Source organism: Nonomuraea cypriaca (genome assembly GCF_015645445.1).
In the GTDB taxonomy this organism is placed as follows: Bacteria; Actinomycetota; Actinomycetes; order Streptosporangiales; family Streptosporangiaceae; genus Nonomuraea; species Nonomuraea cypriaca.
On record NZ_JADOGI010000031.1, the window covers coordinates 1 to 56,447 of the forward strand.

The 56,447-nt window shown below is 69.5% G+C and carries 53 protein-coding genes and 2 pseudogenes (1 of these 55 running past the window's edge); 29 read left to right on the top strand and 26 right to left on the bottom strand.

Annotated elements, in window-relative coordinates:
• The 5 genes from ITP53_RS13010 to ITP53_RS13030 form a co-directional block, all read left to right on the top strand.
• Nucleotides 1-1,371, top strand: a 1,371-nt coding sequence (locus ITP53_RS13010) for a hypothetical protein (RefSeq protein WP_236050771.1), incomplete at its 5' end; no start/stop codon positions are given.
• 143 nt (nt 1,372-1,514) lie between these two features.
• The gene (locus tag ITP53_RS13015) at nt 1,515-3,140 is read left to right on the top strand and encodes an LCP family protein (protein ID WP_195895624.1); all 1,626 of its coding nucleotides are present in this window, start codon (nt 1,515-1,517) and stop codon (nt 3,138-3,140) included.
• 273 nt (nt 3,141-3,413) lie between these two features.
• On the top strand, nt 3,414-4,859 hold the full coding sequence (locus tag ITP53_RS13020) for an acyltransferase family protein (protein ID WP_195895625.1): 1,446 nt from the start codon (nt 3,414-3,416) through the stop codon (nt 4,857-4,859).
• A gap of 56 nt (nt 4,860-4,915) precedes the next feature.
• Nucleotides 4,916-5,878 carry a glycosyltransferase gene (locus tag ITP53_RS13025; protein ID WP_195895626.1) on the top strand — a complete coding sequence of 321 codons (963 nt, stop codon included), beginning with the start codon at nt 4,916-4,918 and terminating at the stop codon, nt 5,876-5,878.
• A 66-nt stretch (nt 5,879-5,944) separates the two neighbouring features.
• Entirely contained in the window at nt 5,945-6,658 is a 714-nt protein-coding gene (locus ITP53_RS13030) for an acetoacetate decarboxylase family protein (protein WP_195895627.1), read from the top strand.
• Between the two features lie 106 nt (nt 6,659-6,764).
• On the opposite strand, the gene ITP53_RS13035 is transcribed toward ITP53_RS13030, so the two are convergent.
• The 6 genes from ITP53_RS13035 to ITP53_RS59195 form a co-directional block, all read right to left on the bottom strand.
• Complete coding sequence (locus tag ITP53_RS13035; RefSeq protein WP_195895628.1) at nt 6,765-7,649, bottom strand: glycosyltransferase family 2 protein; 885 nt, start codon at nt 7,647-7,649, stop codon at nt 6,765-6,767.
• A gap of 200 nt (nt 7,650-7,849) precedes the next feature.
• Nucleotides 7,850-8,617 (bottom strand): CDP-alcohol phosphatidyltransferase family protein, encoded by a 768-nt coding sequence (locus ITP53_RS13040; protein WP_195895629.1) that lies wholly within the window; start codon nt 8,615-8,617, stop codon nt 7,850-7,852.
• On the bottom strand, nt 8,595-9,635 hold the full coding sequence (locus ITP53_RS13045; RefSeq protein WP_195895673.1) for an iron-containing alcohol dehydrogenase family protein: 1,041 nt from the start codon (nt 9,633-9,635) through the stop codon (nt 8,595-8,597). The genes ITP53_RS13040 and ITP53_RS13045 overlap by 23 nt, the downstream gene beginning before the upstream one ends.
• Before the next feature lie 28 nt (nt 9,636-9,663).
• Nucleotides 9,664-10,398 carry a phosphocholine cytidylyltransferase family protein gene (locus ITP53_RS13050; protein WP_195895630.1) on the bottom strand — a complete coding sequence of 245 codons (735 nt, stop codon included), beginning with the start codon at nt 10,396-10,398 and terminating at the stop codon, nt 9,664-9,666.
• Nucleotides 10,399-10,473: 75 nt separating this feature from the next.
• A complete protein-coding gene (locus tag ITP53_RS59190; RefSeq protein ID WP_207755916.1) occupies nt 10,474-11,082 on the bottom strand; it encodes a DUF5941 domain-containing protein in 609 nt (202 codons plus the stop codon).
• 11 nt (nt 11,083-11,093) lie between these two features.
• The gene (locus tag ITP53_RS59195) at nt 11,094-12,509 is read right to left on the bottom strand and encodes a CDP-alcohol phosphatidyltransferase family protein (protein ID WP_195895632.1); all 1,416 of its coding nucleotides are present in this window, start codon (nt 12,507-12,509) and stop codon (nt 11,094-11,096) included.
• 110 nt (nt 12,510-12,619) lie between these two features.
• Between ITP53_RS59195 and ITP53_RS13065 the strand changes: the two genes are divergently transcribed.
• Together ITP53_RS13065 and ITP53_RS13070 are read left to right on the top strand one after the other, a co-directional pair.
• Nucleotides 12,620-13,900, top strand: a complete 1,281-nt coding sequence (locus tag ITP53_RS13065; protein ID WP_195895633.1) for a bifunctional cytidylyltransferase/SDR family oxidoreductase — start codon at nt 12,620-12,622, stop codon at nt 13,898-13,900.
• Between the two features lie 26 nt (nt 13,901-13,926).
• Nucleotides 13,927-15,663, top strand: a complete 1,737-nt coding sequence (locus ITP53_RS13070; protein ID WP_207755917.1) for a CDP-glycerol glycerophosphotransferase family protein — start codon at nt 13,927-13,929, stop codon at nt 15,661-15,663.
• On the opposite strand, the gene ITP53_RS13075 is transcribed toward ITP53_RS13070, so the two are convergent.
• Entirely contained in the window at nt 15,650-16,678 is a 1,029-nt protein-coding gene (locus ITP53_RS13075) for a glycosyltransferase family 2 protein (RefSeq protein ID WP_195895634.1), read from the bottom strand. The two genes, ITP53_RS13070 and ITP53_RS13075, sit on opposite strands and share 14 nt — an antisense overlap.
• Nucleotides 16,679-16,762: 84 nt before the next feature.
• Here ITP53_RS13075 and ITP53_RS13080 point away from each other — a divergent pair, with 84 nt between their 5' ends.
• The 4 genes from ITP53_RS13080 (at nt 16,763) to ITP53_RS13095 (ending at nt 20,364) form a co-directional block, all read left to right on the top strand.
• Nucleotides 16,763-18,211, top strand: coding sequence for an LCP family protein (locus ITP53_RS13080; protein ID WP_195895635.1), 1,449 nt, complete (start codon nt 16,763-16,765; stop codon nt 18,209-18,211).
• A 34-nt stretch (nt 18,212-18,245) separates the two neighbouring features.
• The gene (locus tag ITP53_RS13085; protein ID WP_195895636.1) at nt 18,246-18,593 is read left to right on the top strand and encodes an STAS domain-containing protein; all 348 of its coding nucleotides are present in this window, start codon (nt 18,246-18,248) and stop codon (nt 18,591-18,593) included.
• Between the two features lie 89 nt (nt 18,594-18,682).
• A complete protein-coding gene (locus tag ITP53_RS60235) occupies nt 18,683-19,528 on the top strand; it encodes a GNAT family N-acetyltransferase (protein WP_195895637.1) in 846 nt (281 codons plus the stop codon).
• Nucleotides 19,525-20,364, top strand: a complete 840-nt coding sequence (locus ITP53_RS13095; RefSeq protein ID WP_328814392.1) for an LLM class flavin-dependent oxidoreductase — start codon at nt 19,525-19,527, stop codon at nt 20,362-20,364. The genes ITP53_RS60235 and ITP53_RS13095 overlap by 4 nt, the downstream gene beginning before the upstream one ends.
• 46 nt (nt 20,365-20,410) lie before the next feature.
• Here ITP53_RS13095 and ITP53_RS13100 read toward each other — a convergent pair whose 3' ends face one another.
• The 3 genes from ITP53_RS13100 to ITP53_RS57335 form a co-directional block, all read right to left on the bottom strand.
• Complete coding sequence (locus tag ITP53_RS13100) at nt 20,411-21,235, bottom strand: hypothetical protein (RefSeq protein WP_195895638.1); 825 nt, start codon at nt 21,233-21,235, stop codon at nt 20,411-20,413.
• Nucleotides 21,236-21,339: 104 nt separating this feature from the next.
• A complete protein-coding gene (locus ITP53_RS13105) occupies nt 21,340-22,479 on the bottom strand; it encodes a hypothetical protein (protein WP_195895639.1) in 1,140 nt (379 codons plus the stop codon).
• Nucleotides 22,480-22,720: 241 nt separating this feature from the next.
• Nucleotides 22,721-23,413, bottom strand: a complete 693-nt coding sequence (locus ITP53_RS57335; protein WP_195895640.1) for a C39 family peptidase — start codon at nt 23,411-23,413, stop codon at nt 22,721-22,723.
• A 294-nt stretch (nt 23,414-23,707) separates the two neighbouring features.
• On the opposite strand from ITP53_RS57335, the gene ITP53_RS13115 reads away from it, so the two are divergent.
• From ITP53_RS13115 to ITP53_RS13125, 3 genes and pseudogenes are all read left to right on the top strand, one after another.
• Complete coding sequence (locus ITP53_RS13115) at nt 23,708-24,625, top strand: ABC transporter ATP-binding protein (RefSeq protein WP_195895641.1); 918 nt, start codon at nt 23,708-23,710, stop codon at nt 24,623-24,625.
• 71 nt (nt 24,626-24,696) lie between these two features.
• A pseudogene (locus tag ITP53_RS13120) lies at nt 24,697-25,089 on the top strand (ABC transporter permease); the annotation flags it as partial.
• A gap of 58 nt (nt 25,090-25,147) precedes the next feature.
• Nucleotides 25,148-25,369, top strand: a pseudogene (locus ITP53_RS13125) (response regulator transcription factor); the annotation flags it as partial.
• Nucleotides 25,370-25,566: 197 nt separating this feature from the next.
• On the opposite strand, the gene ITP53_RS59200 reads toward ITP53_RS13125, so the two are convergent.
• Complete coding sequence (locus ITP53_RS59200) at nt 25,567-25,698, bottom strand: hypothetical protein (protein ID WP_268961031.1); 132 nt, start codon at nt 25,696-25,698, stop codon at nt 25,567-25,569.
• Nucleotides 25,699-26,307: 609 nt separating this feature from the next.
• Here ITP53_RS59200 and ITP53_RS13130 point away from each other — a divergent pair.
• From ITP53_RS13130 to ITP53_RS13150, 5 genes are all read left to right on the top strand, one after another.
• Nucleotides 26,308-27,054, top strand: a complete 747-nt coding sequence (locus ITP53_RS13130) for a TetR/AcrR family transcriptional regulator (protein WP_195895642.1) — start codon at nt 26,308-26,310, stop codon at nt 27,052-27,054.
• A gap of 54 nt (nt 27,055-27,108) precedes the next feature.
• Nucleotides 27,109-27,702 (top strand): NAD(P)H-binding protein, encoded by a 594-nt coding sequence (locus ITP53_RS13135; RefSeq protein WP_195895643.1) that lies wholly within the window; start codon nt 27,109-27,111, stop codon nt 27,700-27,702.
• A 163-nt stretch (nt 27,703-27,865) separates the two neighbouring features.
• Entirely contained in the window at nt 27,866-28,150 is a 285-nt protein-coding gene (locus ITP53_RS13140) for a hypothetical protein (RefSeq protein WP_195895644.1), read from the top strand.
• Between the two features lie 132 nt (nt 28,151-28,282).
• Nucleotides 28,283-28,528, top strand: a complete 246-nt coding sequence (locus tag ITP53_RS13145; protein ID WP_328814396.1) for a type II toxin-antitoxin system RelE/ParE family toxin — start codon at nt 28,283-28,285, stop codon at nt 28,526-28,528.
• The gene (locus tag ITP53_RS13150; RefSeq protein WP_195895645.1) at nt 28,525-28,854 is read left to right on the top strand and encodes a helix-turn-helix domain-containing protein; all 330 of its coding nucleotides are present in this window, start codon (nt 28,525-28,527) and stop codon (nt 28,852-28,854) included. Before ITP53_RS13145 ends, ITP53_RS13150 begins: the two co-directional genes overlap by 4 nt.
• A 344-nt stretch (nt 28,855-29,198) precedes the next feature.
• On the opposite strand, the gene ITP53_RS13155 is transcribed toward ITP53_RS13150, so the two are convergent.
• On the bottom strand, nt 29,199-30,362 hold the full coding sequence (locus tag ITP53_RS13155; protein WP_195895646.1) for an acyl-CoA dehydrogenase family protein: 1,164 nt from the start codon (nt 30,360-30,362) through the stop codon (nt 29,199-29,201).
• Between the two features lie 144 nt (nt 30,363-30,506).
• Here ITP53_RS13155 and ITP53_RS13160 point away from each other — a divergent pair, with 144 nt between their 5' ends.
• Complete coding sequence (locus ITP53_RS13160; protein WP_207755921.1) at nt 30,507-31,802, top strand: UDP-glucose dehydrogenase family protein; 1,296 nt, start codon at nt 30,507-30,509, stop codon at nt 31,800-31,802.
• Nucleotides 31,803-31,815: 13 nt separating this feature from the next.
• Here the strand turns inward: ITP53_RS13160 and ITP53_RS13165 are convergent, their stop codons facing one another.
• The 3 genes from ITP53_RS13165 to ITP53_RS13175 are packed head-to-tail and all read right to left on the bottom strand — an operon-like array spanning nt 31,816 to nt 34,381.
• On the bottom strand, nt 31,816-32,694 hold the full coding sequence (locus ITP53_RS13165; RefSeq protein WP_195895648.1) for a GNAT family N-acetyltransferase: 879 nt from the start codon (nt 32,692-32,694) through the stop codon (nt 31,816-31,818).
• A gap of 41 nt (nt 32,695-32,735) precedes the next feature.
• Nucleotides 32,736-33,236, bottom strand: coding sequence for a 5-(carboxyamino)imidazole ribonucleotide mutase (purE, locus tag ITP53_RS13170; protein WP_195895649.1), 501 nt, complete (start codon nt 33,234-33,236; stop codon nt 32,736-32,738).
• Nucleotides 33,233-34,381, bottom strand: coding sequence for a 5-(carboxyamino)imidazole ribonucleotide synthase (locus ITP53_RS13175; protein ID WP_195895650.1), 1,149 nt, complete (start codon nt 34,379-34,381; stop codon nt 33,233-33,235). Before ITP53_RS13175 ends, purE begins: the two co-directional genes overlap by 4 nt.
• Nucleotides 34,382-34,816: 435 nt before the next feature.
• Here ITP53_RS13175 and ITP53_RS13180 point away from each other — a divergent pair, with 435 nt between their 5' ends.
• Nucleotides 34,817-35,299, top strand: a complete 483-nt coding sequence (locus ITP53_RS13180; RefSeq protein ID WP_195895651.1) for a GtrA family protein — start codon at nt 34,817-34,819, stop codon at nt 35,297-35,299.
• Here the strand turns inward: ITP53_RS13180 and ITP53_RS13185 are convergent.
• On the bottom strand, nt 35,283-36,560 hold the full coding sequence (locus ITP53_RS13185; RefSeq protein ID WP_195895652.1) for an ATP-binding protein: 1,278 nt from the start codon (nt 36,558-36,560) through the stop codon (nt 35,283-35,285). The genes ITP53_RS13180 and ITP53_RS13185 overlap by 17 nt on opposite strands.
• Before the next feature lie 3 nt (nt 36,561-36,563).
• Nucleotides 36,564-37,232: a response regulator transcription factor gene (locus ITP53_RS13190; RefSeq protein WP_043620820.1), complete on the bottom strand. Its 669-nt coding sequence runs from the start codon at nt 37,230-37,232 to the stop codon at nt 36,564-36,566.
• Between the two features lie 393 nt (nt 37,233-37,625).
• On the opposite strand from ITP53_RS13190, the gene ITP53_RS13195 reads away from it, so the two are divergent.
• The 3 genes from ITP53_RS13195 to ITP53_RS13205 all read left to right on the top strand — a co-directional run bounded on the left by ITP53_RS13195 (nt 37,626) and on the right by ITP53_RS13205 (nt 41,823).
• Nucleotides 37,626-40,895, top strand: a complete 3,270-nt coding sequence (locus ITP53_RS13195; protein WP_328814393.1) for a glycosyl hydrolase family 95 catalytic domain-containing protein — start codon at nt 37,626-37,628, stop codon at nt 40,893-40,895.
• A gap of 314 nt (nt 40,896-41,209) precedes the next feature.
• Nucleotides 41,210-41,548: an ArsR/SmtB family transcription factor gene (locus ITP53_RS13200; RefSeq protein WP_195895653.1), complete on the top strand. Its 339-nt coding sequence runs from the start codon at nt 41,210-41,212 to the stop codon at nt 41,546-41,548.
• Nucleotides 41,548-41,823 (top strand): hypothetical protein, encoded by a 276-nt coding sequence (locus ITP53_RS13205; protein WP_207755918.1) that lies wholly within the window; start codon nt 41,548-41,550, stop codon nt 41,821-41,823. The genes ITP53_RS13200 and ITP53_RS13205 overlap by 1 nt, the downstream gene beginning before the upstream one ends.
• Nucleotides 41,824-41,848: 25 nt before the next feature.
• Here the strand turns inward: ITP53_RS13205 and bfr are convergent, their stop codons facing one another.
• From bfr to ITP53_RS13235, 6 genes are all read right to left on the bottom strand, one after another.
• Nucleotides 41,849-42,337 (bottom strand): bacterioferritin, encoded by a 489-nt coding sequence (gene bfr / locus ITP53_RS13210; protein ID WP_195895654.1) that lies wholly within the window; start codon nt 42,335-42,337, stop codon nt 41,849-41,851.
• Between the two features lie 25 nt (nt 42,338-42,362).
• Complete coding sequence (locus tag ITP53_RS13215; protein ID WP_328814394.1) at nt 42,363-42,617, bottom strand: (2Fe-2S)-binding protein; 255 nt, start codon at nt 42,615-42,617, stop codon at nt 42,363-42,365.
• Nucleotides 42,618-42,680: 63 nt separating this feature from the next.
• A complete protein-coding gene (locus tag ITP53_RS13220) occupies nt 42,681-43,301 on the bottom strand; it encodes an MBL fold metallo-hydrolase (protein ID WP_195895655.1) in 621 nt (206 codons plus the stop codon).
• Complete coding sequence (locus tag ITP53_RS13225) at nt 43,301-44,386, bottom strand: S-(hydroxymethyl)mycothiol dehydrogenase (RefSeq protein ID WP_195895656.1); 1,086 nt, start codon at nt 44,384-44,386, stop codon at nt 43,301-43,303. Before ITP53_RS13225 ends, ITP53_RS13220 begins: the two co-directional genes overlap by 1 nt.
• A 70-nt stretch (nt 44,387-44,456) precedes the next feature.
• Nucleotides 44,457-44,969: a PH domain-containing protein gene (locus ITP53_RS13230; RefSeq protein WP_195895657.1), complete on the bottom strand. Its 513-nt coding sequence runs from the start codon at nt 44,967-44,969 to the stop codon at nt 44,457-44,459.
• 60 nt (nt 44,970-45,029) lie between these two features.
• Complete coding sequence (locus ITP53_RS13235) at nt 45,030-45,851, bottom strand: biotin--[acetyl-CoA-carboxylase] ligase (RefSeq protein WP_195895658.1); 822 nt, start codon at nt 45,849-45,851, stop codon at nt 45,030-45,032.
• A 58-nt stretch (nt 45,852-45,909) separates the two neighbouring features.
• On the opposite strand from ITP53_RS13235, the gene ITP53_RS13240 reads away from it, so the two are divergent.
• Entirely contained in the window at nt 45,910-48,114 is a 2,205-nt protein-coding gene (locus ITP53_RS13240; RefSeq protein WP_195895659.1) for an FdhF/YdeP family oxidoreductase, read from the top strand.
• Between the two features lie 30 nt (nt 48,115-48,144).
• Here the strand turns inward: ITP53_RS13240 and ITP53_RS13245 are convergent, their stop codons facing one another.
• The 3 genes from ITP53_RS13245 to ITP53_RS13255 form a co-directional block, all read right to left on the bottom strand.
• Nucleotides 48,145-50,766: a phosphoenolpyruvate carboxylase gene (locus ITP53_RS13245; protein WP_195895660.1), complete on the bottom strand. Its 2,622-nt coding sequence runs from the start codon at nt 50,764-50,766 to the stop codon at nt 48,145-48,147.
• 119 nt (nt 50,767-50,885) lie between these two features.
• Complete coding sequence (locus ITP53_RS13250; RefSeq protein ID WP_195895661.1) at nt 50,886-52,451, bottom strand: hypothetical protein; 1,566 nt, start codon at nt 52,449-52,451, stop codon at nt 50,886-50,888.
• The gene (locus tag ITP53_RS13255) at nt 52,448-53,224 is read right to left on the bottom strand and encodes an ABC transporter ATP-binding protein (protein ID WP_195895662.1); all 777 of its coding nucleotides are present in this window, start codon (nt 53,222-53,224) and stop codon (nt 52,448-52,450) included. Before ITP53_RS13255 ends, ITP53_RS13250 begins: the two co-directional genes overlap by 4 nt.
• Before the next feature lie 121 nt (nt 53,225-53,345).
• Between ITP53_RS13255 and ITP53_RS13260 the strand changes: the two genes are divergently transcribed.
• From ITP53_RS13260 to ITP53_RS13275, 4 genes are all read left to right on the top strand, one after another.
• Entirely contained in the window at nt 53,346-54,938 is a 1,593-nt protein-coding gene (locus ITP53_RS13260; protein ID WP_195895663.1) for an acyl-CoA carboxylase subunit beta, read from the top strand.
• A complete protein-coding gene (locus ITP53_RS13265) occupies nt 54,935-55,147 on the top strand; it encodes an acyl-CoA carboxylase subunit epsilon (RefSeq protein WP_195895664.1) in 213 nt (70 codons plus the stop codon). Before ITP53_RS13260 ends, ITP53_RS13265 begins: the two co-directional genes overlap by 4 nt.
• A 107-nt stretch (nt 55,148-55,254) precedes the next feature.
• On the top strand, nt 55,255-56,196 hold the full coding sequence (locus tag ITP53_RS13270) for an NYN domain-containing protein (RefSeq protein WP_043620860.1): 942 nt from the start codon (nt 55,255-55,257) through the stop codon (nt 56,194-56,196).
• A gap of 84 nt (nt 56,197-56,280) precedes the next feature.
• Nucleotides 56,281-56,447 carry the start of a DNA-3-methyladenine glycosylase 2 family protein gene (locus ITP53_RS13275; protein WP_195895665.1) on the top strand. 1,324 nt of this gene lie beyond the right edge of the window, so only the first 167 of its 1,491 coding nucleotides appear in the window; the start codon lies at nt 56,281-56,283; its stop codon lies beyond the right edge, outside the window.

Below are 56,447 nucleotides of genomic sequence, written 5' to 3' on the forward strand. Positions count from 1 at the left end.
GCGGTCCTGCGGGGGCTGGCGATGTTGGGGTATCGGCCTGCGCTGTGGTTTCCGGACACCTATACCTACGTGGTCACCGTGTTCAAGCCGCGCCCCGACCTCGTACGACCGGCCGGCTACTCGATGTTCCTCAAGCTGCTGGAGCCGTTCCACAGCTTCGGTGTGGTCACGGCCGTGCAGCACCTCCTGGGCCTGGCCACCGGCGCGATCATCTACTGGGTGGCGCGCCGGGCGTCCGCACCGAAGTGGGCCGCGACGCTGGCGACGGTGCCCGTGCTGCTCGACGCGTACCAGGTCGAGCTGGAGCACCTGCTGATCTCCGACACTCTGTTCATGTTCGTGGTGGTGGCGGCCGTGGCGCTGTGCATGACGCGGCGGCCGGCCACGGTCGCCGCCATCGGGCTGTCGCTGGCCGCCGCCACGCTCACCAGGACCGTCGGTCAGCCGCTCATCGTCGTGTTCGCGGCCTGGTTCGTGCTGCGCAGGAGGGTCGGACTGGCCGGGGTGCTGGTGGCGGCCGCCCTGGTGCCGGTCGTCGCGTACGGCGCCTGGTTCTACGCCACCTACCAGCGCGTCGGCATCGTGGGCGCGAACGGCGCCTTCCTGTACGCCCGCACGATGTCGTTCGCCGACTGCGCCAAGATGAACCCGCCACCAGACCTGCGCGTCCTGTGCGACCCGCGCCCGCCGGACCAGCGCCCGCCGTCGCAGGATTACATCTGGGCGAAGGACGCGCCCCTGGTGCTCCAGCCGGGGATCACCTTCACGAAGGAGAACGACGACCTGGCGGCCAGGTTCGCGACGCTGGCGATCACCACGCAGCCGCTCGACTACGCCGCCTCGGTGCTGACCGAGCTGGGCCGTACGTTCACCTGGGACCGCCCCGTCTATCCCGACCCCGAGGTCTACGGCTACTACCAGTTCCCGGTGACGCCTCCCGGACCACCTGGCCGCTATCCCGCGCAGGTCGGCGCCGAGTATGCCAAGCTCTATGAGCAGGGTGCGATCGACACGAAGATCGTCGAGCCTTACGCCGGATGGCTGCGGGCCTACCAGAGCATGGCGCGGCTGCCCGGCCCGGTGCTCCTGGGAGTCCTGCTGGTGCCGCCGGTGGCGGCGATCGCGCGCAGGCGACGAGGACGACGCGGCGCGGGCCCTCAGGCCTGGCTGGTGCCCTGGTCAGTGGCCGTTGTGCTACTGGTCACACCGGCCGCCGCGGCGGAGTTCGACTACCGGTACGTGTTGCCGGCCGTACCCCTGGCCTGCTTGGCGGCGGCCCTGAGCATCGGGAACGCCCAGCGAAGCCGGTCAGGGAGCAACCGGAGGCTGAAAGAGTTTGGCGATGATATTCCACCTAATGTCCGGCTCTGAGTATGCTGTGCCGCGGAAACATCACGCCCGGGTCACGGCCGTTTCCGGCGGTCGGGCCACCTGGCACGCCGGACGTGACCTAGTCTCGTGGCGCGGAGCGACCAAGCCTGCGCCATGGCGCGAGGTACGAGGCTAGGGGACGTATGAGTGACTACAGGAGCGTGTCCACGCAGGACCGCGGGGTCGCCCAGACCGAGCCAGGCAGCCGGATGGCCCGCAGGACCGCGGCCGCCGCGCCGCCCCCGCCCGGCGACCGTCCACCGCGCAGCCACCGCGGCGGTGGCGGCGGCGACCGCAAGATGCGGGCGCTGGCCTGGGTCAGCATCGGCGTCACGTCACTCATGGTCGCGGGCACGCTGACCGGATATGTGGTCTTCCGCGACACCTTCGGCAACATCAAGCAGAAGAGCGTCAAGGAAGACATCATCAACCCGCGCCCGCTGGACACCGGCGCGCTCAACGTGCTGCTGGTCGGCTCCGACACCCGGGCGGGCGACGGCAACGCGAGGTACGGGCAGGAGCTGGCCAGGCAGGCGGACGCGGGCGGCAAACGTACCGACACGATCATCCTCATGCACATCTCCCCCAACCGGGACAAGGCGCGCCTGATCAGCTTCCCGCGCGACTCGATGGTGCAGATCCCCAAGTGCAAGAACGAGGCCACCAAGCAGGAGATGCCCCCGCGCCGGGACATGATCAACTCGGCGTACAACTCCGGCGGGATCGCCTGCACGATCTCCACGATCGAGACGCTCACCGACATCCGCATCAACCACTTCGTCGAGATCGACTTCAGCGGGTTCAAGAACATCGTCGACGCGCTCGGCGGCATCGAGATCTGCCTGAAGTCCGGGGTCAACGACAAGGATTCCAAGCTGGTCCTGCCCCCGGGCAAAAGCCTGCTCAACGGCGAGAAGGCCCTCGGCTACGTACGCCTGCGCAAATACGGCGACGGCAGCGACATCCAGCGCATCAAGCGCCAGCAGATCTTCCTCAGCAAGGTCGTCTCCAAGGCCACCAGCGGCGAGTTGCTCACCGACCCCGGCAAGCTGAGAGACTTCATCGCGGCCGCGGCCGGCTCGGTGACCATGGACCCCGATCTGGCCAACAACACCGAGCAGCTCATCCAGATCGCCATGAGCGCCAGGGAGCTGACGGCGGGCGGCGTCCAGTTCACCACGGTGCCGTGGGGCGAGGACCCCGCGGACAAGAACCGCGTGGTCTGGCGGGAGCCCGACGCCACCGAGCTGTTCACCGCGATCAAGACAGACACCGAGGTGGCGACCCCTTCGGCCACCCCCAGCGCCGGCACGAGTGCCAAGCCCAAGGTCACCGTCAAGCCCGAGCAGGTCAGGGTCCAGGTGCTCAACGGCACCACGACCTTCGGCAAGGCCCGCGAGGTCGCCGACCAGCTCGCCAAGCAGGGCTTCAACGTGACCGGCGTGGGCAACTACACGTCCACGGACGGCGGGAGCCTGGCGAAGACCGAGGTCCACTACGCCAAGACGATCACCTCGGCGCCCGATCACGCCGACGCGCTGGCCGGGGCGGTCCTGCCCAAGCCGGCGCCCGCGGCGGGCAAGGTCGCGGCGACCAACGCGCAGCCGTACACGTCCGCGACCGCCCCCACGGGAGCCGCGCTCAAGGGCACTCCGGTGATGCAGCTCGTCGTCGGCGAGGACTTCAAGTCGGTGAAGATCACCGAGCTGCCCGACAGTGTGAAGGAGAGCACCATCACCGCCTCCGAGCAGAAGAACGTCTGCACCTGAGGCTGCGAGTTCCCTGTGTAACCGGGACTGCGCCGCGTCCGCGTGAGACAGGACCCGCGAGAGCGGGATAGTGTGTTGCGGGTCGGCGACGCAGCGCGACACCTGGCCGTAATCCGGTAGTCAAGTCATGTTGCCGTCGTGTTTCCCCGGCCCCTATCGAAGCTGAGCGACTCCCCCGTGTCTGACACCAGATCTTCCCGACCGGCCACCCCGCGAAGCCCAGGGGGCTCCAGCGAGGAAGGCGGTCCCGCCAACACGGGAGCGCGGTGGCCGTTGCCGGAGGAGAGCTTCTGGAGCGAGCAGACCGACCCTCATGGCGTACTCCCCGGCGAGCAGACCGATCCGCAGGGGCGCACACAGACCGGGCCGGCCCGACCTCAAGGGCCCGCCCCAGACACGCCGGAGGGGCCACAAGGGCTCGCGCCGGGAGCGCCGGAGGGACCGCGAAAGCTCGCGCCAGGCGGGCCGGAGGGGCCGCGCGGGTTCGCACCTGACCCGCCGGACGGGCCACCCGGGCTCGCGCCGGGAGCGCCGGAGGGACCGCGAAAGCTCGCGCCAGGCGGGCCGGAGGGGCCGCAAAAGGTCGCACCGGGCGGGCAGCAGGAGCCGCGTACGGCCACCGCCGGTCAGCCGACCGGCCAGAGCAGTCAGCAGGCCGGTTCCGACCGGGCCGGCGAGGGGTCCCAGGTTCGGCCCGAGCCCCAGCCGGAGGCCGGGCCGCCCAAGCGCAAGCGCGACCCGTTCCTCGACAACGTCAAGTTCATCCTGATCGCGCTCGTGCCGATCGGCCACTCCCTGGTGCCGACGCTGTCGGCCGACTCCTCCAGGTCCCTCTACGTCTTCATCTACACCTTCCACATGCCGCTGTTCGTGCTGATCAGCGGCTACCTGTCCAGAAATTTCTGGAACTCCAACGCCAAGACCAACAAACTGGTCGACACGTTCCTCGTCCCCTACGTGATCGTCGAGGTCGGCTACGCCGCACTCCGGTTCGCGCTGGGCCAGAAGTGGAGCCTGACGATCATCGACCCGGCGTGGCTCAACTGGTATCTGCTGGCGCTGCTGTTCTGGCGGCTGTCCACACCGGTGTGGAAGCGGATGAAATATCCGGTCCCGGTGGCCATCGCCATCTACCTGTTCGCCGGCTTCTCGGAGATCTCCGGCGACTTCAGCATGGACCGCTTCTTCGGGCTCCTGCCGTTCTTCGTGATCGGCCTGGTCATGCAGCCCGAGCATTTCGAGCAGCTCAACCGACGGTGGATCAAGATCGCCTCGGTGGTCACGATCCTCTGCGCCGCCGCCGTGGCGATCTATGTCGCCCCCAGGACCAAGCTCGCCCCCTTCTACTACAAGGGCAGCTACGAGAAACTCGACCTGTCCTGGTACATGGGCCTGGGCGTGCGCATCGGGTTGCTGGTGTGCGGGCTGGCCATGTGCCTCGCCGTGCTGGCGCTGGTGCCCAGGCGTGAGACGTGGTTCACCGACCTCGGCACCCGCACCCTCTACTGCTACCTGCTGCACGGCATCCCCGTGCTGATCGCCAAGGACCAGGGCTGGCTGGAGTTCCCGTGGCTGCACGGGCCGCTCGGCGTGCTGGCGATCAGCTTCTCCTGCTTCGCGCTGGCGATCGTCCTGTGCCTGCCGGAGACCCGTACGGTCTTCAAGTGGGTCCTGGAGCCCCGACTGGTCTGGCTCTATCGTCGCCCCTCGCGAAGTTAAGCGGCCGTTCGGCCAGGATTAACGCCTTTGACCTGGTAGGCGCGGAGCATCGACACATGCGCGCATGTGTCGCCACGACCGTCCATCATCCCGAGGACGCCCGGATCATGCACAGGCAGATCAGGGCGCTGCTCGACGCGGGCCACGAGGTGACCTACGTCGCGCCGTTCACCTACTTCAACGTGACCCCTGCCATGGGCCTCACGCCGATCGACGTGGCCCGCCACGCCACGTACGGCCGGGCGCGCGGCGCGCTCAGGCGCGGCGTGCGGGACGCGGACCTGCTCATCGTCCACGACCACCGGCTGCTGCACGCGCTGCCGCACCGGCGGCCTCCGGTCGTCTGGGACTCGCGTGACGAGGCCACGCCCAGGCAACTGGCCCGCGCGGGACGACGCCACCAGGTGATCACGCCCGCGGTGGTGCCAGAGGCGACCCAGGTGTCCGACCGCCCGCCGCCGCCCGGCGACACCAGGGTCGTGCACATCGGCCGCCTCTCCGCCGAGCGCGGCGTGTCGGAGCTGATCGGCCTAGCCGGGCGGCTGGCGTCGTACGGCATCAGGCTGGACCTGATCGGGGCCGCGACCCGCGAGGCGCGCCCGCTCCTGCGGGACGCGCAGCGGGTGGGGCTCCTCGACTGGTTCGGGTACGTGCCCAACCGCCACGCGCTGCGCATGGCCGAGGGCGCCCTGGCGGGCCTCTCGCTGGCGGATGACACCGTACGGACCCCGCCGACCAAGATCATGGACTACATGGGCCGCGGGCTGCCGGTGATCACCACGCCACAGGGCGCCTCGCTGGTGGAGGAGGCCGGCTGCGGGGTGGTGGTGCCGCTGGACGTGGACGCCGTGCTGAACGCCGTACTGGACCTGAAGGAGAATCCGGTACGGCGGGCCGAGCTGGGCGCGCTGGGCCACGCACAGGCCCGTCTGCGCCACCACTGGCCCGACCACGCCGAGGACTTCGTCCGCCGCGCCGAGTCGTGGGCGGGCCTGACCGCCCACGCCCTGGCCGTCTGAGGAGGGGTCGGCGACCACACCCGGGCGGGAATGGTCACACGTCTCCGGGGTTGATGTACTGGGAGCATGGCATCGCATCTGATCCAGGGCCGGACGGTGGGCATGCCCGTGCGGGTGAGGGACGCCGAGGTGGGCGGCGCCTGCTACCCGGTGCGTGCCGACGCCGCCAGGGCGGTGATCGCGTACTCCGGCCTCGACGTGGCGGAGATCCTGCCCGGCAAGGCCGTCTGCGCGCTGCTGTTCGTCGACTACCGCGACGGCGACCTCGACGCCTACCACGAGTTCGGCATGGGCTTCCTGGTACGCCCTCCTGGGGCGTCCGGCTGCGCGAGACCGGCTGATCTGCGGCAGGCGGGGTTCTTCGTGCACTGGCTGCCGGTGGACCAGGCGTTCACGCTGGAGGCCGGGCGGTTCTTGTGGGGGTTCCCGAAGGAGCTGGCGGACATCGAGCTGCGGCTGGGATCACCGTACAAGCGGTGCGTCCTGCGCAAGGACGGCCGGCTCGTGCTCGACATGCTGATCAAACCCGGCGTGCCCGTGCCTGGCGCCACGCTCATGGCCCCGCCGGACGCCTACACCCACCGGGACGGGGTCACGCGGCGGGTCCCCTGGTCCGTACGCGTCCGCGGCGCCAGGATGCGCGCCGGCGGCGCGCTGATCCGCCTGGGCAACCACCCCATCGCCAAGGAGCTGAGCGAGCTGGGCCTGCCCAGGCGGGCGATGTTCAGCACGACCGCCTCGCACGCCGAGCTCCTCATCGGCGCGGCACGGGAGGCCTGAGCTCACCTGATCAGAGGCGGCGGCTCAGACGATCGCGGGCGAGGGCTCAGACAGTCGGGGCGGCGGCTCAGACAGTCGGGGCGGCTCAGACGGTCGGGGCGACGGCTCAGACGATCGGGGGGCGGCCGAGCTTGACCATGCGCCAGGCGGTGCGCCAGGCCATGGGACGCCGCTCGCCCGCGGGCGTGCGCAACCCCTCGAAGAAGCCGGAGAACCACGCCTTGAGCGCGCCTCCTGAGGCCCGTTCGCGGACGATGGTGAGCACGACCCAGTTGGTCAGGTAGAGGAACGCCAGCGGCCACGGCAGGTTGCGCCGGGCCAGCCAGACCCGGTTGCGGGCGTTGAGCCGGTAGAACTCGGTGTGCCTGGTCGGCGGGACCTGCGGGTGGTACATCACCGTCTCGGCGTCGTATTCGATCCGGTAGCCCTCCCCCAGCAGCCGCCAGGCCAGGTCGGTCTCCTCGTGTGCGTAGAAGAACCGCTCAGGCAGGCCGCCCACCTGGAGGAACGCCGACCGTCTGATGGCCGAGGCGCCGCCGAGGAACGTCGTGACCGGGGAGGAGCGCTGCGGGTCGCCCGCGCGTAGGCGGGGCACGTGGCGCCGCTGGCCCGTGCCGCCGTCTGGGTCCATCACCCGGAAGGAGATCACCGCGAGGTCGGGCTCGGTGGCGAAACGGTCGCGCACGTGGGCGACGACCTTCTGGCTGGCGTACCAGCCGTCGTCGTCGAGGAACAGCACGACGTCGCCCGAGCACTCCTCCACGCCGCGATTACGGCCTGCGGGGATGCCGGTGTTCTGGTCGAGCCGGATCGATTTCACGACCGCGGCCGAGCCCTCGGGTGGCGTCGCCGACACCCCGGGCACGTCGGCGCCGTTGCCCACGATCACCACCTCGACGTCGCCGTCGACCTGGTTGAGCGCGGACTCGACCGCCCGGTTCAGCTCCGCGACCCGGTTGCCCATGGTGAGGATGACGCACGAGATCTTCAACGAATCATCGTCCTGACGCGTTGAGAGCACGGGCGGAGCATTCTTTCATGATCACCGAGTCTGCTGGTCTGCATATTGGGAAGGGTGGGATAACTAGAGCACGGGAGCTAAGCGTATCGGAACCGACAGTGAACCCCCACCGAACGGCGGACGTCCGATCTATACGACGGACGGGGGCCGCCTCCGGTTCCGACATGAGATCACGTAAGTCGTCTCGATGCCAGAATGCTTACCAAATGCAGGACAACCTGGAGGCAGGCCGCGGCGAAAGCGGCGATCAGCAGCACCTGTGAGGCCGTGAGAACGCCCATCACCGCGTCGATCACCGCGGTCGCCAGCGCGAGCAGGGACAACTCGATCGGCTGCACGATCCGGTGGAACCTCGTCGCCGCCAGCACCCGTCTGCCCAGCCCCAGCAGCCCGGAGCTGAACTGCCCCCCGGACGCCTCGGAGGCGGTGGGCAGGCCGCCCTTGGCCCGCGCCACGTCCACGAGGTCGGTCTCCGCCTTGATGAGGATCGCGCCGAGCGCGGCGGCGAAACCCAGCACGGTATACCAGTCCGGCATGACCACCGAGACGCGGAAACCCAGGCCGATCAGCAGCGCGGCCTCGGCGAAGTAGGCACCGACGCGATCGAGGTAGACGCCGGTCAGCGAGGTCTTCCCGGTCCAGCGGGCCAGCTCGCCGTCGGAGCAGTCCAGCAGCAGATAGACCTGTACGAGCACCGCCGCCAGCACCGCCGCCCAGAGCCCGGGCACGGCCAGCACGACGCCGGCCACGATCCCGGCCACCGTCATCACCCACGTGAGCTGGTTGGGCGTGACGGACGTCTTGGTCATCGCCCACGTGACGTAGATGGACATCCGGCGCATGTAGAGCACACCCGCCCAGTGCTCGCCGTTCCTGCGCTCGAGGTGGCCCGCGGGCTGGGCCACCCGGCGCAGCTCAGCGACCGAAGGCGCGGACATAGTCCCCCACTCGATCGCGGATCTCGGAGTCCTGCATGCGCAGGTGCTCCAGGATCGTGTAGCGGCCTGGCCTGGTGGCGGGCGCGAGCGCGACCACCTCGGCGAACTGCTCGCCGCTCAGCCCGATGTCGGCGGGCACGACGGGCAACTCGTGCCTGCGCAGGCAGTCCACGACCTGCTCGACCCGGGCCGCGTCCTCCCTCAGGAAGAAGCAGAAGGCGGCACCGATCCCGGCGAGCTCGCCGTGGTTGGAGGTGCCGGGGAAAAGCTGATCCACGGCATGAAGGATCTCATGGTCCCCGCCACTCGCGGGCCGTGATGACCCCGCGACCACCATCGACATGCCGGACAGGATGAGGGATTCGGCGAGCACGGTCAGGAACGCGTCGGACTCGATGGAGTCCTTGCGCCCGATCAGCGCCTCGGCGGCGGTGCGGGCCATCGAGCAGGCCAGCCCGTCGATGGGCTCGCCGCGCTCGACGTTGCCGAGCTGCCAGTCCTCGATGGCCGACAGGTTGCTGACCACGTCGCCCACGCCCGCCCTGACGAGGGTCTGGGGGGCGTTGTGCACGAAGTCCAGGTCGACCAGGATCGCCAGTGGCATCGGCACACCGAACGTGCCCTTGCCGCCTTCGTACACGAGGGAGGCGGTGGGTGAGCAGATGCCGTCGTGGGAGAGGTTGGTGGCCACCGCGACCATGGGGATGCCCGCGAGGGAGGCGGCGTACTTGGTGGCGTCGATGGTCTTGCCGCCGCCGACGCCCACCACCACTTCATAGGCGCCCTTGCGCAGGTCGGCGCCGAGTGAGACGGCCGCGTCGACCGTCCCGTCGGCCACCCTGAACACCTCGGCCTCGCCCAGCGTGGGCGCGATCAGGCTCTCGATGTGGTCGCCCTGGCCGGGCCCGACGGCCACGGCGACCCTGCCGGAGGTCGCCACGCGGCTGTCGGCCAGCAGGGCGCCCAGCTCCGCCACCGCGCCGCGCCTGACATCCATCGTCAGGGGCGCCGGCAGCATTCTGGCGAGAAGCGGCATGCGCGCCCCCTCAGTAGCGAACGGCTATGGTACGAGCCTTGGCCAGGTCATCGTGGTTGTCCACCTCGACCCAGTCGACCTCGCCGATGGGCGCGGCGTGGATCAGCTCGCCACGCTCGACCATCTCCTGGTAGCCGTCCTCGTAGTAGAGCTGCGGGTCGCGCTCGAACGTGGCCTTCAGCGCGTCGGCCAGCCGGTCGGCGGCGCCCGGCCTGATCAGCGTGGCGCCGATGTACTCGCCGTAGGCGTCGGCCGGCTCCATGAGCTTGGTGATGCGCCGCAGCGCGCCCTCGGGCGAGAGCGTGACCTTCATCTCCTCGTCGGCGAGCTTCTTCACGTCGTCGACGGCGAGCAGGATGTCGCTCGTCTCGGGGGCGGACAGCAGCGTCTTCTCGACCGAGACCGGGTGCACGGTGTCGCCGTTGACCAGCAGCGCGCCCTGGGCGAAGTAGTCGCGGGCGCACCACAGGGAGTAGGCGTTGTTCCACTCCTCGGCCTTGTCGTTGTGCACGAGGGTGAGCTTGACGCCGTGCCGCTGCTCCAGGTCGTCCTTGCGCTCGTGTACGGCCTCGGCCGCGTAACCGACGATGACCACGACCTCCCGCAGATCCACCTCGGCCAGATTGCGCAGCGAGATGTCCATGATCGTGGTTTCGCCGTCAACCGGCACGAGCGCCTTGGGCAGCGTGTCGGTGTACGGCCGCAGGCGTCGTCCGGCCCCAGCGGCCAGAACCATTCCCAGCAACGTGCACTCCTCAGTCGAGCAGGTCTGTAGGCCCAAAGGGTAGTTCCCTTTCGCACCTCTGCGGGTAATCCGCCGTTAGTCTTGCGTTCCCGCCTCGGCCGCCTGGGCCCCGGATCGGGGCGCGGCCAGCCAGCAGGTCAGGCTCTCCCACCCGAACAGCCCCCACAGGTAGAGCGCGAGCACGACGTAGCCCCCGGTCATCCAGCCCGAGAGCGCGACCAGCGAGACCGCCATCATCCGCCCGTCCCACCCGAGGCCGAGCGAGCCCAGCCACGGCGGCGGGTAGACGTGCTGGCGCAGCCGGTAGACGAGATCGTAGTGGTGGAAGGCCAGCGCGCCGAGCAGCAGGAAGATCAGCACGGGATGCACCTCGTGGGCGAACCCGCACGCCGCGACGAAGGTGTACTCGATGAGGCGCAGGATCGGCGGCACGAGCCAGTCGACCCTGCCGTCGTGCGAGTGGCTGCTGCCCGGCCCGGCCAGCAGCAGCGTCACGGCGGGCGCGAACACCGCGAGCCCGTCCGTCCCCGCCACGCCGAGCACCAGCAGCACGCCGGTGACGAACGTGCCCGCGATCACCGGCGGCAGCGGCGGGAGCTGCCCGGCCACGAGGAGGCCCATGGCGCGCGAGAGCGGCCCGTCGTCGCGGTAGGCCACGACGGTGCTGCCTGGGACGGGTGTCATATGAACCGAAATCACCGTGCTGACCTCACGATCCGTCCGGCCAACTGGTAGAGGGCCGCCACACCGCCCCAGCAGAGCAGGCTCAGGAACGTCACCCTGGCGTTCCAGCCGGCGGCGGTGACGGCGATCAGCGCCGTCCGCTCGCCGATGGGCAGCACGATCATCTTCTTGAGCCAGCGGGTGACCGTGTCACGCTCCAAGCGCCGCGCGAGCCTGAGCACGGCAGGCGCGTGCCTGGCGTCGGCGGACTCCAGCAGGGAGCGGGCCGGGCGGCCCCACGTGGCGCCGACGCGGGCGGCGTCGGTGACGGCGCCGGCGTACGAGAAGTCGAGGGCGTGCCGGACGGCCTGGAGGATCATCGCCGCCACGGCGAGAGGCCAGATGTCAGGACCGCCGAAGCCGAAGGCGAGGCCGACGTAGACCGCGTACTCCTTCAGCCGGTCGGACATGCCGTCGGCCCACGCGCCGAGCGGCGAGAACGTACGGGTGTAGCGGGCGAGCTGCCCGTCGAGGCAGTCGAGCGTGAACGACAGGTAGAGCAGCAGCGCCCCGGCCAGCCGCCCGCCCTGGGTGCCCGCGGAGAACCAGACGGCCGCCAGCAGCGCCAGCCCGATGGAGACGCCGGTGACGGTGTTGGGGGTGAGCTTGAGCCTGGCCGCCGGTCTGATCAGGTGGCGGGACCACGAGGAGACGAAGTAGGTGGCGAAGAAGCCGTCGTTGTCCTTGACGGAGGTGTCGAGCCTGACCTGGGCCTCGTCGACGTCGGCCAGCCTGGTGAGTGCGGTGTCGGCGGCGTGCTGGCCGGTCACCCGGTCGGCGTGCAGCGGCCCGATCGAGGTCGCCCGCACCGCCGCACCCGCCCTGACCAGCCCGACGAGCAGCAGGTCGACCGCCTCGACCGGGGTGACGGGGCCGAGCTTGCCCGTGTCGGCCAGCTCGGCCAGCTCCTCCGCGAGGTCGGCCAGCGAGCTCAGGTCCGCCTCCCCGGCCTGGAGCACGCCCCTGAACGTGGCGTTCGCCTCGGGAACGAGGTGGAACGAGCTGCCCGCGGCGACGATCTTGCCGCCTTCGACGCGTACGGGCGGCCGCATGGGCCCGGCGGACGAGTCGTGGGAGACCAGCGCGCCGGTGTCGTGCGCCGGGTGCTCGACCAGCAGGGCGAGCGCCTCGGTGTGGGCCACGAGGTCGGCGGGCAGCACGACCACCGCGCCCGCGGCGGTCCTCGTGATCTTGGCCACCCCCCGGAGGTCGGCTCCGAGGCCGCCGCCCGGCGTCACCACCTGGACGTCGCGCACGGGCAGCGCGGCGAGCTGCCCGCCGATCCGGTCGAGCAGCGTGCCGTCGGCGCAGGAGAGCCTGCAGGCCGGGGTCGTGGCGAGCAGCACGACCGAGGTGGTCGTGGTGTCGCGGGTCAGTGAGTCGGGCAAAGCGCAGGTCTCCTCCCGGTCGGACGGGAGTGCGTGGACTTGGGGGTGCGTAGCCACAGCGTAGCGACAGGTCAACGCGATATCACGGAAGAGGACGTTACGCTCGCGGTATGGATTCACGGCTGCGTGCGGTTGGGGTGCTTCTGGCGGGCGGCGTGGGGCGGCGAGTCGGGCTGGACACGCCGAAACAGCTCATCGAGGTCGCCGGGCGGACGATCATCGAGCACTCCCTGGCGGTGTTCCAGGGCGCGCCGGAGATCGACGAGATCGTGGTGCTGATCACCCCCGGATACTCCGGCGAGGTGCGCGACATCGTGACCAGGGGCGGTTACGACAAGGTCAGCCAGATCGTGGACGGGGGCGCGAGCCGTACCGAGAGCACCTGGCGGGCGCTGCGGGCGCTGGGCACGGAGGAGTGCGACGTGCTGCTGCACGACGCCGTACGCCCGCTCCTGGAGCCCCGGATCATCACGGAGTGTGTCAGGGCGCTCGAGCGGCACTCGGCGGTCAACGTGGCGATTCCGAGCTCGGACACGGTCCTGGTGGCGGCCCCCGCGCCGGACGGCGAGATCATCGGCGAGGTGCTGGACCGGTCGCGGCTGCGGCGCAGCCAGACGCCGCAGTGCTTCCGGCTGTCGGTGATCAGGGAGGCCTACGAACGGGCGCTGGCCGACCCCGGCTTCGCCGGCCTCCCCGCGACCGACGACTGCGGCGTGGTGCTGCGTTACCTGCCTGAGGTGCCCATCCACCTGGTGCCGGGCAGCGAGCACAACATCAAGGTCACCCACCCCGCCGACCTGCACATCGCCGAGCGGCTCTTCGAGCTCGCCGCCGAGGTGCCCCAGTGCGACAGGAAGGCGCTCGACGGGCGGAGCGTCGTCGTACTCGGCGACCACGGCGCCGAGACAGCCGCCCAGGCCGCCGCGTACGGCGCCAGGGTGCGCACCTTCACCAGGGCCGACGGCGTCCGGGTCGACGACCACGACTCGGTGGCGAAGGCGCTGGAGGGCGTGGGCCGCGTCGACCACGTGGTGAACGCGGCGGGCGCGAGCCACATCGGCCGGCTCGCCGAAGCCACCGGCGAGACCGTCACGGAGGTGGTCGGGACCGGCCACCTGGGCGCGCTCAACGTGGCCCGCGCCGCCCGCCCCCACCTGCGCGGCAGCCTGCTGCTGCAGCTCCCGCACGGCGCCGGCGCGCTGCACGCCTCGGCCAGGGCCGCGGTCGTGGCGCTGACCCGGGCGCTGGCCCGCGAATGGGCGGCCGACGGCATCAGGGTCAACTGCATCGATACCGGAGCGTCTCCGCTCGCTGTCGCTCAGACCTCGCTGGACATTCTCATCTCCGACCTATCAGGGCAAGTCATAGACGTTGGCGTGGACCGTACTTGACCTGGCGGTTGTTACCGTGCGATCACATGAGGAAACTCATCGTGATCGCGGTGCTACTCGGCTGTTACCCCGCACTCCTGGTGTCGGCGCTCTGGCCGGCGCCGGCGCTGTTCGGGTTGATCGCCGCGACCTCCTACGCCGCCGAGTACGCGGCCGCGGGCGTCGTCAGACAACTGCCCGAGGTGCTCTCCAAGGTTCACCTCGGGCTGACACTGCGGTTCGCGGCAAGGGAGATGGCGGCGCTGCTGCTGGTGGCGCGGACGGCGGGGGTGGACTCGCCGTGGTTCGCGGCGCTGGCCGCAGGGTTGTTCGGCATCCACGCGGTGCGCGCCGTGCACACCGGGCTGGCCCTGCGGCTCAGGCAGACGCTCAGCATGATGCCGGTCACCACCCGCAACCTCGACGTCTCCGCGCTGCGCATCCCGAAGCTGCCGCCGCCCTTCCTGCGCGACTCCCACAGCGTGCGTTTCCTCTGCCTGGACGTGCTGCCGGTGCTCGGCGCGGCCGCCGGCGCCGTGGTGGCCGCCGTGGGCGCGGGCCTGGCCCTCCTGATCGGCGCCACGGGCGCGCTCGCCCTCCTCCCGTACGTCCGCCGGGTCGTCCCGCTCACCGACAAGGCCAGGGTCATCGAGGTCGTGGGCGAGCAGGTCAAGGCCTACCGTCCCGAGGTCATCCTGTACTTCTCCGGGGCCACCGCGGCCGCGTACCAGGCCAGGATGTGGCTGCCCACGCTCGAACGCATCAGCCGGCGCGCCATCGTGGTGCTGCGCGAGCGCGGCATGGCCGCGCACCTGGAGCCCACGACGCTGCCGATGGTGTGCTTCCCCTCGTCGGCCGACCTGATGAGCTTCCGCGCCCTGTCCAGCGCCAAGCTCTGCCTGTACGTCTCCAACGTCGGCAGGAACGTCCACATGCTGCGCATCCCGACCCTGCGCAGCGCGTTCCTCAACCACGGCGACAGCGACAAGGAGGCGTCGTTCAATCCGTTCTCCCGGGTGTACGACGAGGTGTGGGTGGCCGGTCCCGCAGGCCGTGACCGCTACCGCCGCGCGCGGGTGGGCGTCAGGGACGAGAACATCCACGAGGTCGGCCGGCCGCAGCTCGAAGGCATCTCGACGGAGGGGCCCGGGCTGCCGTACCCCACCGTGCTGTACGCCCCCACGTGGGAGGGCTGGAACGACGACCTGATGCACACGTCGCTGATCACCATGGGCCCGCGCATCGTACGGGCGCTGCTCGACCACGACCCCCCGCTGCGCGTGATCTACAAGCCGCACCCGCTCACCGGCCACCGCGACAAGAGCGCCCTGCGCGCGCACCGGCGGATCGTGGCCATGATCGAGGCGCTGGAGCTGGCCAAGTCGAAGGCCAGGCACCCGTCGCGCGCGGCAGGTGAGACGCCGCGGATCGAGCACCTGATCGTCACCGGTCCCCGCCCCACCCTGTACGAGTGCTTCAACCAGTGCGACCTGCTGATCAGCGACATCTCCAGCGTCGTTGCCGACTTCCTGGCCAGCGAGAAGCCGTACGCGGTGACGAACGTCGCCGGCATGCCGGAACGGGCCTTCCACGAGCGATACCCGAGCGCCGAGGCGGGCGTGGCGCTCGGGCCCGACCTGGCCGGGCTCGCGAACTTCCTCGACGGGGAGGACACGCTGGCCCGGGCCAGGGTCAAGCTCAGGAGCTACTTGTTCGGGCCGGAGTATCCGGACGCGCTGACCCGCTTCGACGCGGCGGTGGAGCGGGTGTTCACGCGCTCGTGACGCCGGTTTGCCTGACCAGCTTCTTCGGGCTCGTGAGGAAGCCCCAGCCCCAGGCACAGTGCATGGTGGCGTACACGATCGGCAGCCGCAGCCGCGCCGCGAACGGCAACCCGCCGCCGGTCAGCGCCGAGCCGGCCACGATGGCCAGCGCGTAGCCGCCTGGGACGATCAGCCCGAGCGGGAGGAACGGCGAGACGACCAGGCCGAGCAGCATGGCCAGCACCGCTGCGGGCGGCGCCAGGTATCGCAGGTTGATCGTGCCCTCATGGGTGCGCGAGACCACCCGCCGCCAGCGTCCGTAGTGGAAGTACTGCTTGGCCAGCGCCTTCACGTCAGGCCGCGGCCGGTAGGTGACCCGCATGCGCGGCTGGAACCAGACCACGCCGCCGCTCTGGCGGATGCGGTGGTTCATCTCCCAGTCCTGGGCGCGCTGGAAGTGCTCGTCGTAGCCGCCCACCCGGTCGAGCGCCGAGCGGCGGAAGACCCCGAGGTAGACGGTGTCGGCCGGGCCCGCCTGGCCGCCCACGTGGAACGCGGCGGCACCCACACCGATCTTGGACGTCATGGCGCAGGCGACGGCCTGCTCGAACGGCGTGACGCCCTCGGCCGCCATGATGCCGCCCACGTTGTCCGCGCCGGTCTCCGCCAGCGTCTCGACGGCGACCCGCAGGTAGTCGGGGGGAAGCATGGCGTGCCCGTCGACCCGGGCGATGATGCCGCCGCGCGCCGCGGCGATGGCGGCGTTGAGCGCGTTGGGGGTGCGGCCCGTCGGGTTGGGCACCACGGTCACCCGGCGGTCGGCCGCCGCGATGGCGTCGGCGACCTCCTGGGTGCGGTCTTTGGACGGACCCACGGCGAGCACGACTTCGATCTCGCCTGGGTAGCTCTGGGCGAGGACCTGGTCGACGGCCTCGCGGAGGTGCCGCTCCTCGTTGAGGACCGGCATGACGACGGAGATGGGAGGCCGGCCGCGCGTCTCCGTGGGCGCGTGCGGCGAGTCGGGAACCTGCTTCATGGCGGGGCTCACGCTACTGTACGACCAGGGGAGGAGGGCAATCGAACGCCCGATCCTCCGGGTGGCGAAGGGGGAGGATCGGCAATGCGCGACCCGGGCGAGGAGGACGCCGGTGTGCTCGTGGGCGGCGACGCCTACGGCGGCGTCAAGCTCCCACCCGGACGGGCCCGCAGACCGCGCAGGAGCGCCAGGGCCCGCCGCCGCAACGTGATCGCCGCCGGCTTCCTGTCCACCTGCGTGCTGGTCACCACGGGCGTGGTGTGGGCGACCCCGCGGCAGATCGGCACCGTCGACGCGGGCGTGACCGCCTCGTCCCGCGGCGCCGAGAACATCCTGCTGGTCGGCGTCGACAAGCGCGACGACCTCAGCCGCCAGCAGCAGAACCTCCTCAAGCTCGGCCGCGAGGCGGGCCAGCGCACCGACACGATGATGGTGATCCATCTGTCGGAGGACCACAGCCGGGTCACCGTGGTGAGCCTGCCGCGCGACACCTGGACCACGATCCCCGGCAAGGGCGACCACAAGATCAACGCGGCCTACCAGTTCGGCGGCCCCAAGCTCACCAAGCAGACCGTCGAGGCCGCGACCGGGCTCCAGATCAACCGCTACATCGAGGTCAACATCCTCGGCTTCATCGGCGTCGTCGACTCACTCGGCGGCGTGACCGTCTGCACGCCGGTCCCGATCAACGACCCCAAGACCGGGCTCAACCTGCCCGCGGGCACCCACCAGTTGCAGGGCGCGCAGGCGCTCGGCTACGCCCGCACCCGCGCCACCGCCCGCTCCGACCTCGACCGCATCGACCGGCAGCAGCAGGTCATCTCGGCGCTGCTCAACCGGGCGCTGAGCGCCGACACGCTGGCCAACCCGGCCAAGCTGGCCTCGTTCGTCAACTCGACGCTGAGCACGGTCAAGGTCGACCCCGACGACGGGCTGGTGGGGCTGGTCACCCAGCTCAGGGACGTCTCGCTGCAGGACGTGAAGTTCGCCGAGGTGCCGCTGTCCGAGGTCGACTTCAAGGCGCCCACGGGCGAGTCGGCGGTGCTGTGGGACAAGAAGGCGGCCCGCGACCTGTTCACCAAGATCAACGCCGACCAGGATCCGGCCAGTCCCACCCCGGCCGCCAGCGCCACCCCCACCGTCACTCCGTCGAACAAGCCGTCCCCGGTCCCGCCCGGCAGCATCACCCTCAGCATCAAGAACGGCACGCTCATCAACGGCCTCGGCGCCCGCACCAGGACGGCACTCGTCGCATACGGCTTCAAGGTGCCCGGCCACCCAGGAAACACCAACAGGCACGACTACGAGAAGACCGTCGTGCGTTATGGAGAAGGGCAGGAGAACGCGGCGCGGACCGTGGCCGCCGCGATTCCCGGTGCGGAGCTGCGCAAGGTCGACATCGACGGCATCGAGTTGATCCTCGGCAGGGACCAGCCGAAAATCAAGCAACAAAAGCGCACAGTGGCCCCATCCGCCAAGCCGAGTGTTACACCCACCACTAAAACGGCAATGCAGAACATATGTAAGAAATAGTCATAACTTTCTGCGTTTCGGGCAGGTGAGGCCCATGGTGGTCAGGTATTGGCGGGAGGACCCCTGCGTCGTGCTGCATGTCGCCGGTGATCTCGACGTCGCGGGAGCTCCCCGGTTGCGGGCCGAGATCGAGCAGGCGATAGCCGCGGCCGACCCGCTCAACCTGGTCATCGACCTCACGGAGGTGCCGTTCTGCGACTCCGTGGGCCTCGGGGTGCTGGTGGCGACGCTCAACCGCGTACATGATCTGAACGGGCGCATGATGCTCGTGCTCGCGCCGGGCATGATCCGCCACCTGCTGACGATCACCAACCTCGACCGGCATTTCGAGACGAGCGAGTCCCTGAACGAGGCCTATACCGCGATGGGAAGAGCGGCCTGACGAACGGGGGGTGTGCGAGAACATGGTCATGTCATCTCGGGCACACCCCCCCGCGGGCCGCGTAGGCCGGCGGGAGAGCCCCCTCAGGTGTGGAGGCTTTCACGTTGTTCGACCAGTTCCCCGAGCCCGCGCGTTCCCAGCTCGTGGCCGCCTTCGACGAGGGCAGGACCCGGCCAGAGTGGTGCTTCGCGGGGGGTGGGGCGCGCCTCGCGTACTGGGCGCCCTTCGCCGGATCCGAGCCGCTGATCACCTGGCAGTTCGACCCCGGCCCTGATCCCGTCGTCGCCGCCGGGCTGCTGCGCGACAGCCTGCGCGCGATGGGGCTGACGAAGGTGATCCACGACATCTCGCTCAAACCCGGCCTGACCCCCGCCGTCGATCGCGCCGTCGAACACGAGGCGCTGACCCTGGCCGGGTTCGCGATGGAGGTCGAGCGGCTCATGCTCGAATGGGCGGCGGGCACCGGCGTCCCCGCGGACCCGGGCCGCCTCACCTACCGCCCGGCGCGCCGGATGGACTTCGCCGAGGTGATCGACCTCCTCGTACGCGTCTCCGACGGCTCCCTCGACTACGACACGCAGGTCGAGGTGGCCACGATGGGCGCCGAGCACGAGGCCCGATGGATGTACGACGACCTGGTCAGCCGCAAGGCCAAACCGGACTGGTTCGTGATCGGATACCTGGGCGACTCCCCCGTCGGCCTGGTGGCGCCCGACGACCACTCCATCGCCTACATCGGCGTCGTCCCCGAGCACCGCGGCCGCGGCTACGTCAACGACCTCCTGGCCAGGGGCACCGCGACGCTGGCCGAGGCCGGCCTGCAGCGCATCGTCGCGGCCACCGACGTCGCGAACGTACCGACCGCCCAGGCCTTCCTCCGTGCTGGATACTCAGAAGTCGGCCGGTTGTTCCGCTATTACTGGAGGGCTTCGTGAGGCTGGGAGTCATGTTCGACCGGGGGCTGCCGCCCGAGCAGCTCATCCCGTTCGCCAAAGCGCTCGACGAGACGACCGTCGACGACCTCTGGGTGGTGGAGGACCTGGGCTGGACGGGCGGCGTCTCCGCCGCCGCCACGGCGCTCGCCGTCACCTCCCGCCTGCGGGTCGGCATCGGCATCACGCCCGCTCCCCTGCGCAACCCGATGCTGCTGGCGATGGAGCTGGGCAATCTCGCCCGCGTGCATCCCGGACGGCTGGCGGCGGGCATCGGCCACGGCGTCACGGACTGGATGCGCCAGGTCGGCGCCGCCCCGCCCTCGCCGCTGGCCCTCCTGGAGGAGACCATCACGTCCGTACGCGCGCTGCTGCGCGGCGAGACGGTCACCCTGCACGGCAGGGCGGTCCATCTCGACGGGGTGTCCCTCGTGCATCCGCCGGCCGTGCCGCCGCCCGTGCTGGCCGGGGTGAAGGGGCCGCGTTCGCTGGCGTTGTCGGGCCGCGTCGCGCAGGGCACGATCGTTCCCGAGGGTGTCGGGCCCGCACAGATGCCGGGGATCATGAAGCAGATCGGCGGCTCCCCCGACCACGAGCTGGTGGTCTTCACCTATCTCCACACGGGGCCGGGCACCGCGGAGGCCACCGGTCACATGGTGGCCTGGCAGGCCGAGTTCCTCGGGATCGCGCCCGAGGACGTGGTGATGGCGGCGGGCACCCCGGAGGAGGCCGCGGCGCAGGTCAAGAGCCTGTGGGCGGCGGGGGCCGAGACGGTGACGGTGCGGCCGATCGGCTCGGACCCGCTGTCCCACGTCACAGCGCTGCTTTCAGCCCTCTGAGACGGGTGGTGGGGACGGGCACGACGCCGGTGACCGTCCCCTCGTTCTACTGCCAGACCGCGGCGTACGTGCCGTTCTCGGCGTTCACCTGGACGGGGTAGAGACCCTTGCGCTTGAGGTCGTTGAAGCGCTTCTGGTAGCCGGAGGCGCTCATGCCGGTGTATTCGGCCCAGGACGTGCGACCGTCCTTGCGCCACACCGCCGAGTACGTGCCGTCGGGCGCCACCGCGACCTTGACCGGCCGGAAGCCCTGCTTCTTCTTGGCGTTGAAGTACGCCTGGTGCGCGGCGCTGGACTTGCCGTACGAGTAGTACCAGGCGCCGCCGGGGTTGGCGGTCCACACGCCCACGTAGCGGATGTCGCCGGGGGTGCCGTACGCGTCGACGGAGCTCAGCGCGAGCCCCTTCTTGGCGAAGTCCTTGTTGGCCGCGCCGAAGGCGTCGGGGGTGAGGTTCGACTTGGTGTAGAACCTGCCGCTCTTCTTCTCGAAGATGGCGGCGAACACGACCGAGTCACCCGATCCGGTGGCCGAGACGGAGACCGGCTGCGCGCCGGTCTTCAGAGCCGCGTCGAACCGCTGCTGGAACTCGGCGGGAGACATGCCCTGCCAGATGCCCCATTCGGTCGACGACCCGTCCTTGACCCACACGGCCGCGTACCGCTCGCCGTCCGAGACGTTCACCGTGATCGGGCGATAGCCCTGGCTCTTGAGCTGATGGACCCGCTGCACGCTCTGGGCGGCGGTGGCGCCGTGGTAGGCGTACCAGGCCGGGGCCGCCTGAGCGCCGGCCGCCGGGGCCACCGCGAGTGCCGGCGCGGCGGCGCCGGCCAGCACGGATGTGATGATCGCGATCTTCTTCGTGGTCCGCATGACCCTCCCATGCAGGATTTTTTTACTCAATTTTTGGCAAGGAACGACCTTAACAGCATTTAGTGACCGTCCTCTGACTGACCGACGCGGGACCTCGGCGAGGGTCAGCCGATCTTCTCGAACGGGGTGGGGGTCCGGCCGGTCCAGCGGTGGAGCTGGGCGTGACCGGTGTGCTTGGTGACGCCGTCCTCCGTGACCGTGCCGGCCTTGGAGGCGTAGTAGCGGCCACCTCCGAGCGAGATCAGGCCGTACTCACCGGCGAACTCCCACCCGCGGACGCCCGACTCCGCGTGCTCGAGCCCGCCGGGCGCCAGCGTGAGCAGGTCGCCCTGCTCGGGCTCCGGCTGCCCCACGAGCTCACCCTTCTTGGGCCGCTCGGCGGCGTTCACCATGAAGAAGGAGTAGTTGGGGAACTGCGGCTTCTCCCCCTTGTAGACCGCCATCATCCAGTTGCCGGTGTAGTCGTCGTATTCGAGGTTCTGGACGCCGTACGTGGTGTTGCCGGTGTAGGCGAAGTATTTCCCGTCGACCTTCTCGGGGCCGCTGGTGTGCGGGGCGCTCTCGGTGAGCGGCTGCTCGTACTTCTTCCACCGCTGGACGTCGTACTGGAGGACGACCTGGTAGTCGTTGTCCTGGCGGCCGACGTTGGAGTAGATGCCGTACGCCACGGTCAGCTTCTGCTCACCGTGCTTCTTGCCGAACTCCGGCCCGAACGCCACGCCGTCGATGCCGCTGCACCCGTACCGGTGGTCGGGGGTTTCCGCGATGTTGCCGTCGAACTTCCCGTCCCCGTTCATGTCCGCCACGTAGTCGGCCACGACCTCCTTGAGGTAGACCGTCTTGACCACGTCCGTGGTCTGGGCGTCCATGTTCATGCTGGTGATGCGGTCGACGTCGAAGATCGCGATGTAGAACGACTCCTGCTCCTTGTACTCCAGGGAGCCGTACACCCGGCCGTCCTTGGCGTTGAAGTCCAAGTCGCCGAGGTGCCCGGTGAAGCCCGTCACCGACCCCACCGGGTTGCCCTGGAGGTCCGTCTTCACCAGGACGTTGGTGAAGGAGAAGTACATGAACCCCTTGCGCTGATCAATGGCGATCCCCTGGACATGCCCTTCGGCCCAGGCGCCGCCGTAGATCTCCGTAGGGAGCTCCCGGGGACGGTCGGCGGGGGTGGCGGAGACGGATGAGGAGAACAGGGCGAGGCTGGCGGTGGCGGCGAGGGTGAGTGTCAGGACTTTGCGCATGGTGCAGCACCTGTCTTCGGTTAATGATCAGACCGAAACCAGACGCTATACCGGCCGAATGCCCCTGTCTGACAAAGCAGTGAACCGACCGTGAAATCCCACCAAACTACCCACCCGCCCCCACACCGCCGCACAACCGCTCAAGCCCCACCAGCATCTCCGCCGGATACAGAACCATACTTCTCAGAAGTACAGTTCTGTATTTCGCGCCCGGGATCGGGGCCGGGCAGGTGTCGCGGGGTCAGAGCTTGGAGATGTCGTACATGTTGCCGCCCGGCTGGAGGGTGTTCGCCAGGGTGGCGGCCGCGATGGTGTGGGAGCCGCCGGTGGGCTTCCACGGGTCATAGACGGTGATGGTGCCGGTCAGCTTGTTGTAGCCATACGCGATGATCGCGTGACCGACCTCGGTGCCCTTGACCTTGCCCTTGTTCCAGGGCAACTGCTCCATGTACACCGCGATCACCGGCGCCCGGTGCAGGTCGCCGATGTCCTCCGACACCCGCTTCATGAGTACGAGCGCGTTGCCGTCCGCGTCGGTGGGGATCGTGTACTTGTAGCCCTTCGACTTGACGTACGCGTTGAGCACCGGCACGGCGTTCGCACCCTTGGTGCCGCCGGAGGAGGTGGTCTTCATCTTCTTGGCCAGGGTCGACTGGCTGACCTTGATGCCGAAGCTCGACAGGCTCATCGAGGACGAGGCCGGCACGCAGTAGTAGTTCGTCGACTGCCGCTGGCCCTTGAGGCTGAGCTGGTACTTCACGGGGGTGAGCAGGCCCTTGGGCGTCGCGGTGGCGACCGGGGTCGACCTGGGGCTCGCGGTCGGGGCGGGGGTGCCGGGTGAGGCGTGGGCCGGTGTCGGACCGGTCAAGCACAGGGTGCTCGCGGTGATGGTCGCGGTGAGGGCGATGCCGGTTCCCGCCCCGAAGTTCTTCACTTGATCACTCCACAAAATGCACTACATGACGCCAGGAAGTCAGAAACCCTAGTGAGGTTGGTCAAGTTTGTGCAACAAGGAGCTAACGGTGCTCGTGGGACGCAAGGCACTCCACCCGGGAGGGCTTGTCGGCCCATCGCCAGAGCTCGCGACCCGGCTCTCCCAATCTTCGAGGGGCAGTCGCCTGGGGGACCGCATCAACCGATCGGTGGATTCCGGATTCAGCCGTACCAGCGGCGGATGATAGCCGGGCGGGCGATTCGGATGAGGGCCTGCCCGGCCGAGTCTTGGTGCATGGCAGTCATCGAGGTGAACGGCCTCATCAAGAGGTACGGCGAACCACCGGTGGTGAACGAGGTGTCCTTCTCTGTGGAGCAGGGCGAGATCTTCGGCATCCTCGGGCCGAACGGGGCGGGTAAGACGACAACCGTGGAGTGCGCCGAGGGATTACGGCGGCCCGACTCGGGACTGATCAGGGTGCTCGGGCTGGACCCGGTCAGGGACCGGCGGGAGCTGAGCCACCAGGTCGGCGTGCAGCTGCAGGAGTCGCTCCTGCCGGAGAACATCAAGGTGTGGGAGGGGCTCGACCTGTACGCCTCCTTCTACCGCGCGCCCAAGGACTGGCGAGCGTTGCTGAAGGAGTGGGGGCTGGCCGACAAGCGCGATTCCAGGTTCGGCACCTTGTCCGGCGGGCAGAAACAGCGTTTGTTCATCGCCCTGGCGCTGGTGGGCGACCCGAAGGTGGTCTTTCTCGACGAGCTGACCACAGGGCTGGATCCGGCCGCCCGCCGGGGCACCTGGGAGCTGATCAAGCGGATTCGAGCGACAGGCGTGACGGTCGTCCTGGTGAGCCACTACATGGACGAGGTCGAGGAACTGTGTGACCGAGTCGCTGTCTTCGACCGGGGGCGGATCGTCGCGCTGGACACCCCCGCGGGCCTGATCTCGGCCGTGGACGCCGACCAGCAGCTACGATTCCGGCCGCTGGCGCCCTTCGACGACGCGGTCCTGACGGGGGTGCCGGGAGTGGTGTCGGTGACCCGCTCCGGCGATCGGGTGATCGTCGCGGGCCGCGGCGACTTCGCCGGCGCGGTGACCTCCGCGCTTGCCCGTGACCGTGTCCCGGTGGCCGAGCTGCCGGTCGAGCAGCACACGCTCGACGACGCCTTCGTCGCCCTGACCGGCCGCGCCTTCGGCACCGAGGAGATCTGATGATCGGCTTCGCCAAACTCGCCAAGGTGGAATCCAAGCTGCTGCTGCGCGACCCAGGCGCGATCTTCAGCATGGCCGTCCCGCTCTTCATCCTGGTGATCTTCGGTAGCGGGACCAGTCCGGGGGACACCGCGCTGCCCTCGATGTCGATGACGATCGCGGTCGGGCTGGTGGGGCTCTACATGGTGCCCACCACCCTGGCCACTTATCGGGAGCGGGGCATTCTGCGCAGGCTGTCCACCACGCCGGTCAGCCCAGGCGCCCTGCTGAGCGTGCAGCTGATCCTCCAGCTCGTCTTCGCGGTGCTCGCCTCGGCGGTGCTCGTCGCGGTCTCGGTGGTGGTCTTCCAAGCGGCCGTGCCCGCCCGCGCCGTGGCGATGGTGTCCGCCTTCTTGCTGGGCACCTCGGCGATCTTCGCGGTCGGTCTGCTCATCGCCGCGATCGCGGCGAGCGGACGCGCCGCCAACGGGATCGGCGTGCTGCTTTACTTCCCGCTGGCCTTCCTCGGCGGCGTGATGCAGCGGCCAAGTGCGCGCGCCGTCCGATCCGCTGAGCGCCCGAGAACTGGAGGTGCTCACGCTGATCGCCCGCGGCTCCACCAACCGCGACGCCGCCTACCGCCTGTTCATCAGCGAGGCCACCGTGAAAAGCCACCTGCTGCACATCTACGCCAAGCTCGGCGTCAACGACCGCGCCGCGGCCGTCGCGGTGGCCTTCGAGCGAGGGCTCTTCAGCCGGTCCTGATGAGGCTCAGCGGACGCAGGTCGTCGCACTGCGGGCGGCGCTGCGCGACCTGCTGCAGACGCTGGTCGAGCCGTGCGACCAGCCTCCTCGGGGCGGCCGTGGTGGCCGCCCCGGAAGGGCTGATTCCGACCGATGGATCCGGACTTCTCCTGAGCCATCGTCAGCACGTCGCGAAACGCTGGAAGCCTACGCTCTGCTCAGTCGTAGTAGCGGTCGCGGTAGCGGCGACGGCGACGGCGACGGCCGTACCTGTCGCGGTAGCGGTAGCGGTACCGGTCGCGGTAGCGGCGGCGAGGTGGAGGTTGAAGTGCGATCATAGGTCCGTACATAGACGACTCCTTTCTGATTCGCACTCGCACGCGGCGATTGCGGTTGCCAATCCATCATTGGCACCCACGTCGGAGCACGTCCAGACGGGCCGACCCGAACTAGGCGATGTGATGCATATCCCATTCTCGGACGTGACCAGCCGCTTGCGACAGCGCCAATCCACGCGCCGCCAGATTACCTCTGAAATGCGGATACATTGGATGCAGAGTCAACTGAATTGACCCGTTATATTCTCTTGCGAATGTTTCACCGGAAGGGATAATCACCGTTTCATCATGCCGGTCGGCTGCCGCGTTGATCGTCGATGGCGAGCTCACCGGGTCGCCAGACGACCCGAAGCCGGTGATGGTCCAGCAAGCCGCGTAGATGTCCCAGGAGCAGGCGCGGTTGGCACACACCGTGAACCGGCGCCGCTGCCACGATCTCCTCAGCGGACAGGCCGGAGAGGTGATCCTTGAGCCACGCCAGTCGCGCCGACCAGGCGCCGGTCTCCCTTCGCTGGCATTCCGAACTCCTGATCGTCGTTCTCGCCTGGCAATTCCGGTGGCATCATCGAAATCGTACCAATGATACTTGCATTGATACCGGATGACTTATATCATTGATACATGCACGCACGAACCACCGGCGACGCCACCCCTGCCCCCGCGTCGGAAGCCGCGGCCGGCGGGCGGGAACTCATCCGCCGGCACGTGATCGAGGCCGCCGCAGACCTCCTCGCGCGTGAGGGGCGCGAAGCGGTCACCACCCGTGCGGTCGCGGCGGCGGCCGGGGTGCAGCCACCGGCGATCTACCGCCATTTCGCCGACATGGACGGGCTGCTCGAGGCGGTGGCCGAGCACGGCTACGCCACGTTCCTCGCGGCCAAGCAAGTCGACGCCCATCCGGACGACCCGGTCGAGGACCTTCGCGCGGGCTGGGACCTCGCCGTCGAGTTCGGGCTGGCCAACCCCGCGCTGTACGCACTGATGTACGGCGAACCAAAGCGCGGCACGACGTCGGCCGCGTTCCGGGCCGGCATGGAGATCCTCGTGGGGCGCATCCGCCGCCTCGCCGCGGGCGGCTGGCTCCGCGTCGACGAGAAGCTCGCGGCCGCCCTCATCCACGCGACCGCGCGCGGCGCGGTGCTCACCTGGCTGTCGCTACCCGACGACCAACGCGACCCGGCCCTGCTGACCACCCTGCGCGAATCGATGATCGCCGCCGTCACCAACGAGAAGCCCGCCGTGCAGGACGCGGGCCCCGCCGGTGCCGCCCGAGCCCTACGTGCCGCGCTGCCCGAGCAGACCACGCTGAGCAGTGGCGAGCAGCACCTCCTCGGCGAATGGCTGGACCGCCTCGCCGCCGATGGATAGCACGAGCGCCATCACGAGCTTCGACCCCTGCTCAAGCATCCACGAGGAGACGTCGTGATCGTCATCACCACTCCCACCGGCCAGATCGGTGCCCAGGTCCTGGACAGAATCCTGGCAGGCGACGAGTCCGTCCGCGTGATCTCGCGCGACCCGTCCCGTCTCACAGCCGAGACCCGAGGGCGCGTCGAGGTGGTCCAGGGGTCACACGACGACCCCGACGTGGTCACCGAGGCGTTCGAAGGCGCCGACACCGTGTTCTGGGTGGTGCCCCCGAACATGCAGGTCCAGAACGTCGTGGACTACTACGTGGACTTCAGCACGCCGGCGGCCGAGGCGATCGGGGCCCAGGGCGTCAAGCGCGTGGTGGCCGTGTCGAGCCTCGGTCGTGAGTCCGGCGAGCTCGCCAAGCGCGCCGGGCACCTGTCCGCGGCATTCGCGATGGACGACTTGTTCGAGGCAACGGGCGTGGGCTACCGGGCGCTGCGCATGCCGTTCTTCAAGGAGAACCTGCTCGGACAGGTCGAGGCGATCAAGAACCAGGGCGTGTTCTTCCTAACCAACGCCGCCGACCGACCGCTCGCGACCTGCGCGTCCCCGGATGTCGCCGCCGCAGCCGCCATGCAGTGGTGGAGGTGGAGCGGACGGTGAACAAGTACGGCTCGGTCAGCCTGGCCGGCCGCTATCTGCTGGCGGCCGAGATCCTGGGCGGGCGCCGGGTCACCATCCGGATCGAGGAGAAGACGCCGATGTTCCTCGACCCCGACACCCGCCAGCTGCTGCGCGCCCGGCCGAACCCGCTGATCTGGGCCAAGTGCCTGCACTGCGCGGCGCCCGCCCCGCCGAACCGCCTCCGGTCCCGCAGCGGTCACCGATCACGGTGCAGCGCCGCGCCAACTCCTTCGGCGTCATCATGGTCGCCCTGCAGACCATCTCCCTCGGCCGCCTGCACGCCGACCAGGTCGTCACCGTGCACGTCAGCGACACCACGCTGACCATCGACCTGGACGACGGCCCGCGCACCGTGCACCGCACCACCGACCTACCGGTCCGCAGCGTCAAAGCCCATCGACCCCGCAAGGTCGACCAGGTTTCCTAGATCACCTGTCGTGGATGTCCTGGGACAGAAACGTCAGGCATCTCTCTGCGAGAGCGACCCAGAATCCGCCACTCTGATCGAGAGGCCATCGACCGGCTTGCAGAGATCGGCCCAGCTCTCGGACGTCCGTTGGTGGACACCCTCATAGACGGCGACATGAGCAACCTCAAGGAGCTTCGGCCAGGCTCGCGGAAGCGAACCGAGATTAGAATCGTTTTCGTCTTCGATCCGGACAGGGAAGCCACCTTCCTTGTAGCCGGCGACAAGGCCGGCAGATGGTCGCGCTGGTACGAGGAGGCGATCCCATTGGCCAAAGCACGCTACGCCGAGTACCGCGCCGCGAAGTCGGCTGAGACGAAGAGGGAGGACAAGCGATGAGCCCAGGACGCAACTGGCGTGAGGTCAAGGCGGAAGCGCACCGGTTGTACCCCGAACTGGCCGACCCGCAGCGGCAGGCTATCGCCGATGCGCAACTGGATGCCTACGTCGCCGGCCACCATCTGAAGGAGCTGCGCAAGTCTGTCGGCAAGACGCAATCCGAGGTGGCGGCTGCGCTTGGGATCTCACAAGCACGCGTCTCTCAGATCGAAAACGGTGATCTGGACTCGATGGAACTCGAGACCATCCGCGCTTACGCAGTTGCTCTCGGTGGCCACGTCGATGTGACGATCAGCGTCGGACCTCACTCGGTACGGGTCGCTTGACCATGAAGCCGACCGTCGATCGGCATGCGACGTCCCTCGGCCTCTGGCGTTGTAGGTGATCCGTCCTGTGGTTCGAATAGCCAGAGCCCGACACTCTGCTCCGTCCTGACCGCACACGTACCCAGGTCGGCCAACTCCGCTGGACTCGGCACGGACGAACACCAGGGAGGCTGCCCCAGAGCCCTCCAAGAACGCTGCGTCAGCGAGAGTGTGCAGTAGTCCTGATGAACGAAGAAGTTCAAGATCACGGAACAGGGACGGAACAGGCGGACACCGGGGGCCAGCCAGCGTTTCAGCGGACCCGGCCTACCCCCCAGGAGAGCCGGGTTTCCGCACGTCAACGTCTACTTCAACAGCTGTCGGGCCATGACCATACGCTGGATCTGGTTGGTGCCCTCGTAGATCTGGGTGATTTTGGCGTCGCGCATCATGCGTTCCACCGGGAAGTCCCTCGTGTAGCCGTAGCCGCCGAGCAACTGCACCGCGTCCGTGGTGATCTCCATGGCCGCGTCGGAAGCCGCGCACTTCGCCGCGCTCGACAGGAACGTCAGGTCCTTCTGGGACTCCCCGTGCATCGCGCGCTCCGACTTCGCCGCCGCGTGGTACGTGAGCTGCCGCGCCGCCTCCAGTTTCATGGCCATGTCGGCGATCATGAACTGCAGGCCCTGGAAGTCGGCCACCGGGCGGCCGAACTGCCTGCGTTCCTTGACGTAGCCGATCGCGAAGTCCAGCGCTCCCTGCGCGATGCCGAGCGCCTGGGCGGCGATGGTGATGCGGGTGTGGTCGAGGGTCGCCAGGGCCGTTTTGAAGCCGGTGCCCGGCTCGCCGATCATGCGGCCGGCGGGAATGCGTACGTTGTCCAGGATGACCTGGCGGGTGGGCGAGCCCTTGATGCCGAGCTTCTTCTCCTTGGGGCCGAAGGAGACGCCCTCGTCGGACTTCTCGACGACGAAGGCCGAGATGCCGCGCGCCCCGGCCACCGGGTCGGTCGCCGCCATCACCGTGTAGTACTCCGAGATCCCGGCGTTGGTGATCCACATCTTGGTGCCGTCGAGTACGTAGGAGTCGCCGTCCGCCACCGCCCTCGTCTTCATCGCGGCGGCGTCCGAACCCGCCTCGGGCTCCGACAGCGCGTACGAGAACATCGCCTCCCCGCCGGCCACGGGCGCCAGGTAGCGGGACTTGAGCTCCTCCGAGGCCGAGAGCAGGAGCGGGACCGTGCCGAGCTTGTTGACGGCGGGGATCAGAGAGGACGACGCGCAGGCGCGGGCCACCTCCTCGATCACGATCACCGTGGCCAGCGCGTCCGCCCCGGCGCCTCCGTACTGCTCAGGCACGTGTACGGCGTGCAGGTCCGCCGCCACGAGTGCCTTGTAGACCTCCCAGGAGAACTCCTCGTTCTCGTCGGCCGCCGCCGCGTGCGGGGCGATCTTCTCGTCGGCCACGGCGCGGACCGTCTCGCGCAGCATGTCGTGCTCTTCGGCGGGCGCGTAAAGGGGAAAGCTCATGCGTCGAATACTAGGACGTCCGACCATCTTGTTACCAGTCAGTACGGTTTGCGAAGAGTTGCAGGTGGCACGAAGGAGGTAGCGAGGAGCCGGTAGCATTCCTGCGCGATCGAAAGGAGCCCGCTCGTGCCATATCGCCTCACGATGATTGGGACCGGATACCTGGGTATCACGCATGCCGCGTGCATGGCTGACCTGGGATTCGAAGTCCTCGGCCTCGACATCGACGCCGACAAGATCCACCGGCTCAACAGCGGTGAGCTCCCGATCCACGAGCCAGGTCTCGAGGCCGTGCTCCGCCGTGGGCTCGACTCCGGCCGCCTTCGCTTCACCACCTCGTACGAAGAGGTCGCTGCTTTCGGTGACGTGCACTTCGTCTGCGTCGGCACACCGCAGAAACGCGGCGAGTACGCCGCGGACGTCACGTACATGGACAACGCCATCGAGTCCCTCGCCCCGCTCCTCGACCGGGAGTGCCTGGTCGTCGGCAAGTCCACCGTCCCGGTCGGCACCGCGGAGCGGCTCTCCGACAAGCTCGTACGCCTGGCTCCCGCCGGAGTCGAGGTCGAACTGGCCTGGAACCCGGAGTTCCTGCGGGAGGGATTCGCCGTTCAGGACACCTTGCGCCCGGATCGCATCGTGCTCGGCGTTCGTACCGAACGAGCGGAGAAGATGCTGCGTGAGGTTTATGAGCCGCTGGGCGACGTGCCGATCGTGGTGACCGACTTCGCGACGTCCGAGCTGGTCAAGACGGCCGCCAACGCCTTCCTGGCCACCAAGATCTCCTTCATCAACGCCATGGCCGAGGTGTGCGAGGCGGCCCACGCCGACGTCACTCAGCTCTCCGAGGCCCTGTCGTACGACGACAGGATCGGGGGCCGTTACCTGAACGCGGGCCTCGGCTTCGGCGGCGGCTGCCTGCCCAAGGACATCAGGGCGTTCATGGCGCGGGCCGGCGAGCTGGGAGCTGACCAGGCGCTGACGTTCCTGCGCGAGGTGGACGCGATCAACATGCGGCGCCGGGCCCGCATGGTTGACCTGGCCAGGGAGCTGGCCGGCGGGTCCTTCCACGGGTGCACCGTGGGCGTGCTCGGTGCGGCGTTCAAGCCGAACTCGGACGACATCCGCGACTCGCCCGCTCTCGACGTCGCCGTCACGATCGGCCACCAGGGCGGACAGGTCACCGTCTACGACCCCATCGCGCTCGACAACGCTCGTAAGGCTCATCCCGAGCTCAACTACGGCGAGTCGGCCGTCGCGGCGGTCCGGGGGGCACACGTGGTGCTGGTGCTCACGGAGTGGCAGGAGTTCGTGGAGCTCGACCCGGAGCAGCTGGGCGCCGTCGTCGCGACCCGGCGCATCGTGGACGGCCGCAACGCGCTGAACGCCGAGATCTGGCGCTCCGCCGGCTGGCACTACCGCGCCCTCGGCCGCCCATAGCCGAACCACCCGTCTACTGCAGGTGCCGGACCCACTGGGTGAGCAAGGGGCGGTAGCCGCGGCGGGCCCAGAACGGGGTCGACAGCGGGTTCGGCAGGGCGTGGTGGAGGACGGACCAGGCCGCCCCCGAGGCCGCCGCGTGTCCGTGGGCGGTCTCGGTGAGCGCCGTGCCCATGCCCCGGCCCCGTACGGACGGGTCGACGTACATGACGCTCAGGTACGCGGCAGGCCCCGCGTTCAGGGACCGCGCTATCCAGCCGGATCGCTCCGGCGGCTGCATGATGAGGCACCCGGCCACCCGGCCGCCCGCCTCCGCCACCCAGCACCACTCCAGCGGCAGGACCTCCCCCGCCACCAGCTCGCGCAGCCGCGCCGGGGTCGACGGCCGCACGGCCACCCAGCCGAACTGCGCGTCGTACGCCACCAGCCCCTCGTACAGCTTCACCAGGGCGTCCAGGTCCCCCGCGGTGGCCGGGCGTACGCCGGGAACCGGCGCGGACCGCTGCCTGAGCGGGCGGACGGCGGTCACGGAGATGGGACCGAAGCCGCGCGTCGCCAGGGCCCTGACCGGAGCGGTGTCGCGACTCGGCCAGGAGACGGTCAGGGAGTGCCCGGGCCCGGTGCCGCGCAGGCCCGCCAGCCAACGGTCGACGAGCGCGCCGAGGGCGGCCTCGGGATCGGGGCCGCTGACGCGGGCTTGGAGCCGGTGGACGATCAGCGGGGACCAGGAGGCCCGCACGCTGCCGGGGTCGATCTGGTCCACGGTGACCACGCCGACGCCGCCGTGGGCCCGGATCGTCCGCTCCGGCCAGTCCGGCAGCTCGTCCTGGTCACCGGCCAGCGGATCCGCGGCCCGCACACGGGCCGAATGGCTCCTGATCACGTCCATCATCCCGGCACATTAGCGCCAGGCAGCCCGGTCAAAGAAGGGCTTCAGAGCTCGGCGGCCTCGGCGCGCAGCTTCTCACCCTTGGCGTACGCCTGCTGCTTCAACCGCTCCTGGAACTCCACCATCCGCTCCCGCAGCCCGGGATCAGAAGCGGCCAGAATGCGTACGGCCAGCAGCCCCGCGTTACGGGCCCCGCCGACCGCCACCGTGGCCACCGGCACCCCGGCCGGCATCTGGACGATCGACAGCAGGGAGTCCATCCCGTCGAGGTACTTCAGCGGCACCGGCACCCCGATCACCGGCAGCGGCGTGACCGAGGCCAGCATGCCGGGCAGGTGCGCAGCGCCGCCGGCGCCCGCGATGATCACCTGGATGCCCCGGGAGGCGGCCTGGCGGCCGTATTCGATCATCTCGACCGGCATGCGGTGCGCCGAGACCACGTCGGCCTCGAACGTCACCCCGAACTCCGCCACCGCCTCCGCGGCCGCCTTCATCACCGGCCAGTCGGAGTCGCTGCCCATCACGATGCCGACCCGCGCGGTCATGTGTACTCCCCGGTGGTGAGGTAGACGACGGCGTGGCGGGCGCGGGCTCGCGTCTCCTCCAGGTCGGCGCCGAGTGCGGTCACGTGGCCGATCTTGCGGCCAGGACGCACCTCCTTGCCGTAGAAGTGCAGCTTGATGCCGGGGTCGTGGGCGAACACGTGCTCGTAACGCTTGAACAGGTCGGGATCGTCGCCGCCGAGGAGGTTGGCCATGACGACGACGGGGGCGGTCATCTCGGGGGAGCCGAGCGGCAGGTCGAGCACCGCCCGCAGGTGCTGCTCGAACTGCGACGTCGCCGAGCCCTCGATCGTCCAGTGCCCGCTGTTGTGGGGCCGCATGGCCAGCTCGTTGACCAGCAGCCCACCGGCCGTCTGGAACAGCTCCACCGCCAGCATCCCGGTCACGCCCAGCTCGTGGACGATCTGCAGGCCGATGCGCTGGGCCTGCGCGGCGTCCTCCTGGTCAAGCCCGGGCGCGGGCGCGAGCACCTCGACGCAGACGCCGTCCTGCTGCACGGTCTCCACGACCGGGTAGCTGACGCCCTGTCCGTGCGGTGAGCGGGCCACCAGCACCGCCAACTCCCGCTCGAACGGTACGAACGCCTCGGCCATCAACTCCACCCCGGACGCGAACGCCTCCGCTACGTCCTCCGGCGTCCGGCACACCCACACCCCGCGACCGTCGTAGCCGCCGCGAACCGTCTTCAGCACCACCGGCCAGCCGTGCTCGGCCGCGAAGGGCGCCACGTCCTCGGGTCCGGCCACCCGGGCCCAGGCCGGGCAGGGCACGCCGATCTCGGTCAGCCGCTCGCGCATGACCGCCTTGTCCTGCGCGTGCACCAGCGCGTCCGCGCCGGGGCGGACGGCGTGGCCGCCCGCGGCCAGTGCCCTGATGTGCTCGGTGGGCACGTGCTCGTGGTCGAACGTGATCGCGTCGCAGCCCTGGGCGAACTCGCGCAGGTCCGCGAGATCGCGATAGTCCCCGAGGCGCGTGTCGGGGATCACCCGCGCGGCGCTCTCGTCAGGGGCGCCCGCCAGCACCCGTAGCTCGACGCCGAGCGCGATGGCGGGCGGCTGCGTCATCCTGGCCAGCTGGCCCGCGCCGATGATGCCAACAACGGGGCCGATGGGATGATAGGAACTCACGCCAGGTGAGCTTACCGGGACGGAACGACTTCCCCGGCGCCGCGGTGGGCTGGGCAGCCGTTTCCCCGCGCCACGTTGGGCTGGGCGGCCGGATTCCCCTACGCCATGGTGGGCTGGGCAGCCGGATTTCCCTGGTGCCACGGTGGCTGGGCGGCCGTTCCGGGTCGCCTCAAGGGCACGACCGCCCAGCGTTCCGCACCGGGTTCGACATACCGCTTGGGCGCGATGCCCGGCGACGCGGGCTCGCCCGCGATCTGCACGCAGCGTAATGCCCACCTTCCCGAAATGCCGGGCATAGGGCGATATTCCTAGGGGTTCTTTGCGCGGTATGTTCTGGAGTCTGACACGGGACCAACATCATGCCCGCTACGCTGGGATCACAGAGCCAGTGCCAGAGCCGGACCGGCTCGACTACGGAAGGGACCCAGCAGAGACGTGAACTTCACCAAACGCCTCTACCAGCGGTTCGCCTCCCTGGTCCACGAGCTCGCCAAGTTCGGCAGCATCGGAGCAGTCGCGTTCGTCCTCGACACCGGCGTCTACAACCTGTTCCTGCTGGGGCTGGGGTGGGGGCCGATGACGTCCAAGGTCATCGCGACCACGATCTCGGCCACGTTCGCCTACGCGGGCAACCGCTTCTGGACGTTCCGGCATCGTGAGCAGAGCGGGCTGGGGCGCGAATATTTCCTGTTCTTCCTGCTCAACGGCATCGCGTTGCTCTTCGGCGTGCTGGTGATCGGCTTCACCAGCTTGACGCTCGGCCTGGACGACGGCCTCAGCCTCAACATCGCCAACTTCGTCGGCGTGGGGCTCGGCACCCTGTTCCGCTACTGGTCGTACAAGAAGTGGGTGTTCCTGGAGGCCACCACGCCGATCCCGGTGGAGCTGCCCGAATCCGGGGTCAGGCAGGACCGCTGACCGCACGCCTGCCCTCGTCGTCCTCCGCCGGGCGCAGGAAGACGGCGAACGTGGCCGGGCGATGCCTGATCAGCTCCAGCCGGCCACCGTCCGCGGCGGCCAACGCGCGGGCGAGCGTCAGGCCGAGGCCCGTGCCGCCGGCACCGCTGACGTTCCGCTCGAAGATCTTCGGGGCGATCTCGTCGGCGATCCCCGGGCCCTCGTCGGCCACCTCGATCACCACGTAGCTGTCACCGCAGGTGGTGGTGACGGTGACGGTGCCGCCGCCGTGGCGCAGGGAGTTCTCCAGCAGCGAGGCGACCACCTGGCCGACGCCGCCGGTGGTGGCCATCGCCTTGAGCCCGCGCTGGCCTTCGAGCAGCAGCGTACGGCCCGCGTCACGGAAGACCGGCCCCCACTCGGTCACCTGCTGGATGAGGATCTCGTCGAGCGCGACCGGCTCGGCCTGGGCCTGGCGCTGGCGGCGGGCCGCGGCCAGCAGCTCGTCGATCACGGCGGTGAGCCGCTCCGCCTGTACGATCGCCGCCTCCCCCTCCTCGCGTACGGTGTCCGGCTCGTCGGCGCCGGCGACGATCTCCTCCAGGCGCATGGTCAGGCCGGTCAGCGGAGTGCGGAGCTGGTGCGAGGCGTCGGTGGCGAACTCGCGCTCCCTGGTGAGCAGGTCGGAGATGCGGGTGGCGCTGCGGTCGAGCACCTGGGCCACCCGGTCGAGTTCCGGGATGCCGTAGCGGTGTTTGCTCGGCCGCGCGTCGCCTGAGCCCAGGCGCTCGGCGATCTTGGCCAGGTCCTGGAGAGGCAGCGTCAACCGGCGTGACTGCACGACGGCGAGACTCACGGCCACCGCCAGGGCGGCGACGGCCAGGGCCACGATGAGAAGCAGGCGAGCTCGTACATCCTGCTCGACCTGATCTCGGTCGCGACTTATCCGGACGTAGACGCCGGTGTTGGTCTGGGCATCCTCGGTCATCAGGTGACCGGACGGCGGCGCGGTGCCGACGACGGTCACCCTGAGAGGGGTTCCGCGTTCCCAGATCTGGATGTACCTGCCCGGGTACTTCTGTTCAAGTTGCTGAGGGTCGAGCGGGGTCTCCTGTACGCGGGCATACTCGACCTCTCCCACGAGTCGTTTCGCTTCCGCCCCAAGCTCTTGAGCCGCCTCGTCGACGATGAGGCGGCTGACGACGACGCCCAGGGGGACCCCCAGCAACAGGACCGCGATTACCGCGACGACCAGTGTGGAGGAGAGCAGTCGGCGGCGCATCTCCTACTCTCGTTCGAACCGGAAGCCGACTCCCCGGACGGTGGTGATGTAACGCGGCTTGGCGGCGTCGTCGCCGAGCTTGCGGCGTAGCCAGGAGATGTGCATGTCGAGAGTCTTGGTCGACCCCCACCAGTTCGTGTCCCACACCTCCCGCATGATCTGTTCGCGGGTGACGACCTTGCCGGCGTCGCGCACGAGCACGCGCAGCAGGTCGAACTCCTTGGTCGTCAGATGCAGCTCCTTCTCCCCCATCCAGGCTCGACGGGAGTCGGCGTCGATGCGGACGCCCTGGACGACCGGTGTCTCCGAGGTGCCGCGGCGCAGCAGTGCGCGTACGCGGGCGAGCAGCTCGGCGAGCCGGAACGGTTTCGTGACGTAGTCGTCGGCGCCGGCGTCGAGTCCGACGACGGTGTCGACCTCGTCGACGCGGGCTGTGAGTATGAGAACCGGGGTGCCGTGCCCCTCGGCACGGATCCGGCGGGCTACCTCCAGGCCGTCCATTTCTGGCAGCCCGAGGTCGAGAACAATAAGGTCGATGCCGCCCGACAAAGCCCTTTCCAAGGCTTGTGGGCCGTCGGGGCTCACCTCGACCTGATAGCCCTCGCGGCGTAGCGCACGCGCGAGTGGCTCGGAAATCGAGGTGTCATCCTCGGCTAGAAGTACGCAGGTCATGAAGCGATCGTAGGACCTTAGGCGATCGTTTCCCGGCCGCAGCGCGCGGTTTGACTCGTAGTTGACTTATCCATTGGCCTGGGCAAACTCAGCTAAATATCAATTAGTCAGGATTAAATCGCCACGATTGCCAGATCGAATTTCCGTGATCTTATGAACGCGGCACGGATCCCGGGCGCATGGCATCACCTGCTCAAGCCGGAGCGGGCCCCCGGCTCCTCCCTCAGAGTAGCCAGTCGCACATACATCCGAGGTCTTGGGGGGTGTCAAGGGTTGTTTCGCGGGAGTTCCGGTGATATTTCGTAGGTTCCGACGCCTTATGATCGGAGCACTGCCGTGAAGCCGCACCCCTCGATCAGATCAAGCCTCGCCGCCTTGTTAGCTTTATCCCTCGTGACCGGCCTACCGGCGTCCCCAGCAGCCGCGCAACCGGCCGGCACACCCGACGACCTGACGCTCTGGTACGACAAGCCGGCGACGGACTGGGAGACGCAGGCGCTGCCCATCGGGAACGGCGCGCTCGGCGCGATGGTGTTCGGCGGCACGTCGAGCGAGCAGATCCAGTTCAACGAGAAGACGCTGTGGACGGGCGGGCCGGGGTCGCGGCAGGGCTACGACTTCGGCAACTGGACCTCGCCGCGCCCCGGCGCCCTGGACGGGATACGGCAACAACTCGACCGCGAAGGGAAGATGGCCCCTGAGCCGGTCGCGGACGAGCTGGGACAGCCGAAGTCCGGCTTCGGGGCATACCAGACCTTCGGCGACCTGTGGCTGGACATGCCGGACACCGGCGCGGCGAGCGGATACCGGCGGGAGCTGAGCCTGCGCGAGGCCGTGGCGCGGGTCGGGTACACCTCCGGCGGGGTGCGCTACGCGCGCGAGTACTTCGCCAGCCACCCGGGGAACGTGATCGTCGGGCGGCTCTCGGCCGACCAGGCGGGCAAGGTGTCGTTCACCCTGCGCACCTCATCGCCGCGCGACGACCAGCAGGTCAGCGTCGGCGGCGGGCGGCTGACGATTCGCGGGAGACTCGCGGACAACGGGATGACGTTCGAGGCCCAGGTGCAGGTGATCACGCGCGGCGGCAGCCGGACGGACGGGGCCGGGCGGATCACGGTCACCGGGGCGGACAGCGCGATGTTCGTGATGTCGGCGGGCACCGACTACGCCGGGGCTTACCCCACGTACCGGGGGGCCGATCCGCACGCCGCCGTCACCGCCGCCGTGGACAAGGCGGCGGCGCGGGACTACGACACGCTCAGGCGGGCGCACCAGGACGACCACAGGAAGCTGTTCGACCGGGTGAAGCTGGACATCGGGCAGCGGACGCCGGCGATTCCGACGGATCGGCTGCGGGCGGCGTACACGGGGGGCGGGTCGCCCGATGACCGGGCGCTGGAGGCGCTGTTCTTCGCGTACGGGCGCTACCTCCTGATCGCCTCCTCGCGGGACGGCTCGTTGCCCGCGAACCTGCAGGGGGTCTGGAACAACTCCACCAGCCCGCCCTGGTCCGCCGACTACCACGTCAACATCAACCTGCAGATGAACTACTGGCTCGCCGACCAGACGAACCTGGCAGAGACGACCCGCCCGTACGACGACTACGTCACGGCCATGGTGGCGCCGGGCGAGCAGACGGCGCGGGAGATGTTCGGGGCGGACGGGTGGCTCGTGCACAACGAGACGAACCCGTTCGGCTTCACCGGCGTGCACGACTGGGCGACCGCGTTCTGGTTCCCCGAGGCGGCGGCCTGGCTGACCCAGCAGATGTACGACCACTACCGGTTCAGCGGCGACACCGGCTACCTGCGGAAGACCGCGTACCCGGTGATGAAGGGCGCCGCGGAGTTCTGGCTGGACACCCTGCACACCGACCCTCGGGACGGGAAACTGGTCGTCTCGCCCAGTTACTCGCCCGAGCAGGGCGACTTCTCGGCCGGCGCGTCGATGTCGCAGCAGATCGTCTGGGACCTGTTCACGAACGTGGCCGAGGCGGCGGACGTGCTGGACGTCGACGCCGGCTTCCGCGCCCGCGTACGCGAGGCCCTGGCCAAGCTGGATCCCGGCTTGCGGATCGGCTCCTGGGGACAGCTCCAGGAGTGGAAGTCCGACTGGGACGACCCCGCGAACACGCACCGCCACGCCTCCCACCTGTTCGGGCTGCACCCCGGGCGGCAGATCGTCGCGGGGAGCCCCGAGGGCGAGGCGGCCAAGGTGTCGCTGACCGCGCGCGGGGACGGCGGGACCGGGTGGAGCAAGGCCTGGAAGATCAACTTCTGGGCTCGGCTGCTGGACGGCGACCACGCGCACAAGATGCTGAGCGAGCAGCTCAAGTTCTCGACTCTGGAGAACCTCTGGGACACGCATCCCCCGTTCCAGATCGACGGCAACTTCGGGGCCTCCGCCGGGATCACGGAGATGCTGGTGCAGAGCCAGCACGACGAGATCCACGTGCTGCCGGCCCTCCCGTCGGCCTGGCCCACGGGGTCGATGACAGGGCTGCGCGCCCGGGGCGACGTGACGGTGGACGTCTCCTGGCGCGACGGCGCCGCCGAGAAGGTGACGCTGCACGCCGGGCGCACCGGCCCGATCAAGGTGCGGGCCGCGGCGATCGCCGGGCGGTATCGCGTGTACGACGAGCAGGGGCACGAGGTCGGCCCGCACCGCTCCGGGGACACGTTGAGCTGGAACGCCAGAGGCGGGAAGTCGTACACGATCGTCAACGAGGTCGCGGTGTCGGTCGAGGCGCCCGAGAGCGTGGGCGCTGGGTCGTCGTTCGAAGTCGAGGTGACGGTCGCGGCTCGGGCGAAGCGGGCGGTGCCGGCGGGCACGCTCACGCTCGGTCTGCCCGAGGGCTGGACCGGGGCGCCGGCCTCGGTACGGGTACCCGCCGTGACGGCCGGGCGGACGCGTACCGAGAGGTTCACCGTGACCGCGAGACCGGCGGACGGGAGCCGTACGGCGCGGGTGACGGCGGTGCTGGCGGCGGACTCGTGGCGCTCGGCGGGTTCGGCCACCCTGGGCCTCTCGCCGTGCGCCACGCCGCCTCCTGACAAGGCGCTGGTCGCCTGGGATCCGACGTCGGGGGCCTCGGTCACCGACTCCTCGGGGAACGGCAGGCACGCCTCCGTCGTCGGCACGCCGGTGTACGACGGCGGCGCGCCCACGGGCAGCGGGCTGGTGCTGGACGGGACGACGTACCTGTCGACGGCGGGCACGACGCTCGGGTTCCTGCCCGAGGCCACGTTCGCGGCCGAGGTGAAGATCGGCGGGAGCGGGTACCGGCGGCTGTTCGACTTCCAGCCCTCCGGGGACCCGGGCACGGACGGGGTCCTCATGGACGTCACGCCGGACCACCGGCTGCGGTTCATCGGCGCGGGACTGAACGTCACCACGGACGCGACGCTCCCCACCGGCCGCTACGTCAACCTGGTGGTCACCCTGGCCCGGACCGGGGCTGTCACCGTGTACGTGGACGGCGCCCGCGCCGGCGGCGGCACGGTCTCCGCCGACGGCATCGTGGGCTGCGCCACCCGTCCGCTCCGCTTCGCCGCCGACCAAGGCGGCGGGCAGCGGCTGACCGGCGCCGTGGATCGGATGGCCGTCTGGTCCCGCGCCCTGTCCCAGTCCGAGGCCGCCTCCTGGCAGACCCTGGCCTTCTGATCCCGTGTCCTGACAGGCCTCGGCCGCTCTGAGCGCGCCTCTGGACTGGCCCCAGCCGCTCTGAGCGCGCCTCCTGGACAGGCCCTTGGCCCTCCTGGACAGGCCCTGGCCTCCTGAGGGGCACCTCCCTGGCAGGCCCTGGCCCTTCTGAGGGCGCCTCCTGGCAGGCCTTGGTCCTCCTTCTGGGCCGCCTCCCGAGGGCGCCCCTGCGCGACCGCTGTGGCGCCGCCCCGTGGTGCCACAGCGTTGCCTGAACGGGCAGGTCAGGCTACGCTTCGGCGCTGTAACGAAGCTCTTACACGTGACGGGAAATCATGACGGCATCAGGGCCGACCGGCGACGATCTGGTGGAGATGCTGGCGGCACTGGCCAACCCGCTGCGGCTGCGCATCGTCGCGACGCTGGCCGGGGGCCGCGACTACGTGAGCCACCTGGCCCGCGAGATCGGCGTGAGCCGCCCGCTGCTGCACATGCACCTGCGGCGGCTCGAAGCCGCCGGCCTGATCGCCGGCACCCTCGAACTGTCCGAGGACGGCAAGGCCATGAGGTACTACGAAGTCACCGACTTCAGCCTGCACCTGAACGCGTCGGCCCTGGTCGAGGCGGCCAGGACCCTCTCCGTGCCGGATCCCGACCCCAAGGAGCCCTCGTGATGACCCCTGCCCTGACCCCGGCCGGGACGACGACCTGGCCGGAGGCGATCGTCCTCATCGCGGTGCTGGTGGTGGCCGCGTTCCTGATCTCGCTGTTCGTGGTGGGCGTCTTCGACGCCCGCAAGACGAGGATCACCGCCGCCCAGGAGGAGGACCTGCGCCGGCTCGTGCAACGCTTCGAGCAACTCGCGGAGACCACCCTGGACGCGCAGCAGCGGTGGCCGCCGACCTGGCCGAGCTGCGCTCGCGTACGGCGGCCATCGAGCAGATCTTAAGAACGGTCGAATGAGGTTGACGCGCTCAGTCGTCGTCGACGGACGGCGGTTCGGCGTAACGGGCCAGGTAGAGCTGCTCGCCGAGGCTGCGGATCAGCGACAGCTCGGTCTCCAGGTAGTCGATGTGCTCTTCCTCGTCCTCCAGGATCTCCTCGAAGATGCGGGCCGAGGTGATGTCCCCCTTCTCGCGCATGAGTGCGATGCCGGGGCGCAGGCGCTGCAGGACCGACATTTCCACCTCCAGGTCAGCCTTGAGCTGCTCTGGGACGGTCTGGCCGATGTGCAGCGTGCCGAGGCGCTGGTAGTTGGGCAGACCTTCGAGGAAGAGGATGCGATCGGTCAGGCGCTCGGCGTGGCGCATCTCGTCGATCGACTCGTCGCGGGTGTGTTCGGCGAGCTTGGTGTATCCCCAGTTCTCCTGCATCTTCGCGTGCAGGAAGTACTGGTTGATGGCGGTGAGCTCGGCGGTCAGCTGCTCGTTGAGCAACTCGATGATCTGCTTGTCGCCCTGCATAGAACGGGCTCCTCGTGCTGTGCGGCTAGGCGGTCGTGAGTTCCTCCGACCTTTTCAGGATCGCACAGATTTTTCGTACACATCGGGCACAGTCACCACCAGCACCGGTGGTGTCCCGAATCTGCTTCGCGCTCGTTGCCCCAGAGGCGATGCAGTCGTGCACCTCGTTCTCTGTTACGGCACGACAAATGCACACGTACATCCAGGGACATACCTCTCGCGAAGGGGGAAGGCGCCGTGGGGGGACGCCATTAGGTAAGGCACACCTAAGATAGGGCATTGTGGTTAGGCTTGCCTACGTTGGCTGGGTCACACTCCCGTACCTTCGCGTGTGAAGAGCAGATCAGTGGCCCCTGGCGAGCCACTCCTCCAGGTGCGGCGCCTCCGCGCCGATCGAGGTCGAGTCGCCGTGGCCGGTGTGCACGACGGTTTCCGCGGGCAGCGTCAGCAGGCGTTTCCTGATCGACTCGATGATCGTGTCGAAGGAGGAGTAGGAGCGGCCGGTCGCCCCTGGGCCGCCCTGGAACAGGGTGTCGCCGCTGAACAGGACGCCGAGCTCGGGGCCGTACACGCAGACGGCGCCAGGGGCGTGGCCGGGCGTGTGCAGGATCTCCAGCGCGATCCCGCCGACCGCGATCCGCTCGCCGTCCTCCAGCGGCACGTACGGCACCTCGTCGCCGTATTCCTGCTCCCAGAGCACCTGGTCGGCGGGGTGCAGCCGGATCGTCGCCCCGGTCATCGCGGCGAGCGGGCGGGCCGCGTTGATGTGGTCGTTGTGCGCATGGGTGCAGACGATGGCCTTGACCGCGCGCCCGCCCACCCGCTCGGCGATGGCCGCCGCGTCGTGGGCGGCGTCGATGACGACCACCTCGCGGGCGTCGCCGACCACCCAGACGTTGTTGTCGACCTCCCACGTCCCGCCGTCCAGCGAGAACGTGCCCGAGGTGATGACCCGGTCGATCATCAGAGGACCACCACCGAGCGCAGCACCTCACCGCGGTGCATCTTGGCGAACGCCTCCTCGACCTGGTCGAGCGCGATCGTCTCGGACATGAACTTGTCCAGCGGCAGCCGGTTCTGCAGGAACAGGTCGATCAGCATGGGGAAGTCGCGGCTCGGCAGGCAGTCGCCGTACCAGGAGGACTTGAGCGACCCGCCGCGCCCGAACACGTCCAGCAGCGGCAGCTCCAGCGTCATCTCCGGCGTCGGCACGCCCACCAGGACCACCGTCCCGGCCAGGTCGCGGGCGTAGAACGCCTGCTTGTACGTCTCAGGCCGCCCCACCGCCTCGATGACCACGTCGGCGCCGAACCCGCCGGTCAGGTCGCGGATGGCCTCGACCGGGTCGTTCTCGCGGGAGTTGACGGTGTGGGTGGCGCCGAATTCGCGCGCCCAGGCGAGCTTGCGGTCGTCCACGTCGACCGCGATGATCTTCGCGGCGCCGGCCAGCGACGAGCCGAGGACGGCCGCGTCGCCGACGCCGCCGCAGCCGATGACGGCCACGCTGTCGCCCCGCGTCACGCCGCCGGTGTTGACGGCCGCGCCGATGCCCGCCATGACGCCGCACCCGAGCAGGCCCGCGACCTCGGCGGGGGCCTCGGCCGAGACCTTGGTGCACTGCCCGGCGGCCACCAGCGTCTTGCCCAGGAACGCGCCGATGCCGAGGGCGGGCGACAGCTCGGTGCCGTCCGCGAGGGTCATCTTCTGTTTGGCGTTGTGGGTGGCGAAGCAGTACCACGGGCGGCCGCGCAGGCAGGCGCGGCACTGGCCGCACACGGCGCGCCAGTTGAGGATCACGAAGTCGCCGGGCTCCAGCCCTGTGACCCCGTCGCCGACCGCCTCGACGACGCCCGCCGCCTCGTGACCGAGCAGGAACGGGTAGTCGTCGCTGATCCCGCCCTCCCGATAGTGCAGGTCGGTGTGGCAGACCCCGCACGCCTGCACGGTGACGACCGCCTCACCCGGTCCAGGGTCGGGGACGACGACGGTCTCGAGCGAAACTTCCTGGCCCTTGCCTCGGGCGACGACGCCCTGCACTTCGTACGGCATGCCAGCCATCTTGTGCCAGGAGGATGATCTTCCGCAAGACATCGGGCGGCACCACGCCAGGGGTTCCGGATCAGCGGCCGTCGAGCTCGCCGTCGGAGGCGTCCTCCACGAGCCTGAACAGCTCGGTGCGGACATCCTGGATCCTTGGGATGTCGCGCAGCACGATCTCGCCCCGGTCGCCGGCGGACTCGACGGTCAGCGTGCCGCAGCCAAGCATGCGCTCGGCGAACGTCTGGTCGGAGCTGACCGTGTTGACCTTGGTGATCGGGATCTCGTCGGTCGACTTGTTGAGCACTCCTGTGCTGATCGTGAAGCGGTGGGTGGTGAGCACGTAGGCGGTGTTCTTCCACCGCAGGTAGGGCACAAACGACCAGATCGTCAGCAGGATGAGACCTACGACGACGACGGCGATCCTGGCGTACAGGGCGTAATCCCAGTCGCCGGGGATGAAGAACAGCGCCGCGCCCGAGGCGGCGGCGATGAGGACCAGCGCGATGAACGGCAGGACGAGCCGCTTCCAGTGCGGGTGGAAGGACCGGATACGCCGCTCACCCTGCGTCAGATGATGGTCGGGAATCGTCATGGCCCGTATCGTGCCACCATCGCCGCCCGGCGGCTACGCGGACGACACCACCGGCACGTCCTACTCCGCCGCCCGGACGTGGACCACGTCGCCGGCGCTGAGGGTGTAGCGCTCCCCCGCGGACTCCACCTGGAGGTGTCCGGCGCCGTCGACGCCGGTCGCGAGGCCGGTCAGCGCCCGCCCGCCGGGCAGCTCCACCCTGACCCGGCGGCCGACCGTGGCGCAGCCCGCCAGGTACGCCGGGCGCAGCCCGGCCGCCTCCGCGTCGCCCCCCGCCGCCGTCCAGTCGCGGTAGTGGCCCTCGACCTCCCTGAGCACGGCCCGCAGCAGCGGATCCCGGTCGACGCACGCCGCCTGCTCGATGACGAGCGACGTGGCGGTCTCGACCGGCAGCTCATCCGGCCGGAGCGACACGTTCAGCCCCATGCCGATGACGACCGCGTCGTCCGTCCGCTCGGCCAGCACCCCGGCCAGCTTGCGCTCGCCGATCAGCAGGTCGTTGGGCCACTTCAGGCGTACGTCGACCTCGCACAGGCGGCGTACGGCGGAGGCGGCGGCGACGGCGTACAGGAGGGGCAGCCAGCCCTGGTCGGCGACCGGGACCTCGGGCCTGAGCAGGATCGAGAACGTCAGGCCCGCGCGGGGCGGCACCGACCAGCCGCGGCCGAGCCGGCCGCGCCCGGCGACCTGCGCCTCCGCCACCAGCACCGTCCCCTCCTGCGCTCCTTCGCGGGCGGACTCGGCCAGGTCGGCGTTGGTCGAGCCCGTGCTCTCGACGACGGTGACGCCCGTCCACAGGGAGCCGGGGCGCACCAGGGCCCGGTTGAGCGCCGCCGCGGAGAGCGGAGGGCGTTCGAGATCGGAGTAGCGGGAGTCTGACATGCGCCCATCTTGCCTGATGAGCGGTCTTCAGGGTTTCGGTCGGGGTGAAAATAGGGATATGAGCAAGCTGCTGGATCCGCGCAACTGGGCCTCGTGGCGGCCCTTCGGCCTGGGGTTGCGTAAGCCGAACAACTACCTGGAGCTGTGGAAGGCGTTCAGGTCCGTCAAGGGCAACAGGCGTTACGCCTGGCGGATACTCAACCAGGGCACCTGCGACGGGTGCGCGCTCGGCACGCAGGGCATGCGCGACTGGACGATGGACGAGATCCATCTGTGCAACATCAGGCTGCGACTACTCCCGCTGAACACCATGCCCGCCATGGACGTCTCCGTCCTGCGGGACGTGTCGGGGCTCGCGGGCCGGCGCAGCGCCGAGTTGCGCGAGCTGGGGCGGCTGCCCTATCCGATGGTGCGGCGGGCGGGCGAGCCCGGCTTCACCCGCGTGAGCTGGGACGAGGCGCTGCGCCTCGCCGCTGACGGGCTGCGCGGGGCGCGTTTCGGCGCCTACCTGACCAGCCGCGGTATGCCCAACGAGAACTACTACGCGGCCCAGAAGGCGGTGCGCGCGCTCGGCACGAACAACATCGACAACGCCGCCAGGATCTGCCACTCCCCGTCGACCGTCGCGCTGAAGGAGACCATCGGCGCGGCCGCCACGACCTGCTCGTACGCCGACTGGATCGGCTCCGATCTGATCGTGTTCGTCGGCTCCAACCCGTCCAACAACCAGCCGGTCGCGATGAAGTACCTCTACCACGCCAAGAAGGAGGGGACCCGCATCGCGATGGTCAACGCCTACCGCGAGCCCGGCATGGAGCGCTACTGGGTGCCGTCGAACGCCGAGTCCGCCCTGTTCGGCACGAAGATCACGGATGAGTTCTTCGGCGTCAACGTGGGCGGCGACATCGGTTTCCTCAACGGCGTGCTCAAGCACCTGATGGAGAACGACTGGGTGGACAAGGAGTTCGCCGACCTGCACACCAGCGGCTTCGAGGACGTGCGCCGCGCCGTGTCGAGCCAGTCGTGGGAGTCGCTGGAGGCCCTGTCGGGCGCGTCGCGCGAGGACATGTTCCGGCTGGCCAGGCTGCTGGGCGAGGCGAAGTCGGCGGTGTTCGTGTGGTCGATGGGCATCACGCAGCACAGCTACGGGGAGGACAACGTCAGGGCCATCGTCAACCTGGCGCTGGCCAGGGGGTTCGTGGGCCGCGACCGGTGCGGGCTCATGCCGATCCGGGGGCACAGCGGGGTGCAGGGCGGGGCGGAGATGGGCGCGTACGCGACCGGGCTGCCGGGCGGGCTGCCGATCAACCCCACCAACGCCGCGAAATTTACCGAAAAATGGGGATTCGAGGTCGCGGACACGCCGGGCCTCACCGCGACCGACATGATCGACGCCGCCCACCGCGGCGAGTTGGACGCGCTGGTCTCCTCCGGCGGCAACTTCCTCGAGGTGCTGCCCGACCCGGACTACAGCCGCGAGGCGCTGTCGCGGCTGCCGCTCCGAGTGCACATCGACATCGTGCTGTCGTCGCAGATGCTCGTCCCCGGGGCGGGTGACGTGCTGCTGCTGCCCGCGCAGACCCGCTACGAGATGGCCGGAGGGGTGACCGAGACCTCCACCGAACGCCGGATCATCTTCTCGCCCGAGGTCGAAGGGCCGCGGATCGGCGAGGCGTGGCCGGAGTGGAAGATCTTCACGGAACTGGCCGCCCACACACGTCCCGAAATTTCGTCACATGTACGCTTCACCGGCACGCCGCAGATCCGCGCCGAGATCGAGCGCGCGGTCCCCTTCTACCAGGGCATCGCGGGCCTGACGAAGTTCGGCGACAACGTCCAGTACGGCGGGCGCCACCTGTTCGACGGAGGCCGTTTCCAGACGGCCGACGGGCTGGCCGTCTTCTCCGTCGTCGAGCCGCCCGCGCTGGAGCGGCCTGACGGCTCGTTCATGGTGGCGACCAGGCGCGGCAAGCAGTTCAACAGCATGGTGCACGAGCGGCTCGACGGCTTCAACGGCGCACCGCGCGAGGCGGTGCTGATGAGCGCGTACGACGCCGACCGCCTCGGCCTGCCCGACGGCGCCCGCGTGGAGCTCCGCTCGGGCGAGCGCACCTATCGGGGCAAGGTGCTGCGGGCCCCGCTGATGCCGGGCAACCTGCAGATCCACTGGCCGGAGGGCAACATCCTGCTGGACGAGGCCCGCCGCTCCCCCGAGGCCAGGATCCCCGACTACAACGCGCTGGTCACGGTCCGGCCGCTGTGAGCGACCTCGCGGAGGCCGTCTGATGTGGCGTCAGCCGGTGTTCTGCAGGCCGGCCGCCACCCCGTTGACCGACAGCAGCAGGAGGGTGGACAGGCGCTCGCGCTCCTGGTCCGACGGGGTGCCCGTGCGCAGGGCGCGCAGGGCGCGGAGCTGGAGGTGGGACAGGGCGTCCACGTACGGGTCGCGGAGCTGGACGGCGCGCGACAGCACCTTGCGGTTCTCCAGCAGCCGCGTGTGGCCCGTGACACGGAGCACCAGGTCGCGGGTCCTGTCGTACTCCTCGAGGACCTGGTGGGTGAAGTCCTCCCTGCCGCCGAGTGCCAGGTAGCGCTTGGCGATCGAGCGGTCGGTCTTGGCCAGCGACATCTCCGCGTTGTCCAGCATCGCGTTGAACAGCGGCCACTCGGCGTAGGCCGCGCGCAGCTCGTCGAGGGAGCCGACCGAGGCCAGACCGGTGCCGAGGCCGTACCAGCCGGGGAGGTTGACGCGGGTCTGCGCCCACGCGAACACCCACGGGATGGCCCGCAGGTCGTCGAGGGAGCGGGGCGCGCCGAGACCGCGGCGCGCCGGGCGGGAGCCCAGGCGGAGCGTGCCGATCTCCTCCAGCGGACTGACCAGGCCGAACCACTCGGGGAAGCCCGGCGCCTCGGTCAGCGCGCGGTACGCCTGCTCCGAAGCCGTGGCCACCCGCTCGGCCAGGCCGCGGAAGCGGTCGGCCGCGGCGGCGGTGCTGGCGCCGACCGCGGGCGAGGAGGCCAGCAGCACGGCGTTCGTGACCTGCTCCAGGTGGCGGCGGGCGATCGCGATGTGGCCGTAGCGGGCGAAGATGACCTCGCCCTGCTCGGTGACCTTGAACCGGCCAGCGACCGAACCTGGCGCCTGGGCCAGGACCGCGCGGTTGGCCGGGCCGCCGCCGCGCCCGAGCGCGCCGCCGCGGCCGTGGAACATGCGCAGCTTCACGTCGTGCTCGGCGGCCCACACGGTCAGCGCCTCCTGGGCCTCGTAGAGGCGGAGGGTGGCGGCGGCCGGACCCAGCTCCTTGGCCGAGTCGGAGTAGCCGAGCATGATCTCCATGCGCCGGCCGGTGTCCGCCAGGCGCTGCCGGACCTGCGGGAGGTCGAGCATGCCGGTCAGCACGAGCGGCGAGTTGGCCAGGTCCTGACCCGACTCGAACAGCGGCACCACGTCGAGCACCGGGGCACGGTCGCCGAGCGCGTACCCGGCCAGCTCGTAGACGGCCGCGATGTCCTCGGCGGAGCGGGTGAAGGAGACCACGTAGCGGGAGCAGGCCGTGACGCCGAACCGCTCCTGGATCCAGCCGATCACCCGGATCGTGGCCAGCACCTCCTCGGTGCGCTCCGACAACTCGCCGCCGGTCCGCAACTCCGCGAGCGCCGCCGCGTGCACCTGGGAGTGCTGGCGCACCTCCAGTTCGGCCAGGTGGAAGCCGAACGTCTCGACCTGCCAGATGAGGTGCTGCAACTCGCCGTACGCCTGCCGCGGGGCGCTCGCGGCCAGCGACCCCTGCACCAGCCGGAGGTCGCCGAGCAGCTCGGCGGACGAGCGGTAGGCGAGGTCGAGGTCGCGGCGGCGGGTGGCGGCGATCCGCGCGGTCACGAACAGCAGCCACTGCCGGTGCGGCTCGCGCGGCGAGCGGGTGGCCAGCTCGGAGACGACCTCGGGATGCGCGTCGACGGCCGTGGCCAGCGCCGTCCGCAACTCGGGCGAGCAGGGGGCGAACTGGGCGGAGGCGGTCAGTGTGCGGCCGATGCGCGAGCAGGCGGTCTCGAGGGCCGTCAGCACGTGCTCGGACTGGATCTGGATGGTGTCGCGGGTGACCCTGGCGGTGACGTTGGGGTTGCCGTCGCGGTCGCCGCCGATCCAGCTGCCGTACCTGATGAAGGGTCTGGCCTGGGGCGGGCGGGTGCCGGTGCGCTCGTCGAGGGCGGCGTCCAGCGAGCGGTAGACCTGGGGCACCATCCGGAACAGCGTCTCGTCGAAGGCCGCCATGGCGGTGCGTACCTCGTCGAGCGGGTCGAGCTTGGTGGAGCGGAGCTGGGCGGTGCGCCACAGCAGGTCGATCTCCTCCAGCATGCGGCGCTTGTTCTCCGCGCGCTCGGACGCGCCGCGGCCGGGCGAGTTGTACTCCGTGAGCTGGCCGCTGACTCGCTGGATGGCGGTGACGACGGCGCGCCTGCGGGCCTCGGTGGGGTGCGCGGTGAGCACCGGATGCAGCTCCAGGCCCTCCAGCAGCTCGGTCACCCGCTCATGGCCCAGCTCGTGTACGGCCTGCGCCAGCGACTCCCGCTGCACCTTGCCCTCCGCGTCGCGCTCGCGCAGCGTGCGGATGCGGTAGTGCTCCTCGGCCAGGTTGGCCAGATGGAAGTAACACGTGAACGCGCGGGCGATCTGCACCAGCCGCTCGATCTCCCATCCGGCGACCATGGCGGTGATCTCGTCGGCCGAGATCTCGCCTCTGCGCGCGGCGATGACGGCCTTGCGCAGCCGTTCGACGTCGGCCAGCAGGTCCTCGCCACCCTGCTCGGCCAGCACCTGGCCGAGCAGGTTACCGAGCAGGCGCACGTCGTGGCGCAACTCGTCCGGCATCTCGGTCACGGCGGCACTACGGCGTTCGAACCCCTGGTCAATCATGTTTCGAAGGGTATCGAGTCGTTCGAAAAACCCGTAGACCGGTCTCGCCAATTGGACTAGACCACTTCCGGGGGTTTGCGAGGGAGCGCCGTCGTCTCTCCACGGAGTGGAGGCCATAGTTACGTGGGCTTTGAGACCGCTGCCAGTAGTTCTGGCATCCGGGCGTGGCCGATCTTGGCGGCCAGGCGTCTGCTGAGGACCTCGGCCAGCAGGCCGTAGAACGGCGCCAGCACGCACACCCAGTAGAGGCCGAACAGGAGCGGAATCGCCAGAGGCAGGGCGAGGAGCAGGAAGCCCAGCATCGCGCCCATGGACGCGGCGAACGCCTGGCCGCCCTGGCCGGGTGCGGCGCCGCTGAAGGCGTTCATCCGCTCCGGCACCGTGTACGGCACCACGACGCTGGTCACCGAGCCGATGCCGAGCCCGATGCCGAGCGCGCCCCAACCGGCCAGGACCGCCCACACGATGGTCTCCGGATGGCCGGTGAACAGCCCGGTGCCGACACCGATCACGGCGAGCAGCGGGACCGCGATCAGGGCGCTGGCCAGATGGCGCCCCGCGAGGTCGGTGCCGAGGCCGCGCTCGGAGCCGAACGCCACGGCGTTCATCCACAGCGAGCGGCCGTCGATGCCGAACGCGTTCCCCGACTGCAGCGCGATCATCATGGCGCCGATGGCGGTGAGCACGATCGGGATCCCCGCGCCTGGGCCGCCCTCGGAGTCGCCGCCCAGTGAGAACGACAACAGGAGCGTCACCACGATGGCGCTGAACCAGCCCACGCGGAACCTCGGCTCGCGCCTGATGTACTTCAGCTCCTTCGTGACCACCGCAGCCAGCGGCCCGTCCGGCAGGAACCGGTCGAGCAGCCCGCTCTCCCTGCGTACGGACGCCGCCTGCGTGGACACGTCTGGCGTGACCAGCGCCCGGCTCAGCGCCTTGATCCACAGCCAGGCCAGCACCACCACGGCCAGCGCCACGACGACGAGTTCGGCCAGCCCGACGAGCCCGCCGTCCGCCATCGCGTGCGCCGCCATGCCGGGCGGCGTCCATCGGAACACGGCCGCCATCTGGTGCAGGATCGCGATCGGGTCGCTGAGACCGCGGTTCATCAGCAGGTTGGGCAGCTGCGCGAGCACCACCACGAGCAGCGCGGCCACGGCCAGCACGTCGCGGCCCCGCCTGGTGCGCAGCGCGCTCGACAACGACGTGGTGATCAGCCGCGACGCGACCACGCACAGCGCGAACTGCAGCAGCACGGCAGGAACGCCGAGCAGGAGGCCGCCGGGGCTCGACGGGAGCGCCACCAGCGCGCCCGCCATGACGATCAGCATCGCGACGGGCCAGACGCCGGTCACGGACGCGGTGAACATGCCCACCGCCAGCTCGCGCGTACGCAGCGGGAACAGCGACAGCTTCGCCGGATCGAGCGTGTCGTCCAGGCCGAACGCGAGCAGCGGCACGATCATCCAGCTCAGCAGGAAGAACCCGAACGAGATGGTCACGACGGAGGCCGCGATGTCGGCGGGCGCCAGCCGCAGCAGGCTCATCAGGAAGAAGCCGAGCGCGGCCAGGCCGACCGCGATGACCAGGGTGAAGACGAAGCCGATCTTGCGCTGGAGGTCGCCGCGCAGGTTGCCGCCGAGCAGGCGGATCTTGAGTTGCGCGAAGAGCAGGACCGTGCTCACCGGCGTTCCCCCGGCTTGGAACCCAGCCAGGTCAGGCCCGCCTCACCGTCGTCGCGCGAGCCGCCGACCAGCTCCAGGAACACCTGGTTGAGGCTGCGGTCGCCGCGCACCCGGTCCAGCGGGCCCTGCGCCACGATGTGGCCGGCGCTCATCACCGACACCCAGTCGCACAGCCGCTCGACCAGGTCCATCACGTGGCTGGAGAAGATCACGGTGGAGCCCGAGGCGGTGTAGCGCCGCAGCACGTCGGTGAGCGTGTTGGCGCTCACCGGGTCGACGCCCTCGAACGGCTCGTCTAAGAACAGCACCGAGGGGTTGTGCAGCAGCGCCGCCGCCAGGCCGATCTTCTTGCGCATGCCGGTGGAGTAGTCGACGACGAGCTTGTCGGCCGCGCCGGTCAGGTCCATCACGGCCAGCAGCTCGCCCGCCCGCTGCTCGACGTCGGCCTTGGGGAGGCCACGCAGGCGGCCGTTGTAGAGCAGCAGCTCGCGGCCCGACAGCCGCTCGAACAGCCGCAGCCCCTCCGGCAGCACCCCGATGCGGGCCTTGACCTCGACGGGGTCGCGCCAGACGTGGAACCCGTCGACCTCGGCCGAGCCGCCGTCGGGGCGGAGCAGGCCGGTGATCATGCTCAGCGTCGTCGTCTTACCCGCGCCGTTGGGCCCGACCAGCCCCGCGAAACTGCCCGCGGGAACCACCAGATCCACCCCGGCCACCGCGATCTGCGCACCATATCGCTTGAACAGGCCCTGGGTACGAACGGCATCCGTCATAGGACCACTGTAGGAGGAAGGACTAATCTTGCGCGCGTGGAGTGAACCCGACGCAGTGAGCGGAGTGGAGACGTGAGGAACGAACGGCTCCGCGGAGCGAATGAGGAGCGGTGAGCGACCAATGAGCACGGCAGGCGCTGCCCCGATACCAGAAGAGCCGGATATTCACACCACGGCCGGGAAAATCGCCGATCTTGAGCGGCGGCTCGGCGAGGCCGCCCACGCGGGGTCGGCGGCGGCCGTGGAGAAGCAGCACGCCAAGGGCAAGATGACGGCCAGGGAAAGGGTCCTGGCGCTGCTGGACGAGGGCTCGTTCGTGGAGTTCGACGAGTTCGCCAGGCACCGCTCCTCGATGTTCGGACTGGAGGCGCGCCGGCCGTACGGTGACGGCGTCATCACCGGCCACGGCACCGTGGACGGGCGGCAGGTGTGCGTGTTCTCGCAGGACGTGACCGTGTTCGGCGGCTCACTCGGCGAGGTGTACGGCGAGAAGATCGTCAAGGTGCTCGACCTGGCCATCAAGATCGGCTGCCCGATCATCGGCATCAACGAGGGCGGCGGCGCGCGCATCCAGGAGGGCGTGGTCGCGCTCGGCCTCTACGCCGAGATCTTCAAGCGCAACGTGCACGCGTCCGGCGTGATCCCGCAGATCTCGCTCATCATGGGCGCCGCGGCCGGCGGTCACGTCTACTCCCCCGCGCTGACCGACTTCGTGGTGATGGTGGATCAGACGTCGCAGATGTTCATCACGGGGCCCGACGTGATCAGGACGGTGACGGGCGAGGAGGTCACGTTCGAGGAGCTCGGCGGGGCCCGTACGCACAACACCAGGTCAGGCGTGGCCCACTACCAGGCCGCCGACGAGGACGACGCCCTGGAGTACGTCAAGACGCTGCTGTCGTACCTGCCGTCGAACAACCTCGACGAGGCGCCGATCTTCGACTCCGCCGCCGCTCTGGAGCCCGACCCCGAGCTCGACGAGGTGATCCCGGACTCGTCGAACCAGCCGTACGACATGCACCGGGTGGTCGAGCACGTGCTCGACGACGGGGAGTTCCTGGAGGTCCACGCCCTGTTCGCGCCGAACATCGTGGTCGGGTACGGCCGCGTCGACGGCCAGTCGGTCGGGATCGTGGCCAACCAGCCCATGCATTTCGCCGGATGCCTGGATATCAACGCCTCCGAGAAGGCCGCGAGATTTATTCGAACTTGTGATGCTTTTAATATTCCTATCCTGACTTTTGTAGACGTGCCAGGATTCCTGCCCGGGACTGATCAGGAATGGAACGGAATCATCCGCCGCGGCGCCAAGCTCCTCTACGCCTACGCCGAGGCCACCGTGCCCTTGATCACCGTCATCACCCGCAAGGCGTACGGCGGCGCGTACGACGTCATGGGGTCGAAGCACCTCGGCGCGGACGTGAACCTGGCCTGGCCCACGGCACAGATCGCGGTCATGGGCGCGCAGGGCGCGGTCAACATCCTCTACCGGCGCGAGCTGGCCGCCTCAGGCGACCCGGACTCCGAGCGCGCGCGGCTCGTCACCGAGTACGAGGACACGCTGGCCAACCCTTATATCGCGGCCGAGCGCGGCTACGTGGACGCCGTAATACGGCCGGCCGAAACCCGCCCCCAAGTCGTCAGAGCGCTGCGCGCCCTCAGGAACAAGCGCGAGACGCTGCCACCCAAGAAGCATGGGAACATCCCGCTATGACGCCCAACCTGCGCATTGTCCGTGGGGATGCCACGCCCGAGGAGATCGCGGCGTTGGTCGCCGTACTCGCCGCCCGACACGCCGGACCGGAGTCTCCTCCGGCGCCCACTAGAGAGCCCAGAAGACAAACGTGGCGAAACCCAGCTAGAGGTATGCGTAAGCCTGTCGTCCCAGGGAAGTCGGCATGGCGGATGAGCGTACTACCCTAGATAGATCCTGGGAATCGGGTGTCAAGTTCCCCGGGAGTTGGGACTATCTAGAGAAAGTAGGCGTATATAGTCGGCCGATCAACTAACACCGCGGCCTGGAGGACGACATGGCCATCCCAGACCTCATGCCGCATCCTGTGGCAGCCAAGTACGCCGTCCTAGTGGATGTCGGTTATCTCTACGCGGCGGCGGGTGAAGTGCTGCTGGGTGCGAAGGAGCGCAAGGAATATCGGGTGGCCGCAGATGAGCTCATCCAGAGCCTTCAGAAACATGCAGAGGAACGTATTTCTGGCGAACTTCTGCGGATCTATTGGTATGACGCAGCCCGTGACCGCGTGCCCACCGTCGACCAGCGGGTCATCGCCCAGCTTCCGTGGGTCAAGGTGCGACTTGGCAACCTGAACGCCCGTGGCCAGCAGAAGGGTGTGGACGCGCAGATCCGGAGTGATCTGGAGGCGCTGGCGAGGCATCACGCGGTCACTGACACGATCCTGCTTGCGGGCGACGAGGACATGGTCCCCGCGGTCGAGGCGGCGCAGGCCTACGGCGTGCGCATCCACCTGTGGGGCGTCGAACCGCCTTACGGCACCAACCAGGCCGAGCGCCTGGTCTGGGAGTCCGACACCGTCGAAGTGATCACCGCTGATTTCCTGAGGCCCTTTTTCAGCCGTGCTCCCCAACCCGTTCCCGTCACTCCGCCGGCCGCCGCCCCCTCGCCCGCCCAGGTCTTCGCCGGGCGCGCTCCCGTCAAGCCGCATGCCAAGCCCGGCCAGGTCGCCAAGCTCGGGCCGAGCCGGCCGCGCGTGGAGGACGTCGGCGAGCACGTGGCGCAGAAGTGGATCCTCACCCGTGGCCGCGACAACATCCGCGACCTGCTGCCAGGGCCGATCCTGCCGACCGTGATCGACACCGAGTTGCTGATCGAGGCCGAGAAGGAGCTCGGGCACTCGTTGCGGCCCTACCCGGAGGCGCGGGTGTGGCTGCGCGACGGGTTCTGGGCCCGGGTCTACCGGGAGTTCGACCTCGGAGTGGGGGTCTCGTCGAAGTAGCGGTGCCACGCGCTTCCCACGCACCCGTGACGATGTCCGATTTCCGCCAGTCGGCACACTTGGGAAGCGCATACGCTCGTTGACATGCCGCCACTCGAGCTCGACTTCGACTCCTGCTACCGGGCGCTTTCCGCCAGGGACGCCCGGTTCGACGGGCGCTTCTACACCGCGGTGACGACGACGCGCATCTACTGCCGTCCGATCTGCCCGGCGCGCACACCCTCGTTCCGCAACGTGCGCTTCTACCGGCA

Bases quoted from the DNA above. Each gene is read 5' to 3' on its own strand.
- ITP53_RS13015 (WP_195895624.1), top strand. From the start codon at position 1,515: ATGAGTGACTACAGGAGCGTGTCCACGCAGGACCGCGGGGTCGCCCAG.
- ITP53_RS13025 (WP_195895626.1), top strand. From the start codon at position 4,916: ATGCGCGCATGTGTCGCCACGACCGTCCATCATCCCGAGGACGCCCGG.
- ITP53_RS13030 (WP_195895627.1), top strand. From the start codon at position 5,945: ATGGCATCGCATCTGATCCAGGGCCGGACGGTGGGCATGCCCGTGCGG.
- ITP53_RS13040 (WP_195895629.1), bottom strand. From the start codon at position 8,617: ATGTCCGCGCCTTCGGTCGCTGAGCTGCGCCGGGTGGCCCAGCCCGCG.
- ITP53_RS13045 (WP_195895673.1), bottom strand. From the start codon at position 9,635: ATGCTGCCGGCGCCCCTGACGATGGATGTCAGGCGCGGCGCGGTGGCG.
- ITP53_RS59190 (WP_207755916.1), bottom strand. From the start codon at position 11,082: ATGACACCCGTCCCAGGCAGCACCGTCGTGGCCTACCGCGACGACGGG.
- ITP53_RS13065 (WP_195895633.1), top strand. From the start codon at position 12,620: ATGGATTCACGGCTGCGTGCGGTTGGGGTGCTTCTGGCGGGCGGCGTG.
- ITP53_RS13070 (WP_207755917.1), top strand. From the start codon at position 13,927: ATGAGGAAACTCATCGTGATCGCGGTGCTACTCGGCTGTTACCCCGCA.
- ITP53_RS13075 (WP_195895634.1), bottom strand. From the start codon at position 16,678: ATGAAGCAGGTTCCCGACTCGCCGCACGCGCCCACGGAGACGCGCGGC.
- ITP53_RS13080 (WP_195895635.1), top strand. From the start codon at position 16,763: ATGCGCGACCCGGGCGAGGAGGACGCCGGTGTGCTCGTGGGCGGCGAC.
- ITP53_RS13085 (WP_195895636.1), top strand. From the start codon at position 18,246: ATGGTGGTCAGGTATTGGCGGGAGGACCCCTGCGTCGTGCTGCATGTC.
- ITP53_RS13100 (WP_195895638.1), bottom strand. From the start codon at position 21,235: ATGCGGACCACGAAGAAGATCGCGATCATCACATCCGTGCTGGCCGGC.
- ITP53_RS13105 (WP_195895639.1), bottom strand. From the start codon at position 22,479: ATGCGCAAAGTCCTGACACTCACCCTCGCCGCCACCGCCAGCCTCGCC.
- ITP53_RS13115 (WP_195895641.1), top strand. From the start codon at position 23,708: ATGGCAGTCATCGAGGTGAACGGCCTCATCAAGAGGTACGGCGAACCA.
- ITP53_RS59200 (WP_268961031.1), bottom strand. From the start codon at position 25,698: ATGTACGGACCTATGATCGCACTTCAACCTCCACCTCGCCGCCGCTAC.
- ITP53_RS13130 (WP_195895642.1), top strand. From the start codon at position 26,308: ATGCACGCACGAACCACCGGCGACGCCACCCCTGCCCCCGCGTCGGAA.
- ITP53_RS13150 (WP_195895645.1), top strand. From the start codon at position 28,525: ATGAGCCCAGGACGCAACTGGCGTGAGGTCAAGGCGGAAGCGCACCGG.
- ITP53_RS13155 (WP_195895646.1), bottom strand. From the start codon at position 30,362: ATGAGCTTTCCCCTTTACGCGCCCGCCGAAGAGCACGACATGCTGCGC.
- ITP53_RS13160 (WP_207755921.1), top strand. From the start codon at position 30,507: ATGATTGGGACCGGATACCTGGGTATCACGCATGCCGCGTGCATGGCT.
- ITP53_RS13165 (WP_195895648.1), bottom strand. From the start codon at position 32,694: ATGATGGACGTGATCAGGAGCCATTCGGCCCGTGTGCGGGCCGCGGAT.
- purE (WP_195895649.1), bottom strand. From the start codon at position 33,236: ATGACCGCGCGGGTCGGCATCGTGATGGGCAGCGACTCCGACTGGCCG.
- ITP53_RS13185 (WP_195895652.1), bottom strand. From the start codon at position 36,560: ATGCGCCGCCGACTGCTCTCCTCCACACTGGTCGTCGCGGTAATCGCG.
- ITP53_RS13190 (WP_043620820.1), bottom strand. From the start codon at position 37,232: ATGACCTGCGTACTTCTAGCCGAGGATGACACCTCGATTTCCGAGCCA.
- ITP53_RS13200 (WP_195895653.1), top strand. From the start codon at position 41,210: ATGACGGCATCAGGGCCGACCGGCGACGATCTGGTGGAGATGCTGGCG.
- ITP53_RS13205 (WP_207755918.1), top strand. From the start codon at position 41,548: ATGACCCCTGCCCTGACCCCGGCCGGGACGACGACCTGGCCGGAGGCG.
- bfr (WP_195895654.1), bottom strand. From the start codon at position 42,337: ATGCAGGGCGACAAGCAGATCATCGAGTTGCTCAACGAGCAGCTGACC.
- ITP53_RS13215 (WP_328814394.1), bottom strand. From the start codon at position 42,617: ATGCCCTATCTTAGGTGTGCCTTACCTAATGGCGTCCCCCCACGGCGC.
- ITP53_RS13220 (WP_195895655.1), bottom strand. From the start codon at position 43,301: ATGATCGACCGGGTCATCACCTCGGGCACGTTCTCGCTGGACGGCGGG.
- ITP53_RS13225 (WP_195895656.1), bottom strand. From the start codon at position 44,386: ATGCCGTACGAAGTGCAGGGCGTCGTCGCCCGAGGCAAGGGCCAGGAA.
- ITP53_RS13230 (WP_195895657.1), bottom strand. From the start codon at position 44,969: ATGACGATTCCCGACCATCATCTGACGCAGGGTGAGCGGCGTATCCGG.
- ITP53_RS13235 (WP_195895658.1), bottom strand. From the start codon at position 45,851: ATGTCAGACTCCCGCTACTCCGATCTCGAACGCCCTCCGCTCTCCGCG.
- ITP53_RS13240 (WP_195895659.1), top strand. From the start codon at position 45,910: ATGAGCAAGCTGCTGGATCCGCGCAACTGGGCCTCGTGGCGGCCCTTC.
- ITP53_RS13245 (WP_195895660.1), bottom strand. From the start codon at position 50,766: ATGATTGACCAGGGGTTCGAACGCCGTAGTGCCGCCGTGACCGAGATG.
- ITP53_RS13255 (WP_195895662.1), bottom strand. From the start codon at position 53,224: ATGACGGATGCCGTTCGTACCCAGGGCCTGTTCAAGCGATATGGTGCG.
- ITP53_RS13260 (WP_195895663.1), top strand. From the start codon at position 53,346: ATGAGCACGGCAGGCGCTGCCCCGATACCAGAAGAGCCGGATATTCAC.
- ITP53_RS13265 (WP_195895664.1), top strand. From the start codon at position 54,935: ATGACGCCCAACCTGCGCATTGTCCGTGGGGATGCCACGCCCGAGGAG.
- ITP53_RS13270 (WP_043620860.1), top strand. From the start codon at position 55,255: ATGGCCATCCCAGACCTCATGCCGCATCCTGTGGCAGCCAAGTACGCC.